The 57,426-nt window shown below is 71.3% G+C and carries 48 protein-coding genes and 1 pseudogene (2 of these 49 cut by a window edge); 25 read left to right on the forward strand and 24 right to left on the reverse strand.

Annotation, left to right across the window (positions count from 1 at the left end; genetic code table 11):
* From AB0I73_RS12545 to AB0I73_RS12555, 3 genes are all read left to right on the forward strand, one after another.
* Positions 1-756, forward strand: the final stretch of a protein-coding gene (locus tag AB0I73_RS12545) for a D-aminoacylase (protein ID WP_363036505.1). The gene continues 855 nt to the left of window position 1, outside the view; 756 of the gene's 1,611 nt are visible here — the last part of the coding sequence; its start codon lies beyond the left edge, outside the window; it ends in the stop codon at positions 754-756.
* 277 nt (positions 757-1,033) lie between these two features.
* A complete protein-coding gene (locus AB0I73_RS12550; protein ID WP_363036507.1) occupies positions 1,034-2,245 on the forward strand; it encodes a pyridoxal phosphate-dependent aminotransferase in 1,212 nt (403 codons plus the stop codon).
* 110 nt (positions 2,246-2,355) lie between these two features.
* Positions 2,356-2,778, forward strand: coding sequence for a hypothetical protein (locus AB0I73_RS12555; RefSeq protein WP_363036509.1), 423 nt, complete (start codon positions 2,356-2,358; stop codon positions 2,776-2,778).
* A gap of 157 nt (positions 2,779-2,935) precedes the next feature.
* On the opposite strand, the gene AB0I73_RS12560 is transcribed toward AB0I73_RS12555, so the two are convergent.
* Positions 2,936-4,612, reverse strand: a complete 1,677-nt coding sequence (locus AB0I73_RS12560) for an N-acetylmuramoyl-L-alanine amidase (RefSeq protein WP_363036511.1) — start codon at positions 4,610-4,612, stop codon at positions 2,936-2,938.
* 31 nt (positions 4,613-4,643) lie between these two features.
* On the reverse strand, positions 4,644-5,039 hold the full coding sequence (locus AB0I73_RS12565) for a hypothetical protein (protein WP_363036513.1): 396 nt from the start codon (positions 5,037-5,039) through the stop codon (positions 4,644-4,646).
* A gap of 436 nt (positions 5,040-5,475) precedes the next feature.
* On the opposite strand from AB0I73_RS12565, the gene AB0I73_RS12570 reads away from it, so the two are divergent.
* From AB0I73_RS12570 to AB0I73_RS12580, 3 genes are all read left to right on the forward strand, one after another.
* A complete protein-coding gene (locus tag AB0I73_RS12570; protein WP_363036515.1) occupies positions 5,476-6,519 on the forward strand; it encodes a DUF4190 domain-containing protein in 1,044 nt (347 codons plus the stop codon).
* Between the two features lie 222 nt (positions 6,520-6,741).
* Complete coding sequence (locus AB0I73_RS12575) at positions 6,742-7,134, forward strand: hypothetical protein (RefSeq protein ID WP_363036517.1); 393 nt, start codon at positions 6,742-6,744, stop codon at positions 7,132-7,134.
* A gap of 171 nt (positions 7,135-7,305) precedes the next feature.
* The gene (locus AB0I73_RS12580; RefSeq protein WP_363036519.1) at positions 7,306-8,034 is read left to right on the forward strand and encodes a hypothetical protein; all 729 of its coding nucleotides are present in this window, start codon (positions 7,306-7,308) and stop codon (positions 8,032-8,034) included.
* A gap of 12 nt (positions 8,035-8,046) precedes the next feature.
* Here AB0I73_RS12580 and AB0I73_RS12585 read toward each other — a convergent pair.
* Together AB0I73_RS12585 and AB0I73_RS12590 are read right to left on the reverse strand one after the other, a co-directional pair.
* Positions 8,047-8,397, reverse strand: a pseudogene (locus tag AB0I73_RS12585) (ATP-binding protein); the annotation flags it as partial.
* Positions 8,394-8,603, reverse strand: a complete 210-nt coding sequence (locus AB0I73_RS12590; protein WP_363036608.1) for a hypothetical protein — start codon at positions 8,601-8,603, stop codon at positions 8,394-8,396. The gene AB0I73_RS12590 and the pseudogene AB0I73_RS12585, both read right to left, overlap by 4 nt.
* 181 nt (positions 8,604-8,784) lie before the next feature.
* On the opposite strand from AB0I73_RS12590, the gene AB0I73_RS12595 reads away from it, so the two are divergent.
* Together AB0I73_RS12595 and AB0I73_RS12600 are read left to right on the forward strand one after the other, a co-directional pair.
* On the forward strand, positions 8,785-9,639 hold the full coding sequence (locus tag AB0I73_RS12595) for a helix-turn-helix transcriptional regulator (protein WP_363036521.1): 855 nt from the start codon (positions 8,785-8,787) through the stop codon (positions 9,637-9,639).
* Entirely contained in the window at positions 9,620-9,895 is a 276-nt protein-coding gene (locus AB0I73_RS12600) for a DUF397 domain-containing protein (protein WP_363036523.1), read from the forward strand. Before AB0I73_RS12595 ends, AB0I73_RS12600 begins: the two co-directional genes overlap by 20 nt.
* Positions 9,896-9,902: 7 nt before the next feature.
* Here AB0I73_RS12600 and AB0I73_RS12605 read toward each other — a convergent pair whose 3' ends face one another.
* The 3 genes from AB0I73_RS12605 to AB0I73_RS12615 all read right to left on the reverse strand — a co-directional run bounded on the left by AB0I73_RS12605 (position 9,903) and on the right by AB0I73_RS12615 (position 12,531).
* Positions 9,903-10,607, reverse strand: a complete 705-nt coding sequence (locus tag AB0I73_RS12605; RefSeq protein ID WP_363036525.1) for a hypothetical protein — start codon at positions 10,605-10,607, stop codon at positions 9,903-9,905.
* Positions 10,604-11,986 carry an SMI1/KNR4 family protein gene (locus AB0I73_RS12610; protein ID WP_363036527.1) on the reverse strand — a complete coding sequence of 461 codons (1,383 nt, stop codon included), beginning with the start codon at positions 11,984-11,986 and terminating at the stop codon, positions 10,604-10,606. The genes AB0I73_RS12605 and AB0I73_RS12610 overlap by 4 nt, the downstream gene beginning before the upstream one ends.
* A 62-nt stretch (positions 11,987-12,048) precedes the next feature.
* On the reverse strand, positions 12,049-12,531 hold the full coding sequence (locus AB0I73_RS12615) for a hypothetical protein (RefSeq protein ID WP_363036529.1): 483 nt from the start codon (positions 12,529-12,531) through the stop codon (positions 12,049-12,051).
* A gap of 371 nt (positions 12,532-12,902) precedes the next feature.
* On the opposite strand from AB0I73_RS12615, the gene AB0I73_RS12620 reads away from it, so the two are divergent.
* Both AB0I73_RS12620 and AB0I73_RS12625 read left to right on the forward strand, forming a co-directional pair.
* Positions 12,903-13,685 carry an NUDIX hydrolase gene (locus AB0I73_RS12620; RefSeq protein WP_363036531.1) on the forward strand — a complete coding sequence of 261 codons (783 nt, stop codon included), beginning with the start codon at positions 12,903-12,905 and terminating at the stop codon, positions 13,683-13,685.
* 390 nt (positions 13,686-14,075) lie between these two features.
* Positions 14,076-14,552, forward strand: a complete 477-nt coding sequence (locus AB0I73_RS12625; protein WP_363036532.1) for an SRPBCC family protein — start codon at positions 14,076-14,078, stop codon at positions 14,550-14,552.
* Between the two features lie 412 nt (positions 14,553-14,964).
* On the opposite strand, the gene AB0I73_RS12630 is transcribed toward AB0I73_RS12625, so the two are convergent.
* The gene (locus AB0I73_RS12630; RefSeq protein WP_363036534.1) at positions 14,965-16,785 is read right to left on the reverse strand and encodes a phosphoenolpyruvate carboxykinase (GTP); all 1,821 of its coding nucleotides are present in this window, start codon (positions 16,783-16,785) and stop codon (positions 14,965-14,967) included.
* A 415-nt stretch (positions 16,786-17,200) separates the two neighbouring features.
* On the opposite strand from AB0I73_RS12630, the gene AB0I73_RS12635 reads away from it, so the two are divergent.
* Together AB0I73_RS12635 and AB0I73_RS12640 are read left to right on the forward strand one after the other, a co-directional pair.
* Positions 17,201-17,914 (forward strand): hemolysin III family protein, encoded by a 714-nt coding sequence (locus AB0I73_RS12635; protein WP_363036536.1) that lies wholly within the window; start codon positions 17,201-17,203, stop codon positions 17,912-17,914.
* A 56-nt stretch (positions 17,915-17,970) separates the two neighbouring features.
* Complete coding sequence (locus tag AB0I73_RS12640; protein ID WP_363036538.1) at positions 17,971-18,702, forward strand: Mut7-C RNAse domain-containing protein; 732 nt, start codon at positions 17,971-17,973, stop codon at positions 18,700-18,702.
* Between the two features lie 51 nt (positions 18,703-18,753).
* Here the strand turns inward: AB0I73_RS12640 and AB0I73_RS12645 are convergent, their stop codons facing one another.
* The 5 genes from AB0I73_RS12645 to AB0I73_RS12665 form a co-directional block, all read right to left on the reverse strand.
* The gene (locus tag AB0I73_RS12645; protein WP_363036540.1) at positions 18,754-21,195 is read right to left on the reverse strand and encodes a galactose oxidase-like domain-containing protein; all 2,442 of its coding nucleotides are present in this window, start codon (positions 21,193-21,195) and stop codon (positions 18,754-18,756) included.
* The gene (locus tag AB0I73_RS12650; RefSeq protein WP_363036542.1) at positions 21,192-22,439 is read right to left on the reverse strand and encodes a glycosyltransferase; all 1,248 of its coding nucleotides are present in this window, start codon (positions 22,437-22,439) and stop codon (positions 21,192-21,194) included. The genes AB0I73_RS12645 and AB0I73_RS12650 overlap by 4 nt, the downstream gene beginning before the upstream one ends.
* Positions 22,436-24,145 carry a phospholipid carrier-dependent glycosyltransferase gene (locus AB0I73_RS12655; protein WP_363036544.1) on the reverse strand — a complete coding sequence of 570 codons (1,710 nt, stop codon included), beginning with the start codon at positions 24,143-24,145 and terminating at the stop codon, positions 22,436-22,438. Before AB0I73_RS12655 ends, AB0I73_RS12650 begins: the two co-directional genes overlap by 4 nt.
* On the reverse strand, positions 24,142-25,410 hold the full coding sequence (locus AB0I73_RS12660) for a glycosyltransferase (protein WP_363036546.1): 1,269 nt from the start codon (positions 25,408-25,410) through the stop codon (positions 24,142-24,144). The genes AB0I73_RS12655 and AB0I73_RS12660 overlap by 4 nt, the downstream gene beginning before the upstream one ends.
* Positions 25,411-25,685: 275 nt before the next feature.
* Positions 25,686-27,728 (reverse strand): thioredoxin domain-containing protein, encoded by a 2,043-nt coding sequence (locus AB0I73_RS12665; RefSeq protein WP_363036548.1) that lies wholly within the window; start codon positions 27,726-27,728, stop codon positions 25,686-25,688.
* 358 nt (positions 27,729-28,086) lie between these two features.
* Between AB0I73_RS12665 and AB0I73_RS12670 the strand changes: the two genes are divergently transcribed.
* Complete coding sequence (locus AB0I73_RS12670) at positions 28,087-31,293, forward strand: tetratricopeptide repeat protein (RefSeq protein WP_363036550.1); 3,207 nt, start codon at positions 28,087-28,089, stop codon at positions 31,291-31,293.
* A 60-nt stretch (positions 31,294-31,353) separates the two neighbouring features.
* Here the strand turns inward: AB0I73_RS12670 and AB0I73_RS12675 are convergent, their stop codons facing one another.
* Positions 31,354-31,641: a hypothetical protein gene (locus tag AB0I73_RS12675; protein WP_363036552.1), complete on the reverse strand. Its 288-nt coding sequence runs from the start codon at positions 31,639-31,641 to the stop codon at positions 31,354-31,356.
* Positions 31,634-32,515, reverse strand: a complete 882-nt coding sequence (gene mca, locus AB0I73_RS12680; protein WP_109376703.1) for a mycothiol conjugate amidase Mca — start codon at positions 32,513-32,515, stop codon at positions 31,634-31,636. The genes AB0I73_RS12675 and mca overlap by 8 nt, the downstream gene beginning before the upstream one ends.
* A 207-nt stretch (positions 32,516-32,722) precedes the next feature.
* Between mca and AB0I73_RS12685 the strand changes: the two genes are divergently transcribed.
* Together AB0I73_RS12685 and greA are read left to right on the forward strand one after the other, a co-directional pair.
* A complete protein-coding gene (locus tag AB0I73_RS12685) occupies positions 32,723-33,121 on the forward strand; it encodes a DUF4307 domain-containing protein (protein WP_109376702.1) in 399 nt (132 codons plus the stop codon).
* A 207-nt stretch (positions 33,122-33,328) separates the two neighbouring features.
* Positions 33,329-33,826 carry a transcription elongation factor GreA gene (greA, locus tag AB0I73_RS12690; RefSeq protein WP_363036555.1) on the forward strand — a complete coding sequence of 166 codons (498 nt, stop codon included), beginning with the start codon at positions 33,329-33,331 and terminating at the stop codon, positions 33,824-33,826.
* Between the two features lie 131 nt (positions 33,827-33,957).
* On the opposite strand, the gene ilvA is transcribed toward greA, so the two are convergent.
* Complete coding sequence (gene ilvA, locus AB0I73_RS12695) at positions 33,958-35,196, reverse strand: threonine ammonia-lyase (protein WP_363036557.1); 1,239 nt, start codon at positions 35,194-35,196, stop codon at positions 33,958-33,960.
* Positions 35,197-35,358: 162 nt separating this feature from the next.
* Between ilvA and AB0I73_RS12700 the strand changes: the two genes are divergently transcribed.
* From AB0I73_RS12700 to AB0I73_RS12710, 3 genes are all read left to right on the forward strand, one after another.
* Positions 35,359-35,868, forward strand: coding sequence for a MarR family transcriptional regulator (locus AB0I73_RS12700; RefSeq protein WP_363036610.1), 510 nt, complete (start codon positions 35,359-35,361; stop codon positions 35,866-35,868).
* 215 nt (positions 35,869-36,083) lie between these two features.
* Positions 36,084-36,590: a sigma factor-like helix-turn-helix DNA-binding protein gene (locus AB0I73_RS12705; RefSeq protein WP_363036559.1), complete on the forward strand. Its 507-nt coding sequence runs from the start codon at positions 36,084-36,086 to the stop codon at positions 36,588-36,590.
* A complete protein-coding gene (locus AB0I73_RS12710; protein ID WP_363036561.1) occupies positions 36,587-36,832 on the forward strand; it encodes a hypothetical protein in 246 nt (81 codons plus the stop codon). The genes AB0I73_RS12705 and AB0I73_RS12710 overlap by 4 nt, the downstream gene beginning before the upstream one ends.
* Positions 36,833-36,872: 40 nt before the next feature.
* On the opposite strand, the gene AB0I73_RS12715 is transcribed toward AB0I73_RS12710, so the two are convergent.
* On the reverse strand, positions 36,873-38,030 hold the full coding sequence (locus AB0I73_RS12715) for a cystathionine gamma-synthase (RefSeq protein ID WP_363036563.1): 1,158 nt from the start codon (positions 38,028-38,030) through the stop codon (positions 36,873-36,875).
* 125 nt (positions 38,031-38,155) lie between these two features.
* Between AB0I73_RS12715 and AB0I73_RS12720 the strand changes: the two genes are divergently transcribed.
* On the forward strand, positions 38,156-39,274 hold the full coding sequence (locus tag AB0I73_RS12720; protein WP_363036565.1) for a hypothetical protein: 1,119 nt from the start codon (positions 38,156-38,158) through the stop codon (positions 39,272-39,274).
* Between the two features lie 108 nt (positions 39,275-39,382).
* Here AB0I73_RS12720 and AB0I73_RS12725 read toward each other — a convergent pair whose 3' ends face one another.
* A complete protein-coding gene (locus AB0I73_RS12725) occupies positions 39,383-42,775 on the reverse strand; it encodes a S8 family serine peptidase (RefSeq protein ID WP_363036567.1) in 3,393 nt (1,130 codons plus the stop codon).
* 361 nt (positions 42,776-43,136) lie between these two features.
* Here AB0I73_RS12725 and AB0I73_RS12730 point away from each other — a divergent pair, with 361 nt between their 5' ends.
* From AB0I73_RS12730 to AB0I73_RS12750, 5 genes are all read left to right on the forward strand, one after another.
* A complete protein-coding gene (locus tag AB0I73_RS12730) occupies positions 43,137-43,655 on the forward strand; it encodes a hypothetical protein (RefSeq protein WP_363036569.1) in 519 nt (172 codons plus the stop codon).
* Complete coding sequence (locus AB0I73_RS12735; protein WP_363036571.1) at positions 43,625-45,049, forward strand: hypothetical protein; 1,425 nt, start codon at positions 43,625-43,627, stop codon at positions 45,047-45,049. The genes AB0I73_RS12730 and AB0I73_RS12735 overlap by 31 nt, the downstream gene beginning before the upstream one ends.
* Complete coding sequence (locus AB0I73_RS12740) at positions 45,046-46,500, forward strand: VWA domain-containing protein (RefSeq protein ID WP_363036573.1); 1,455 nt, start codon at positions 45,046-45,048, stop codon at positions 46,498-46,500. Before AB0I73_RS12735 ends, AB0I73_RS12740 begins: the two co-directional genes overlap by 4 nt.
* 99 nt (positions 46,501-46,599) lie before the next feature.
* Positions 46,600-47,721, forward strand: a complete 1,122-nt coding sequence (locus AB0I73_RS12745) for an AAA family ATPase (RefSeq protein WP_363036575.1) — start codon at positions 46,600-46,602, stop codon at positions 47,719-47,721.
* A complete protein-coding gene (locus tag AB0I73_RS12750; RefSeq protein ID WP_363036577.1) occupies positions 47,718-50,702 on the forward strand; it encodes a hypothetical protein in 2,985 nt (994 codons plus the stop codon). The genes AB0I73_RS12745 and AB0I73_RS12750 overlap by 4 nt, the downstream gene beginning before the upstream one ends.
* Before the next feature lie 85 nt (positions 50,703-50,787).
* Here AB0I73_RS12750 and AB0I73_RS12755 read toward each other — a convergent pair whose 3' ends face one another.
* From AB0I73_RS12755 to AB0I73_RS12770, 4 genes are all read right to left on the reverse strand, one after another.
* The gene (locus AB0I73_RS12755; RefSeq protein ID WP_363036579.1) at positions 50,788-51,471 is read right to left on the reverse strand and encodes an ABC transporter ATP-binding protein; all 684 of its coding nucleotides are present in this window, start codon (positions 51,469-51,471) and stop codon (positions 50,788-50,790) included.
* 76 nt (positions 51,472-51,547) lie between these two features.
* Positions 51,548-53,020, reverse strand: coding sequence for an ABC transporter permease (locus AB0I73_RS12760; RefSeq protein WP_363036581.1), 1,473 nt, complete (start codon positions 53,018-53,020; stop codon positions 51,548-51,550).
* 156 nt (positions 53,021-53,176) lie between these two features.
* On the reverse strand, positions 53,177-54,430 hold the full coding sequence (locus AB0I73_RS12765; RefSeq protein WP_363036583.1) for an Ig-like domain-containing protein: 1,254 nt from the start codon (positions 54,428-54,430) through the stop codon (positions 53,177-53,179).
* 375 nt (positions 54,431-54,805) lie between these two features.
* Positions 54,806-55,162, reverse strand: a complete 357-nt coding sequence (locus tag AB0I73_RS12770; RefSeq protein ID WP_363036585.1) for a hypothetical protein — start codon at positions 55,160-55,162, stop codon at positions 54,806-54,808.
* Positions 55,163-55,270: 108 nt separating this feature from the next.
* Between AB0I73_RS12770 and AB0I73_RS12775 the strand changes: the two genes are divergently transcribed.
* Positions 55,271-55,651, forward strand: coding sequence for an LPXTG cell wall anchor domain-containing protein (locus AB0I73_RS12775; RefSeq protein WP_363036587.1), 381 nt, complete (start codon positions 55,271-55,273; stop codon positions 55,649-55,651).
* Between the two features lie 48 nt (positions 55,652-55,699).
* Here the strand turns inward: AB0I73_RS12775 and hutH are convergent, their stop codons facing one another.
* Together hutH and AB0I73_RS12785 are read right to left on the reverse strand one after the other, a co-directional pair.
* A complete protein-coding gene (gene hutH / locus AB0I73_RS12780; protein ID WP_363036612.1) occupies positions 55,700-57,319 on the reverse strand; it encodes a histidine ammonia-lyase in 1,620 nt (539 codons plus the stop codon).
* 74 nt (positions 57,320-57,393) lie between these two features.
* On the reverse strand, positions 57,394-57,426 hold the end of the coding sequence (locus AB0I73_RS12785; RefSeq protein WP_363036589.1) for a GGDEF domain-containing protein. 1,113 nt of this gene lie beyond the right edge of the window; 33 of the gene's 1,146 nt are visible here — the last part of the coding sequence; its start codon lies off the right edge, out of view; the stop codon is at positions 57,394-57,396.

The following is a 57,426-nucleotide window of genomic DNA, read 5'->3' on the forward strand; positions in this document are numbered from 1 at the left end:
CTCGACACGTACCCGTACACGCCGGGCTGCACCACCCTCGTCGCGATGCTGCCGAGCTGGGCGAGCGAGGGCGGCCCGGAGGAGACGCTCAGGCGGCTCGCGGACGACGGGACGGCCGAGCGGATCCGGCACCACCTGGAGGTGACCGGCTCGGACGGCTGCCACGGGGTACCCATCGAGTGGGACACCATCGAGATCTCCGGGGTGGGCGACCCCGCGCTCGGCGAGTACGTGGGCCGCACGGTGCGGGAGTCGGCCGCGCTGCGCGGGGAGAGCCCGTGGGCCCTCGCGCGTGAGCTGCTGCTCAAGGACAGGCTGGCCCCGTCGATCCTGCAGCACGTCGGCCACGAGGAGAACGTGCGGGCGATCATGCGGCACCGGGTGCACACCGGCGGCTCGGACGGCATCCTCCAGGGCGCCAAGCCGCACCCGCGCGCGTACGGCACGTTCCCGCAGTATCTCGGGCGGTACGTGCGGGAGTTGGGCGTGCTGTCGCTGGAGGAGTGCGTCGCGCACCTGACGTCGCGGCCGGCCGCCCGGCTGCGGCTCGCGGACCGCGGACTGGTCCGCGAGGGGTACAAGGCCGACCTGGTGCTGTTCGACCCGCGGACGGTGGCCGCGGGCTCCACCTTCGAACAGCCCCGGACGCTCCCCGTGGGCATCCCGTACGTGCTCGTCGACGGACGGTTCGTGATGGAGGACGGGCGGCGCACCGACGTCCTGGCGGGGCGGGCTGTCCGCAGCTCTCCCCGCTGACCGCCCACGCCGGCCGCCGCCCGGGTCAGGCCCTCCCGGACCCGGGCGGCGGCCGGCGTGGAGGTGGAGAAGGCATTCGAGCGGTACACGTTCGGGGGAACCTCGAAGCCGCCGAGCGCCGCACCCCTCGGACTGCCCGAGAGGGCCCGGACGGGGCGCCGCACGGCGGAGAGGCGGGTGACCACGGGGCCCGCGCGGACACGACGACCCGAACCGTCGCGTCTCACGTGGCGGATGACACGACGCGCGGGGCATTACCGAGTCGTAAGCTCCCAGCATGCAGGTGATCCAGTCGACCAAGCTCGCCAACGTCTGTTACGAGATCCGGGGCCCGGTGCTCGAGGAGGCGATGCGGCTGGAAGCTGCCGGTCACCGCATCCTCAAGCTGAACACCGGCAACCCGGCCGCGTTCGGCTTCGAGTGCCCGCCCGAGATCCTCGAGGACGTCCTGCGCAACGTGTCGTCGGCGCACGGCTACGGCGACGCGAAGGGGCTGCTGGCCGCGCGCCGGGCGGTCGTCATGCACAACCAGACCCTCGGCATCGAGACCGACGTCGAGCACGTCTTCATCGGCAACGGCGTCTCCGAGCTGATCGTGATGGCGATGCAGGCGCTGCTGGACGACGGGGACGAGGTGCTCGTACCCGCGCCCGACTATCCCCTGTGGACGGCCGCCGTCTCGCTCTCCGGCGGCACGGCGGTGCACTACCGCTGCGACGAGCAGTCCGACTGGATGCCGGACCTCGCCGACATCGAACGCAAGGTCACCGACCGCACCAAGGCGATCGTGATCATCAACCCGAACAACCCGACCGGCGCGGTGTACGACGAGGCGATGGTCAAGGGCCTGACCGACATCGCCCGCCGCCACAACCTGCTGGTCTGCTCGGACGAGATCTACGACAAGATCCTCTACGACGGCGCCGTCCACACCCCCACCGCCTCCGTCGCCCCCGACCTGCTCACCCTCACCTTCAACGGAATGTCGAAGGCGTACCGGGTGGCCGGCTACCGGGTGGGCTGGATGTCGGTCTCCGGGCCCCGCGCGCACGCCGACTCCTACATAGAGGGTCTGACGATCCTGGCGAACATGCGCCTGTGCGCGAACATGCCGGGCCAGCACGGAGTGGTCGCCGCGCTCAGCGGACGCCAGACGATCAACGACCTGGTGCTGCCGGGCGGCCGGCTGCGCGAGCAGCGGGACGTGGCGTACGAACTGCTGACCCAGATCCCGGGCGTGACCTGTGTGAAGCCGAAGGGGGCGCTGTACCTCTTCCCGCGCCTCGACCCCGACGTCTTCAAGATCAGGGACGACCGGCAGATGGTCCTTGACCTGCTGCGCAGCGAGAAGATCATGGTCGTGCACGGCACCGGCTTCAACTGGACGGAACCCGATCACTTCCGGGTGGTGACCCTGCCGTCGGTCGACGACCTGCGGGACGCGGTGGGCCGGATCGCCCGTTTCCTGGACGGCTACGGCCAGCTCTGACGGGGTGCGCACTCACCCTCTGTGTCTAACCTGTCCGATCTTGTGAGCGGCTCAACTTTAGACGAAATCCAAGCTAGGATGGTTTCCTGTCAGCACCCAGGAGGCCATCCATGTACGAACCGATCCGCAGCAAGTCGGTCCACCGCACGATGGCCGGCACCTCCGACGACTTCCCCCGCCGCTCCCGCGAGGAAGAGCTGGACATCCAGCTCGCGGGTCATCTCGCCGCGCTGCTCGCCGTCACCGACGAACTGCGTGTCGCGGCGCCCTCGGCCGATCTGGACACCGCGGCCGAGCGGCTCGCCGAGCAGGTGACCCGCCTGCGGGGAGGACGCAAGCCGGCCCGCGCGTCGGCGACCACGAGGGGCCGCCAGGCGAACGTCACGGCCCTGCACCGACAGGCGCACGCCCGCGCGGGCCGCGCCCTGGTCGTCGCCGCGTCCCGCGCCGACACGGTGGCCGCGATTCTGGCCGCCGAACGGATGGACGCGCACACCGCGGCCCTCGGGCCGCGCGAACTCGCGTCCCGCTGAGCCCACCGGGCTCCCCCATACGGCCCCGGTCCGCGTGCACCCGCAGCGACGCGCGGACCGGGCGCCACGCACCGCGCACCGCCGACGGGGCACTCCGGGCAGCCCGCCCGAAGTGCCCCGTCGCCGTTTCACCGCGGGATCGGTTCGCGTACGCGGATCAGCCCGCGTACTCCGACGCGCCCGCCGTGCGGCGGATCTCCGGCAGCGCCGAGTAGAGCGCGACGCCCGGACAGAGTGTGGCGTAGCCGTCGCTGTGGCCGGAAATCGCGTTCAGCGTGACCTTGTCGCCGTTCTTCCAGCCCTTGGCGTCGGCCGCCGCGGTGAGGGTCACCTTCGCCTTCGGGTCGACGTCGTGCAGGCCGAGCTTCCAGGCGGAGATGTCGGCGATCGCCTTCTTGGCAGCAGCGGTCGGCGTGCCGCCGTTCTCGTAATCACCGAGCAGCGAGACACCGGCCGAGGAGCCGTTGAAGCCGTACGTGTGGGCGCCCCGGACGGGCTTGTCGGTGCCACCGGCACGACCCTCGAAGACCGTTCCGCACTTGTCGACGAAGAAGTTGTAGCCGATGTCGTTCCAGCCGTTGCTCTGCACGTGATACGTGAGGATCGCCCGGATGACGGCCGGCGACTCGGCGCACTCGTAGCTGTTCGTACCAGCCGTGTGGTGCACGAAGACCGCGTCGACCTTGTCCAGGTAGTCCGGCGGGTCGGCGACGAGCGACTCGTCCGCGCCCCAGTCGGCACGGCTGATGACCGCCGGTGCGGCGGGCGCGGCCGGCGTCGACTCGGCCGGGTCCGGCTGGGTGCTCGGCTCCGTCGTGGGCTCGGTGGTCGGGTCGGCGGTGGGCTCCTCCGTCGGCTCCTCGCTCGGGGCGGGGGCGCTCGGTTCGGCCGTCGGATCCTGTGTGGGGTCCTGTGTCGGGTCCTGCGTCGGCTCCTGCGTCGGCTCCTCGGAAGGCTCCGGCGCCGTCGGCTCCTCGCTCGGACTGCTGGGCTCGGCGGTCGGCTCCTCGCTCGGGGCGGGGACGCTCGGTTCGGCCGTCGGGTCCTGCGTCGGCTCCTCGGAGGGTTCCGGGGCACTGGAGGTGGCCGGCTGCTCGGTGACCGGGGGCTCGGTCGGCTCCGAGGACGGTCCGGTCGGCTGCTCGGGGGCGCTGCTCGGCTCGGTTTCCCCGCCGGACTGCGACGGGTCCGGGACGGTGGTCCCGGAGTCGCCGGGCTCAGCGGACGGCTTGCCGTTGCCCTTCCCCTTCCCGTTGCTGTTGCCGTTCTCCTGCCCCTTACCGGTCTTCCCCTTCCCCTTGCCCTTGCCGCCCTTCGTCTCGCCCGGGTCGATCATGTCCAGCCGCAGCGCGTCCGGCACGACTGTCTCCTTGCCGCCGGCCACGACACGGGCCTCGACGGCGTCCGACGGCCCCACCCACAGCGGCTCGGAAGCGCCCCGGACACCGCCGGCGTCACCCTCCTGCGTCTCGGGGGCCCGGATGTCGAAGTCGAGGTCGCGCCAGTCGGTCCACGCGCCGTCCTCCGCCCCGCGGGTGCGGATCTGCGCGGTGCCCTCGAACTCGTCGGCGCTGTCCTCCCAGGAGACACCGATGAGTGAGAACAACTGCGTTTCGGTGCGCGGCAGTTCGCGCTTCTTCGGGTCCTTGCCGGTCAACGCCAGCATATGGGCCTGCGCGGGACGCGCGGCCTCGTCGGCGCCGCCGCCCTCGGAACCTCCGCCGACGGCCACGGCCGTCACACCGGTGCCTGCCAGGACCACGGCCCCGGCCGCCAGCCAGATCGTGCGCTTCGACGTTCTCGTACGCCGTGCGCGGGTTCCTCCTGGACTCATGCCCACCCCTTGTGAACCTTGTACGTGAAGATCAGTTGTCGTTGGCGGGCGGCTCGCCGACACCGGTAGCGCGGCCGAACTCACCGACCGCAGTGGACCGTTGGACGCGCCCGCTGTGGATCGCGAGCGTGCAGGCCGCCCGGCCGCCCCGCTCGCCGAGGACGAGCGTCACGGTCGGCGCCTTGCCCGCGTCCCTTCCCGCACCGTTCTGCGCACCGGTGGTTTCGGCGCCGACCGCCGCCGCATCCGTCTTCACACCGCCCCCGGTTTCCGCGTGGTGCGACTCCTCGAACCTGCTCTCCAGCTCTTCGCTTTCCATGGATTCCACGGATTTCGCGGATTCCTTCGATGACGTGAACAGGGCCCGGCTTTCGGCGCGACGGATCAATGCGGCATGCAGCCGAAGTCGGACCGGGCGGTTATACACCACGCGGAGCGCGCCGCGCGACGGAGAGAGCAAAAGGGGCGAACCGGCCGCTTTTCGGTGGGGTAAATTCCCTGAATGTCCTTGGGCTTGACGACCCCTTGATCCGTTGGTCAATAATTCGCCCGCGCACCCGCGAGCCGGCCTTTCACCTTCTCGCGGACGGCGGAACACGGCTAACTTCCGGGCCTGACACGTCGACAGCAGGCCGTCTGCGAGGTCTGGTTATTGCACTTCCGGCTTGGTTCTGCCTCGGGTTCGTACACCTGCATCGGCGTCCGCTGATGCGCTGAGCGGGCTGCGGTAGGACTCATAGCAGTCCCGATCCGAGAAAGGCTGGAATCGGATGCCGATTTCCCCTCCGTCGAATTCTCACGAACCGCCCGGTCCGTGGTCCCGTCCCGAACCACAGTGGTATCCGGTACCCGCACCACCGGCGTTGAATTCTCTGGCGGTCACCTCTCTGGTGACGTCGTTGCTCTGCCTCGCGCCCCTGGGACTGGTCTTCGGCTGCGTCGCGCTGTGGCAGATCCCCAGACGGGGGCAGCGGGGCAAGGGCCTGGCGATCGCCGGTGTCTCCGTCTCCGGAGCGATTCTCCTGCTGGCCGCTGTCGTCCTCCCGGTCATCGACTTCAGGATCTGGACGCCACCTGTTCGCAGCGACAGCGGCGACGTCACAAAGCCTGGCTGGACCACGATCCAGTCGATCCGCGCCGGTGACTGCTTCACCCCGCGTGGCGGGCCGCCGGAGCCGGGGACGCCGCCGCTGGGCGGAAGTGTGGAACTGATCCCCTGCGACATGCCGCACCGTGCGGAGGCGTACGCCTCCTTCGCCCTCCCCGAGGGAGACTTCCCGGGGCTCGACGGCATCACGGCGACCGCACGGCCGCAGTGCGCGAGGCTCTTCATGGACTACGCGCTCGATTCGATGGCCTTCGGTCGGCTGCAGACCTACTACTTCCATCCCGACAAGCAGGGATGGGCGGCCGGGCGGCGCACCGTGGTGTGCTGGGTGGCCCGGCCGGGCGACGCCGAACTCGACGTCTCGGTGCGCGGGAACGCCTCCGATCTGAACGCCGCCCAACTGGAGTTCCTCGCGGCGGTGAAACCGCTGAACACCGCCGGCGCACTCCGCCCGGTGAAGAGCCCGCAGCAGGACCTCGCCAACGCCACCGCCTGGGCCGGACACATGGCCCGGGCGCAGGCCGAGACCATCCAGTTGCTCAAGGACGCCGACCTTCCGAACGCCGAAGCACCCACCGACCAACTCGTGTCGAAACTCGAAGCGGGACTGCCCTTCTGGCAGCAGGCAGCCAAAGCACCCGACGCCGGCGTCTTCCTCAGCCATCTGCGGTCCGTCGACCAGCACAACGGAGAACAGCACCTCCGCCGGATACGCGGTCTGCTGGGCCTCCCCCTGCCCACGTCCGAACCGACCCAGGCGCTCGAGCGCACCACCGCCTCCGCGCCCAGGCCGGAGTGACTGCACGAGCCTGGCATGGCCCTGACGACGCATGGCGAGTGGAAAGGTTGTACCGGTTCCTGCGGGATCTCATGTGGGATTCCGCACGTCCGTGACCCGTGATGCCTCCAAGGCCGAATCCGCTTGATCTGATGGGGGACGGGCGGGAGCTCTCCCCGAATCGAGTGGAGGGGGAGCGGTCCTGTGAGTGATGTGAGCGATCGACTGCCGTGTGCGGAGGACATGCGGGCATACGCAGGGGCCTTCGTCAGTCACGTCACCGCCCGCAAGCGGCTCCCGCTGGACTACTCCGTGGCCAGCCTCCGCCTCGTCGATTTCCTGGTCGACGGGCTGCGCAAGGACGGCGTGGAAGAGGAACGGGTGAGCAGTTCCCTGTTAGGGATCGGGGCGTACGTCGGTGAGGTGCTGGTCCGCCGTGCGGATGCGCAATGGGTCGACTTCGACGCCGACCAGCAGGCCTACTTCGGGCAGACGGTCGGCGTACGGATGCCGGACGGGCGGGTGTGGAACCCCCTCGGCAAGGTCCGCAACTGCTTCGCGGAGGGCAGCTCGCAGGAGTCGCTGCGCACCTTCTACCTGACCCTGCACGGACGAGGCCGGCGTGCCGCCGTCTGACGCCACCCGGTCACAGCCGGGATGTCAATGCCGCCCTCGGCCCTGACCTCGCAGTTCCCCCACCCGGCCGCCCCCGCTCGGGTGCGGGCAAGGAATTCCGTTTGACGTCCTCCCCGCCCTGAACGGACGCCACTGACATCAGCCGCCGGCGGTCGCGACATGATGTCGCCCGTGACGAACAGCAGGGACCTGATCCCCACCCGGATACCCGGCTACGACGGCGGCCCCCTCACCCACCACCCCGAACTCCTCGACGAGCGGCTGTTCTGGCTCGGGCATCTCGTCTCGTGCGCCGACGGCAGCGAGGAGGGAATGGAGTTGCTGCTCGGCGCCGACTACGACGCCGCCGACGACTTCCACCGCAGGCTGCACGAGCGCGCCGACTGGCCCGTCTTCACCGTCCCCCTCGTCGGTGGCCACCGACTCCACGTCGTCTACCGCACGCTCCAGGGCGAGTCGGGCACCGACTATCTGGTGCACCACCCCGACTGGGACAGGGCCGAACTGCTCGCCGTGGACGACGGCCACTTCATGGGACCCGCCCTGTCCTGGCCCGAGTTGCTCACCGCGGCGGACAACGGTCTGCCCGGCGGCTCCACCACCGACCCCGACGCGCGCCTGATGCTCCTGCTGCCGGCGCTGGGCGACGACGACGTGCCCGACGACCACGCCACCGGGCGACTGGCCTCGGCGCTACGGGCCCTCGTCGGCGTCGAGGACCCCGAAGCGCTCGCCGCCGCACTCATGGAGAACCAGGGAGCACCCGGGCCCGCCATCTGGTCCATGCGAGGGGACGGGGTCCGCATCAACGACGGCGGGTACTCCTACCGCAACCCCGGCAACCACTTCGCTCTGCCGCCCGCCCGGCTCGCCCGGGTGTCCGCCGCGCTCGCCCCCTGACGGCCGTGCCGCCAGCTCGCACCACACGGTTTTACTGCGGGGCCCCTGCGTCACGCCCCGCCGCAGCACCAGCGCGTCGAGCAGGGCGAGCCCCCGGCCGGACTCGTCGTCGGCGGTGACCGCCTCGCGCAGGACGGGCAGGGCACACGGGTCAGGGTCGGTGACCTCCAGCCGCGTCCGGCCGTCGTCACAGGACACCCGCACGGTGACGGGAAGTCCCTCGCCGAGGTGCCGGATCACGTTGGTGACGAGTTCGCTCGCGCAGAGCTGGACGTCGGTTCCGTAGTCGCGCAGGGCGCGCCGCACGCCGGACACGGCCGCCGGGGTGGCGAGCAGTTCCAGTGTCAAAGGTGGTCGCCTCATGCGTCCCCCTTGCGGAGGACGGCGGTCAGGGCGCGGGCGGTGAGGAGGTTGCAGTTGCCGAGCGCGATCAGCGGCCGGGTGGGGTAGCGGGCCGCGAAGGTCGGGATGTCGATGCCGAGGGACGGGAGCGTGATGCCGTGCGCGGCGAGCGCGGCCCGCAGCTCCTCGACGCAGGCGTCGGCCGAGGTGGGGTGGTGGTCGTGCATGGGGGAGTTCACACCTTCCAGTGCGCTGTGTGACGAACCGTTCACACTTTGCCGCCGGATTCCGTAGCGTGACAGGGGTTCGGGCTCCCGGCCCTGAACTGCACGTATGCCCGGCAGGAGTCGGCGCGGGCCGGGGAACGCCGAGCGGCCGGCGGTAACGGCACAGCAAGGACGGTGAACGATGGGGCAGCGCAAGGACATCGACGGCTCGACGGGCGTCCCGACCTTCTACGGCAGCGAGTTGCGGTGGAAGCGTGAGGAAGCAGGGCTGACGCTCCAGCAGCTGGTCGAGGGCAGCTTCTACGGCCCCAGCCACCTCAGCGAGATCGAACGGGGCACGCGCCGGATGCCGGCGGAACTCGCCGACCACGTCGACAAAGTGCTCGGCACGGACGGGTTCTTCCGCCGCCGCTGCGAGGACGTGCGGCGAGCGAAACGGCGGGGGCACGCGAGTTACTTCGAGCGAGTGCTGGATGCGGAGAAGCACGCGGAGACCATCGAGGAGTGGTGTCCGACCCTGATTCCGGGGTTGTTGCAGACGGAGGCGTACGCGCGGGCGGTGACCCGGTCCGCGCATCCATTGGCGCCGGACGAGGAGGTGGAGGAAAAGGTCTCCGCCCGGCTGGCGCGATCCCGCCTCTTCGAGGACAACCACAAGACCCCGGAGTACTGGGTGGTTCTGCCCGAGTCGCTGCTGCGTCAGCCGATCCTGCCGCCGGAACAGAATGCCGAACAGTGGGAGCGCATCGCGGAGCTGGCGCGGCGCCGTCGGATCGTTTCCCAGATCCTTCCGTGGAACTGCGGGCCGCACCCGCTCATGCTGGGTACGGCCATGGTCATGACCTTTCCTGATGCCCCACCCTTGATCTACACGGAGGCGCAGTACAGCGGAGACACCATCGACGATCCGGCCCTCGTGAAGCAGTACCGCAAGGCATACGATCGGCTCAGGGCCGCCGCACTGCCTCCCGAGGCGTCCCTCGCCCTGATTGACCAAGTGGCTGAGGATGACCGAAATGGCAAACCACGGAACTGACTTGAGCACGGCCGTCTGGCGCAAGAGCAGCTACAGCAACGGCAGCGGCGGCAACTGCGTAGAGGTAGCCGAGGCCTTCCCCGGCGCCGCCCGCTGGCGTAAGAGCACGTACAGCAACGGTGACGGCGGCAACTGCCTCGAAGTGTGCGACGCCCACACCGCCGTAGTCCCCGTCCGTGACTCCAAGGTCCCCCACGGCCCGGTCCTCACCATCACGGCCCCGGCCTGGACGTCGTTCGTCACGTCCCTCAAATAGTCCGGCGTCAGTTCTGGTTCACCGGAAAGACGGCCGCAGGATCGCATCGCACCGGGCAGGCCAGCAGATAGACCTCGTTGCCGAGGAACAGGAGATAGGCGTCGTCCCGGATGCTGTAGGGCTGTACCGGGGCCCCGGGACGGACGCCGAACTCCCAGCCCTCCGGTATCTGGCAGACGAACGCCAGCTCCACGCCGCACGCGCACCGGTAGTACTCGGGGTACTGCGCCCAGGACGCCGTACCCCCAACCTTGAAATGCGCTCCGAACGGCCCCGCCGGGGTGTCCACGAAGGGCCGCAGAGACAGGGGCAGGGCGCGCACGGCCGGTTCGGGCTCCGCTTCCGGCACCCCCGGGTCACGCTGCAGCAACACCCGCCAGAACGAGCCCGGGAACGGCGGCTGCGGAGCCTCCCAGAACCGGGGCACGAGGCGGCCGTCGGCCGTCACCGGGTCGGACGCGTCGTGGTGGTGGGCGCAGTGGAAGACCGACAGGTGTTCTCCGCCGAAGAACTCGACGTCGCCCGGTAGATCCAGTTGGAAGAACAGCGCCATCCGGTCGCCGCAGAAGCAGCGCGGCCACTCCTGGTCGTCGTCGAGGTAGGGCCACCCGCCCACCGAGTTCCGGGCCGGACGTTCCAGCGGCTCGGTACCGATCTCGACCTTGTACTCGGGCGGCGCCGCCCACTCCTCCTCCAGTCCGTCCTCGCTCACCGGTCGGTGTCCGGGTGGGCTTCCAGGACAGTTCGGCTGATGAGGGGGCGGTCCCACAGGGCGAGGAGTTCGTTGGCGAGGTCCAGGATCGGCAGCGGGTGCTGTCCGCCCCGCACCTCGATGGCTGCGGCCGACAGGCTCCGGGGGACGGCACCCGCGTCGAGCAGCACGCGCCACTCCTCGGGGCCGAGGCTCAGGTACTCCAGAGCGGTCAGCCCGGCGATCTCCAGGGGGTCGGCCAGCGTCCCCGGGTGGACGGTGAGGGTCCGCAGACGGGGGAGCCCGACGACCGGGGCGAGGCTGAGTGGCTCGCCCTCCCACACGCCGATGCCGAGCACCTCCAGCTCGGGATGGGCGGCGGCCTCCACACTGCCCAGACCGCGGACGTTCACCCGGGCCACCACCGGCGGGCTGTCCGCGTCACGGTCCTGGTGCCAGCCGCTGGGGCGTTTGATCACCATGTCGGTGAGGGAGTCGGCGCGCAGCCCGGCGCCGATGGTCTGCTCGTGGTCGATCACGATGACCTGCCCGGTGTGTCCGCCCGGGCCCGGCGTCAGGTCGAGGGCCAGCCGGTCGCCGCCGCCGTTGTCGCCGAAGGCGATCCAGCCGGGCGAGCCGACGAGGCCCTGCACGGCGGCGTCCGGCGCGGTGACGACGGCGTCGTCGGCAGCGAACTGCCAGGGGCAGGGGCGGGACTGCGCGTCCGCGATGTAGAGCCGGTCCAGGGGGAAGAGCTCACAACCGACCGCTTTGCTGACGCGTTCCTGCGCCGCGTAGTCGCCGCTCCAGTCCTGCCACCGGGCCCGGGTGACGCGGTAGAGCGCCTTGAGCTCGTCGGGCAGCGCGACACCGAGACGCGTCTCCGCTTCGGCGATCTCGGCCTCGGTGGCACCGATGGCATCGGGCAGCCGCTCGCGGAGGGTCCGCTCAAGCAGCGCCGGGTCCGCCGACGGCGCCGGCACCGCTCCCGGGACCGCCTCGGGCAGGCGCCGCCAGGGCTCGGGGACGGCGCCCTCGACCAGGAGCAGGGCTCCCACGAAGGGGCTGACGACGCCGTGCTCCACGGCAGGGCCCGAGTCGACGACGTGAAGCAGCGTCTTCCCGTCCGGCGCCGTCTCGACCATGTACGAAACGCTGTTCGCGCCGTCGGCCCTGAGGGCGTCCTGTACCCGTTCCACGGCGGTGAACTGGTCCTGCATGTCAGCCACCTGGAGGGCTCGCCCCGGCTCCGGGCGCGGCTGTGGCGCGGGCAGGGTCCAACTGCCGAGAGTGATCTGCCCCGTGAAGCAACCACCCGGCGCGGCGAGCTGCTCCGCGTTGGATTCCCGCACCAGCCGCAGCAGCGGCTCCCAGGTCGCGAAGTCATGTATCGAGGACAAGGTGTTCTCCATTCGGTCGGTTGTTGAGGACGGGGGAAGCGACGGGGGCGCCGCGGGGCGGCTCAGTCGCCCGAGTATCCGAAGATGCCCACGTGGGTAGGCTCGGCCTGGTCACCGTCGTGGAGGAGGACGTACACGCCCGTCCACCGCATACGGCACTCGTCCAGCAGCGTCTCCTCCGGATCGGGCGGGAGCCTGTCGGCCGTGCGGGCGTGGTCGAGGAGTTCCGAGAACCGAACCGGTGTCGGCCGGCCGGTGCCGAAGTGGTGCAGGACGCGTTCGTGCGTCAGAGGACGCAGTGTCCCGTAGTCCTCGACGTTGTGCGGCGTCGGCGCTGCGGTCGAGTGGACGACACGCTGGATGTCGAGGATGGAGTGCGTTCCCTCCTCGCCCATGAACTCCTCGTCGGCCCAGAGATCGTCCGGACATCCGTACGTGTCGTCGTCGCCGTACAACTCCTCGAAAACCTGCCGGTGCAGAGCCTCCAGCGACTTCTCGACACTGCCTTCGTACGCGGTGACGTACTCCCACCCACTGGCGCCCACAGCCGCCCCTTTCGGTCATGATTCCGGCGCGATCCTAGGGACGGCCACTGACAGTGGGCGGCGCAGCTGTTGGACGGGGCTGTGATCGGCTGTCAGCCTTTCTCCCGGCATGCTGCCGTGACAGCTGCACGTGATGCTTCGGGGTCGAGCTCGATCGTGAAGAGCGCACCCCCGCCACAACGGGATATGTCGTCAACGGCATGAGCAAGGCGGGATGCAGGACTCGCCTTCCGGGAGGCCGATGAGTTCCTCTGCGGCATTCAAGACGGCTCGCGCCCGGCGGTCGCCCTTCCACGCGATCGTCGGCGGGGCCCCGCGTACCGGCGCGAGCTTGTCGACGACGTACCGGAGGGACCCGATACGGTCCCGGCATGGACCTCTTCGCCGCTGATCGGTTACGACTGGTCGAAGCCCTGCCACCTCAGCTGTCGCCGGAGGACCGTCGCGCCATGGACGACGCCTGGGACGCGGCGGTCCGGGCCAACCCGACCCTGTTCGACGGGCCTGTGGCTGGGTGTACGGACCTGGAACACGACGCACGTGACGGCCTCGTCCTGACCTGGGTCCGGGCGACCTACCGCTTCTACGTCCTGCGCAAGCTGCCCGGCGCGACCGTACGGCTGCCTTCCCTGTTCGTGTCGGTCGCGCAGCCGGCGGACGACGGGCGACTGCTGGTGGGCCGGATGGCGTCCTGGACGACCTCACCCGGCCGCTGGCAACTCCCGGGCGGCTCGGTCGAGCCCCCGCCGGACGGCGCATCCCTCGACCTGGCCGCCCTACGCCACCACGCGGCCCGGGAGCTGGCCGAGGAGACCGGTGTCGACACCCCTGCCGACGACCTCACCCCCTGGCAGGTCACCCGGGGCGCGAACGGCAGTGTCGGCGTCCTGTTCCAGGCCCCGCCCCGTCCGTCGGCATGGCTGCACGAGCGCTTCGCCGCCCTCACCTCCGCCGAACACGCCCTCGGCCGCGTCCCGGAACTGGACCGCCTCGCCCTCGTCCGCTCCCACGCCGACCTGACCGGCCTCGGCGGCCCACAGGTGTCCTACCTGGAGCCGATCCTCCGCCGCCACGGTCGGTTCCGGCTCACCGGTCGGGCGGGCGGGCCCGCCACAGGTCGCGGAGCACCGCGATCTCGGCCATGTGGTGGATGAACTCGAGGTCGGCCCCACCAGCACGGCGATGAAGGGGGCGGCTTCTGCCGTGGCAGGCGAAGTGAACTTCAGTGGTCACGTCTCCCCGGGCTCAGCCAAGAGTGGAGTCGATCCGCACCAGCCGTCTGACGGTCACTGCCGTCACCCGGTCGGACGAGCGCACCACTCGGTACCGGCCGGAGGGGCAGCGCCGGTCAGGGCTGTGATCGGCGCTGGTGAACCGGTCGTGCTCTATGTCGTGCGGGTGCCGGACCTGACCACTGTCGCGGGTGCTGGAGGTGTGCGGCGCGGTTAGCGTCGAGGAGCACGCTGAGCAGCCGAGGAGGCGTTCCACGCCTGGCAGCATGCTCGCGGGCGCCGGTCCCGACGGACAGAAGGAGCGTGGTCGGTGTGGCCCGGAACCGCCGGTTGATCCTGAGCTCGCCGTCCAGGGTCTGGGGCCTGCTGGCCGAGGGCCGGCGCTACGGGGAATGGGTCTCGGGAACGCAGCAGGTCACCGCCGCGGACCCGCACTGGCCGGAAGTGGGCGCCCGCCTGCAGGTCCGGGTCGGCCTCGGCCCTCTGGTCCTCGACGACACCTGTGTCGTACGCGTCTGCGAGCCACAACGCCGTCTGGAGCTGGAAGCGAAGGCAGATCCCTTCGGGGCGGCCCGCATCGCCATGAACCTGATCCCCTGGGGCGAGAGCACTCTTTTCCTTCTCGAATGGCATCCTCTGCGGGGCCCCGGCACCCGGATGCACGGGCTCCCCGTGGACTACCTCGTCTCGATCCGCAACGGCATGATGCTGACGAAGCTGGCCCGGATCGCGGTGCGCGAGCGTCGCGACAGCGTCGACGGCGCTCTGCAGAGCACCCGGAGCGGATGAGGAGCTCTACCGCAGGGTGACCCGGGTCGGTTCGTCTTGTTGTTAGAGGTGCACTTCTAAGAGGTATGCCTCTAAAAGAGGTACGCCTCCAGGACCAGGGAGGAGCCCGATGGCCCGGCCTCCAGCACGCAGCCTGCCGAGACCGCCGGACATGTTCGACCGGGCGTGGGAGTGGACTTGGAGCGGCTGTACCGGGGGTCGTAGCCGGTGGGCGGGGTGGCCGTCCGGGTGGTGACATGGCGAAGGCCTGTCGTCGCCCTGGTCCGCCGGGGCGGGCGGGAGGGTGACGACAGGCCCAGGGCCCCGCACGCCGTTGTGCGGAGCCTCGCCTGTCCGTCCCGCGGCCGGTCGTGACGATCGCTGGTCAGGGCATCCCATCCCAACCGGCCGCGGAGTCTGTGTGCCGGGCGGTTCAGCCCAGGCGCTGCACCAGGGCGCGGTACTGGTCCCACAGCTCGGTGGGCGTGTGGTCGCCGAAGGTGTTGAAGTGCTCGGGAACGAGCGCGGCCTCCTCGCGCCACACCTCCTTGTCGACGCTGAGCAGGAAGTCCAGGTCGGCGTCGGCCAGTTCGAGGCCGTCCGTGTCGAGGGCCGCCTTGGTCGGCAGGACGCCGATCGGGGTCTCGACGCCGTCCGCCTTGCCGTCCAGGCGCTCCACGATCCACTTCAGGACGCGGCTGTTCTCGCCGAAACCGGGCCAGACGAACTTGCCCTCGTCGTTCTTGCGGAACCAGTTGACGTAGTAGATCTTCGGCAGCTTGGACTGGTCCTTGTCCTTGGCGACGTCGACCCAGTGGCCCATGTAGTCGCCCATGTTGTAGCCGCAGAACGGCAGCATGGCGAACGGGTCGCGGCGCAGCTCGCCGACCTTGCCCTCGGCGGCGGCGGTCTTCTCGGAGGCCACGTTGGCACCGAGGAAGACACCGTGGTTCCAGTCGAAGGACTCCGTGACCAGCGGTACGGCGGTGGCGCGGCGCCCGCCGAAGAGGATCGCGGAGATCGGCACGCCCTTGGGGTCCTCCCACTCGGGCGCGATGATCGGGCACTGCGCGGCGGGCGTGGTGAAGCGGGCGTTGGGGTGGGCGGCGGGCGTGCCGGACTCGGGGGTCCAGTCGTTGCCCTTCCAGTCGGTGAGGTGGGCCGGGGTCTCCTCGGTCATGCCCTCCCACCACACGTCGCCGTCGTCGGTGAGGGCGACGTTGGTGAAGACGGAGTTGCCCCACAGGGTCTTCATCGCGTTGGCGTTGGTGTGCTCGCCGGTGCCGGGCGCGACGCCGAAGAAGCCGGCCTCGGGGTTGATGGCGTAGAGGCGGCCGTCCTCGCCGAACCGCATCCAGGCGATGTCGTCGCCGATCGTCTCGACGGTCCAGCCGGAGATCGTGGGCTCCAGCATGGCGAGGTTGGTCTTGCCGCAGGCGCTCGGGAAGGCGGCGGCCACGTACTTCGACTCACCCTGCGGCGGGGTCAGCTTGAGGATCAGCATGTGCTCGGCGAGCCAGCCCTCGTCGCGGGCCATGACGGAGGCGATGCGCAGGGCGTAGCACTTCTTGCCGAGCAGGGCGTTGCCGCCGTAGCCGGAGCCGTAGGACCAGATCTCCCGGTCCTCGGGGAAGTGCGAGATGTACTTGGTCTGGTTGCAGGGCCAGGGGACGTCCTCCTGACCGGGCTCCAGGGGGGCGCCGACCGAGTGCACGGCCTTGACGAAGAAGCCGTCGTCGCCGAGTTCGTCCAGGACGGGCTGCCCCATGCGGGTCATGGTGCGCATGGAGACGGCGACGTACGCGGAGTCGGTGATCTCGACGCCGATCGCGGACAGCGGCGAGCCGAGGGGGCCCATGCAGAAGGGCACGACGTACATCGTGCGGCCCTTCATGGAGCCGCGGAAGACGCCCTCCTCACCGGTGAAGATCTCCCGCATCTCGCCGGGGGCCTTCCAGTGGTTGGTGGGGCCGGCGTCCTCCTCCTTCTCGGAGCAGATGAAGGTGCGGTCCTCGACGCGGGCGACGTCGCTGGGGTCGGAGGCGGCGTAGTAGGAGTTGGGGCGCTTGATCGGGTCGAGCTTGCGGAACGTGCCCTTGGCGACGAGCTCCTCGCTCAGCCGCTCGTACTCAGCCTCGGAACCGTCGCACCAGACCACACGGTCCGGCTGGGTCAGCTCTGCGATCTCGTTGACCCAGGAAATCAGTCCCTGGTGGTGGGTGGGGACGGTGGGAGCCGCGATGTCGCGCGCCACGATTGCTCCTAAGTGAGGGTTTTTGGTTGAGAGGCCCCGTGGGGGCTGCGGCCCGGATGCTTCACGGTGGATGTTCGGCGCTCATCCGGTGCCGACCGCACTCATTTGATCCTCTGATGAGAGTGCCCATCTGTCCAGAGGGATGCACAGGTGAGCAGAGTGATGCTGGCCACGGTCTCCGGGGAGCCCCGCACGCACGCCGGGTGGCTTGACGCGCACGTTGCGTGCGCATGACGTGCGGCAGGCCGCCCCTTTGCGGGCTCTTTGCACGGGTGATCACTCCGGTGCGCACCTCTCACCCGAGCCGGAAAACCGGCTGCGCGGCCGCGCGTGCGGCGTGAGAAGATGGCCACTACGTCACGGCCAAACAGGCGCACCGCTCCGCAACTTACGGTTCCGTAGGTACGATGCGACCATGACAGCGTTCGCCCCCGACGCACCCGCGGACCCGCCGGCCGAAGGCCGCGGTCCGGTAGAGCTCTCCCTCCCGCACCCGGTCAAACCCAAGCTGCGCGGCTGGCTGCACCTGGGCATGTTCCCCGCCGCCCTGATCGCCGGGCTGGTGCTCGTCGCCCTCGCCGACTCGACCCGAGGCCGCATCGCCTGCGCGGTCTTCGCGCTGACGGCCTGCCTGCTGTTCGGCGTGAGCGCGCTGTACCACCGCGGCGACTGGAGCCCCCGCATGGACGGGGTGCTGCGCCGCCTCGACCACGCCAACATCTTCCTCATCATCGCCGGCACCTACACCCCGCTCACCCTGCTGCTCCTGCCGGAGGCGAAGGGCCGGTGGCTGCTGTGGGGCATCTGGGCGGCCGCCCTCGCCGGGATCGCCTTCCGGGTGTTCTGGGTGGGCGCCCCGCGCTGGCTCTACACCCCCTGCTACATCGCGATGGGCTGGGTCGCCGTCTTCTACCTCCCCGACTTCATGCGCACCGGCGGCATCGCCGTCCTGGTCCTGGTGATCGTGGGCGGGGTGCTCTACAGCGCGGGCGGAGTGGTCTACGGCATCAAGAAGCCCAACCCGTCACCGCGCTGGTTCGGCTTCCACGAGGTCTTCCACTCCTTCACCCTGGCCGCCTTCGTCGCCCACTACGTGGGGATCTCCCTGGTGGCCTACCAGCACGGATGAGCCCGGGGCGCCCGAAAAACCGGGGCCGCGGACCGCGCGCATGACATCCTGAACGGGTGAACGGTCCCGAGATCCACGTCGAGTTCGCCCCCGAACTGCTCGTCTTCGTCCCCCGGGCACGGTCCACCGGCGCCACGCGGGCCCCCATCGACGGCGTCTCCACCCTCGGTCACGTCGTCGAGTCGCTCGGCGTCCCGCTGACCGAGGTCGGCGCGCTGCTCGTGGACGGCCGCGAGGTGCCCGTCTCGCACCCCCCGGCCGCCGGCGAGTCGGTGACCGTCCGCCCCGTCGCACTCCCCCAACGGGTACCCGGTGCCCCGCTGCGCTTCCTGCTCGACGTGCACCTCGGCACGCTGGCCCGCCGACTGCGGCTGCTGGGCGTGGACACGGCGTACGAGTCGACGGACATCGGCGACCCGGCACTGGCCGCCCGCTCGGCGGCCGAACAGCGGGTGATGCTCAGCCGCGACCGCGGCCTGCTGCGCCGCCGGGAACTGTGGGCCGGCGCGTTCGTCTACAGCACCGGGCCCGAGGAGCAACTCCCCTACGTACTGGACCGCTTCCAGCCCGAACTGCGCCCCTGGACCCGCTGCACCGCCTGCAACGGCCTGCTGGGCCCCGCCACCAAGGACGAGGTCGCCGACCAGCTGAAGAGCGGCACGCACCGCTCGTACGACGTGTTCGCGCGGTGCGCCGACTGCGGCCGCGCCTACTGGCGGGGCGCCCACCACGACCAGTTGGAGGCGATAGTGGAACGCGCGCTGAGCCGGGTCGCCCAGGAGCGTTGAACGCCCCTCGGCGACCCGGCTCTTCCACCGGTCGGGCCGGGCGACCCGTGTTCAGCCGCGCCGGACGTCGCCCTTGCCGCAGGCCACGCCGTCGCGGTTCTCGTCCAGCCGCAGCGGGTCGTCCTTGCCGTTGACCTCGAGCCTGCCGTAGTCGTTCTGCTCCAACCAGGCGCAGCGGGCGGCGGTCGTCGCCTCGACCTCGGCCGGGAAGGCGGTCGGTACGCAGACGTTGGCCGAGCCGTAGTGCCGGTCGCAGCCCGAGACGGTCGGCGGGACCGGCTCCGAGTCGCGCTTTCTCCCGGGCCCGGTGACCTCGCCCTCCGGGGCTCCGGCGAAGTCGTGCACATGGGCGCCGGCGTCCTTGGCGGTCAGCGCCGCCGGGCCCTGGAGATGGACCCACTCGGCGACCGAGGGCACGCCATTGGCGTCCACCGCGAACAGCATGTACCAGCCGGGCGGCGCCAGGTCGGGATTGCTCGTCACGTTCAGGTCGACGGTGGTCCCGTCGTCCCCGCCGACGGACAGGGGCAGGTCCACGAACCGCTGGTTCGGGTCGGAGGAGTGGGTGACGGCCGCCGGGCGGATCAGCTCGGCCTTGGCGACGGGCCGGTCGACGGTGATCCGCTGGGTGTCGCCGTAGGTCCACTCGCTGTCGATCAGCGAGGTGATCACCGGCCGCTCGCCCTTGAACAGGTAGGGCGGGCTGTAGACCGACACGTTGTGGTTCCAGTTGCCGTTGCCCGGGTCGTCGCCCGTGGTCATGACCCGGCCGTCGGGCAGCAGGAACGCCGAGGAGTGGTAGCCGCGCGCCTGGGGGTCGACGGCCACCGGGTCGAAGGTCTCCGACGCCGGGTCGAAGATCGACGTCTCGAAGACCGGGTCGGCCCGGTTGTGCAGCGCGCCGCCGGTCTCCAGCACCTTGCCGTCGGGCAGCAGGACCGCGGAGACGTACATCTTGCCCTGGTCACCGGTCTGCGGCACCGGACCGTCACCGTGGTCGACCGTGCCCTGCGGGATCGGCGGCCCGGCGACGTAGGAGGGGTTCGCCTCCTTGAGGTCGATGATGTCGGTCAGCCGGTTCGCCTCCGGGTTGGAGTCGATGTTGCCGCCGCCCAGGGTGAGCACCTTCTGGTCCTGCGCCGGGGGCAGCAGCACACTCGCCGACTGGTCCCGTTCGTCCTTGTTCTGCAGGCCCGGGACCTCGGTGATCGTGTTGGCGTCGTAGTCGTAGATCGCGGAGCCGGTGCCCGGGATGTTGTTGCCGAAGACATGGCTGCCCGAGTAGAACAGGCGCCCGTCCTGCATCAGGATCATCGACGGGTACAGGCCCCAGTACGACCAGGTCTGGTTGACCCGGTTCGTCGGCAGCCACCGCTGCTCGGCGTCGGACCAGCGCTCGGCGGTGACCGAACCGGTGGAGTCCTCGCGCAGGCCGCCGAAGCTGACCACGTCACCGTTGCCGAGGATCGTCGCCGACGGGTACCAGTGGCCGTCGTTCATGTCGTTGGTCCTGGTGTAGGTCTCGGTCTCCGGGTCGAAGACGTACGAGTCCTTGTAGCCCTGGTAGCCGATCGCGCCGTCGGCGGACGGGTAGCCCTTGTTGCCGCTCATCACCAGCACCCGGCCGTCCTGGAGCTGCACGTGTCCGGCACAGAACATGTCGTCCGGCGTGGGGATGACCTCGTACGTGCCGTCCTCGGGATCGTAGACGGCGCTGGTGAAGGTGCCGGCCTCGAACAGCTCCTCGCTGTTGCCGGAGCCCGCGATCAGCAGCACCTTGCCGTTGTGCAGCACCACGGAGTGCATCGAACGGACCGGGTTCTGCGTGGGCAGCACCTCCCACGTGCCGTCGGCGCACTCCCGGGCCGTGCCGGTGCAGCCCGGTTCCGGGACCGGGTCGGCGACCTGCTCCATCGTGTAGTCGTCGGTGGTGGCCGCGCCGGTGCCGTAGACGGAGACGCCCCAGGAGATGCGGTCGGTGCCGTCCGGGACCTGCGGGGTGCGCACGGTGGCCTCGGTCCAGACGGACGGCTGCATGTCCAGCGTCTTCAGGTCCGTCCAGTACTGCCAGCCGGCCGTCTCGTCGTGCCGGAACAGGGTGAGGGACGCGTCCGGGGTCGTCGTCTTGTACCAGAGGCCCAGGTCGTACTGCTTGCCCGGCGTCACGACCGGCGCGCACTCGGCGGACTCGGTGATCAGCGCCTTGCGGTCGCCCTCGGTGCGGCGGGTCAGCTCGACCTTCATCGCCCTGTCGCCGGAGTGGGCGTCGGAGGTGGTGGTGAAGGAGAAGTCGTTGTCGCCCCAGCCGGACTTCTCCCAGCAGTGCGGCATGTCGTCCGCGCCGGCGGTCTCGAACCCGGGGTTCGTGATCAGGTTGGCGGCCGAGGCGGGCTGCGGGGCGGTGAGGAGAAGACCGGTGGTCAGGGCGCCGACGGCCAGCAGGGCGGTACGGCGTCCGGATCGCGCAGGTGTTCTCGTACGGTGCGTTCTCATACGGTGCTCCTTGCGGTGCGGCTCTCGTCGGTGCGGCTCTCTTCCTGATGGCGCCTTGTGGTGCGGCTCTTCGCGGTGCGTCTCTTCCGGGGCAGGTACACCAGCGCCTCGGTGGCGGCGAAGCGCAGGACGAAGGTGGTGACGAGGGCCAGCGCGGTGGCCGGCAGTACGGCCATCCCGAACAGGCCGACCAGGAGTGCGATCAGCGGCAGCCGCAGCAGCAGATCGGCGTTGGCCAGCAGCGCGAACCGCGCCGTGCGGTCGGCCCAGTGGCGGTGCCGCCGCCGCTCGCGGAACAGCAGTGTCTCGATCAGCAGGAAGTTCCAGGCCACGCCGAACTGGTTGGCGACGATCTCGGCCGGCAGATAGTGCAGGCCCGCCCCGGTCAGCGCCCACAGCGCCAGCAGGTTGGGCACGAAGCCGGTCAGCCCGATCAGCCCGAAGGCGATCATGCGGGCCGACGAGGACTCCATGCGCAGCCCGACGAGGTGCCGCAGGAAGCGCAGCCCTTCCCTGGCGGTCGACTTGGACGTGCCGGCGAACCGGTCCTGGAAGACGAACGGCACCTCGCCGACCGTGCGGGGACGGCTGCGGACGGCCAGTTCGAGGAGGATCTTGTAGCCGAGGGGCTTGAGGACGTCGGCCGTGACGGCGCTGCGGCGGACGGCGAAGAAGCCGCTCATCGGGTCGCTGATGCCGCGCAGCCGCCGCGGGAACAGGGACTTGGTCAGCCAGGTCGCCCCGCGCGAGACCGCCACCCGGTGGCTTCCGGCCAGCCCGGCTCGGCTGCCTCCCGCGATGTACCGGGAGGCGACGACCAGTTGGGCCTGCTCCCGCTCCCCCGTCGCCACCAGCTCCGGCACCAGGGAGGGCGGGTGCTGGCAGTCGCCGTCCATGACGACGACCCAGTCCGAGGAGGCCGCCCGGATGCCCTCCACCACGGCGCCGCCGAGGCCGCCCACCGCCTCCTCCCGGTGCAGCACGGTCACCGGGAAGGAGCAGTCGCGGGCCGCCTCGCGGACGACGTCAGGGGTGTCGTCGGTGGAGTCGTCCACGAAGAGGACCTCGCAGGGCAGCCGGGCCGGCACCGACTCGGTGATCAACCGCAGCAACTGCCGTACGTTCGCCGACTCGTTGAACGTCGGCACGACGATCGTGACCGCGCCGGGCTCCGGCACGCCCGCAGCGGCCGGGGCGACGGCGGGGGCCTCGAGCTCGCCGGGGACCGTGGAATCGTGGCTCATCGGGTTCCTCCGGTGGTGTCGACCTGGCGGATCTCGATGCGGTCCGCGCCCGTGCCGAACACGGCGACCGGCTCCGAGTGCTCGATGGCCGCCTTGACGTTGGGCAGGTCCACCGCGTCGCGCCGTACGGTCGGCGAGGCGACCACGTAGTCGACGTCCCGCCAACCACGTGGCATCGTCTTCGTCACGGCCGGGTCCAGGTCGGCCTTGTAGAACCAGATGGCGCCGAGCCCCGGCCGATAACCGGCGTGCACCAGGTCCAGCCACATCGCGTCGTCCACCAGCACCCGGGTGCCGCCCGGGTCGGCCACCTCGGTGGTCATCCAGTGCGACGCGGCCTCATAGGGAGCGTTGGCGTCGGCGGTGACGGCGGTGCGGGCACCGTCGTACCACCGGGGCACGACGTGGGCGCAGGCGGCGAGGGCGAGGGCGACGGCAAGCGCGTACCGGGCGTACCCGACGGACCGGCGCTCGGTGTCGGACCGCCACCGGCGCAGCACGGCGTGGGCGACGCTCGCGGTGCCGCCGGCGAGGACGAGCGCGAGGAACGGCAGCGCCTGGATCACGTACATGGCGGGCAGGTAGCCGCTCGGGCGCAGGGCGAGCACGGCGAGGATCGCCACGGCGAGCGCAGGTCCGGCGAGCGCGCGAGCGGTGACCGACCAGCGCCAGGTGGCGAGCAGCAGCAGTGCGCCGGCCAGGCCGCCCAGCGGCAGCACCCGGTCGTAGTACAGCCAGGACTGCAGGACGTCCCACGAGCCGGAGCCCTGGTCGAGGATGAACCCCGAACCGGGTCTGGTCAGCTGGTACTGGACGCCCTCCCACAGGGAGACGTGCCCGCCGCCCGGCAACAGCTCGCCCTTGAGCAGGGCGAACAGCGGATACGAGAACCCGATCAGCGCGCAGGCCGTGACGGCGCCGGTCAGCGCGAACTTGCGGGTGTCCCGGTGGCTGTGCCGCCACGCGGTGACGAACAGGGCGGGCAGGACGACGAGCATCGTCTCCTTGGTGAGCACCGCCGTGGCGGCGGCGATCCCGGCACCGAAGTGGTGCCAGAGGTGACGGCTCGGGGAAGCGGCGAGGGTGAACGCGAGCAGCGTCCACATCACCGCGAGGTTGTCGAGGAAGATCTCGCGCTGGAGCACCACCGACAGCGGGGACAGCCCGAACAGGACCATGCCGAGGCCGGCCGCCCAGCGAGGCAGTGCGAATCGCCGCCCGAGGACGTAGACGAGGACTGCGCTGACACCGCTGACCAGCAGCATCACGGCACGCATGGTGCCGACGGTCATCGACTCGGGGCTGATCATCGCGGGGATCCAGGTCAGCACGGCGAGCTGGATCCAGCCGAGGGGCGGGTGGTCGTACCAGTAGGTGTAGTGGGCGAGGCCCCTGCCCTCCTGGACGGCCCAGGCCTGGGCGAGATAGGTGCCCTCGTCGTCGCTGAGGGTCGGGTAGGAGCCGATGTTCCAGCACTGGACGACGAGGATCGCCACCAGGAGGACACCGCACAGGAGGAGGTCGGAGCGGGAGGAGCGCAGTCGGCTCAGCGGTCCCGTCCGCCGGCGGGTGCGGGTGGGTCCGGCCCCGGGATCAGGGCCGCGCCGGGCGGGGCCCTTCGGGGGCGTCCCGGTGGTCTCGGTGGTCCGGCTTCGGGCAGCGGCCATCGCTTCCGCGGCGTTCGCCGCGGGGAGGGTGGAGGTCACGCGGGAACGTCCTCTCGGGTCACGCCGTCCGTGGCGAGGTGCGCGCCGACATGCGTGGTCAACTCCCAGTCGTTGCGACCACGTTGCTCACGCCAGACGGCACGGATCGCGGCGCCGGCGAGGAGCACCTGGTAGAAGGGGCCGCCGGCGACGAGCTTGAGGTAGTGCACGGAGCGGACCCGGAGCCCGTACTGCTTGCCGAAGTCGTGCAGCCCGACCACCTCGAACACGAAGGTGACCAGGGCGGTGACGGCCGGCAGGAAGGTGACGAAGGCGATGCCGACGGGCACGTCGAGGAACAGCGCGATCGCCACGTTCAGTGGGATGATCACTCCGGTGAACGCCTGCAGGAACGGCGTCACCAGGGTGTAGCGGGCCAGCAGCCGCTGCCCGAACGTGGGCAGTTGCTTCCAGTCCTTCTTCCGGTACACCTGGAGGAAGCCCTGGTTCCAGCGGGTGCGCTGTTTCAGCAGCGACATCAGTGAGCCGGGGGTCTCCTCCCGGGTCACCATGTCGGAGTCGTACGCGACGACGACCCGCTTGCCCACACTGGAGAGCCGGACGCCGAGGTCGCAGTCCTCGGCGAGGCAGTCGGGGTCCCAGCCGTCCGCCGCCCGCAGCACGTCGGTGCGGACGAAGACGGTGTTGCCACCCAGCGGAATGAAACCTTTCTGCGCGTGCAGATGGAGCCGCGAGCGGAACCAGAAGAAGTACTCGAGGCAGTTGCGCAGGCTGTACCAGCTGGAGTGGAAGTTGATCAGCTGCACCCCGCCCTGGACGACGTCCGCGCCCGTGGAGCGGAAGGCGTGGTCGACATGGGCGAGCAGCTCCGGGTGGACCTGGTCCTCGGCGTCGAACACCCCGACGACATCGCCGCGGCAGTGCGGCAGCGCCGTGTTCATGGCCTTCGGCTTGTTCTTCTTCTCGTGCGTGTCGACGACGACCCGGACGCGTGGGTCGCGGTCGGCCGCCGCCTCGGCGACCGCGGCGGTCTCCGGGTCGTCGTGGCCGACGATCACGATGATCTCGAAGTCGGTGTGACTCGATTCCAGCAGCCGCTGGATGGTGTGGTCGAGCACCGCCTGCTCGTGCCGGGCGGGTAACAGCAGCGAGAAGGAACGGTGCTCTCCCCCGTCCGGACTGCTGAACCGGGTGGAGGCCAGCACTTCCGGCGTGCGCCAGGCATGCATCTGCCACCACAGGGTGAACGCGGCCATCCAGAACAAGGCCAGCGAAACGACAGAGATGAACACAGACGTGAGCAAGAAGATCCCCCCAGATCCCGTATCCCCCGGCGCGTGACGGCGCGCATCGCTGACATGGCGCACCTCTGTCACGTCACCGTGCAGACATTAGGGGGGAGTTGTGAAATCCGGGAGGTGTTCGGATAAAGAAGATGTTGCGCGTCGTCGCTTCAGGCAACCGGTTGCGTCCTGATCAGGCCATCCTGTGGCCGGTTTCCCCGTCAACCGGGCAACTCGGGTGCCGGTGAGCCTGGTGGGGACCGATCGCTCTCGCCGCCGCTGTCCGTCTCGCCACCTCAGCCGCCCAGGGCCGTGCTCAGCCGGTCGGGGTCGGTGGTCGGCGCGTCGCAGGTGAAGTTGCGGCAGACGTACGCGGCCGGTTCCCCGCCCACCAGGGGGCGGTCGGCCAGCAGCGGGAACTCGTCGCTCTCCGGCGCGCCGACGGCGACCACCGCACCCGGGGCGACACCCAGCAGTGCCCTGCGGTGCAGGGCCGCCGTGGCCGGATCGTCGAGCGCCGGACCGACCACCGCGACCTCCCGCGGCCCGTCCAGCGCCGCCTCGGCGACCGCGAGACCCCAGCCGACGAACCGCGGCACCCGCGGCCCGAGCGTCTTCACCATGCCCAACGCCCGCTCCGCAGCGGTGCGGTGCGGCTCGGAGCCGGTCTGCGCCGCATACCCCAGCAGCGCCCCGGCGGCGGCCGTCCAGCCGGACGGCACGGCGTTGTCGGTCGGGTCCTGCGGGCGCCGGATGAGCCGCTCGGCGTCGGACGCCGTGTCGTACAGGGCGCCCGTCTCCGGGTCGGTGAAGCGGACCAGCACATGGTCGAGGAGCAGACCGGCGAACTCCAGCCACACCCCCTCCCCGGTCACCGAGGCCAGCGCGAGGAAGCCCTCGGCGACATCGGCGTAGTCCTCCAGGACGCCCGCGTTGGCACCGACCCGGCCGTCCCTGCTGGTGCGGGCGATCCGGGCGTGGTCGTCGAGGTGCACCCGGACCAGCAGGTCGGCGGCGGCGACCGCGGCCTCGGTCAGGTCCGGCCGGTCGAAGTAGGCGCCGGTCTCGGCGAGCGCGGCGATCGCCAGCCCGTTCCAGGCGGCGACGACCTTGTCGTCCCGGCCGGGGGCCGGGCGGGCGCCTCGCGCCGCGAGCAGCCGCTCCTTGACCCCGCCGGCCCCGCCGATCCGGTCGGCGTCGAACACCTCTTCCTGCTGCGGCAGTTGCAGCACCGAGGCACCCTCCTCGAAGGTGCCCTCCTCGGTCACCCCGAAGTACCGCGCGGCGAGTTCGGCGTCCTGCGCGCCGAGCACCTCGCGCAACTGCTCCGGCGTCCAGACGTAGTAGGCGCCCTCGACGTGCCGACCACTGCCGTCGTCGCTGTCCGCGTCCAGCGCGGAGGCGAACCCGCCCTCGGGCGTGCCCAGTTCGCGGACCATGAAGTCGGCGGTCTCCAGCGCGACCCGGCGCGCGAGCTCGGAGCCGGTGGACCGCCACAGATGGGCGTAGACCCGGCAGAGCAGGGCGTTGTCGTAGAGCATCTTCTCGAAGTGCGGCACCGTCCAGTCCCGGTCCACGGAGTACCGGGCGAAACCGCCGCCGAGCTGGTCGTAGATGCCGCCGCGGGCCATGCGCTCGGCGGTGTCCCGCGCCATCTGCAGGGCGCCCTCGGAGCCGGTGCGGGCGTGGTGCCTGAGCAGGAACTCGAGCACCATGGACGGCGGGAACTTCGGCGCCCCGCCGAACCCGCCGCGCTGCGCGTCGTACTCCCGCGTGAGCCCGAGCAGCGCCTGCGCCTGCTGCTCCTCGCCCGGGAGCCGTGCGTCGCCGTAGGAGATCTCCCGCCCGGCCAGGTCCCGCACGATCTTCCCGGCGACCTCGGTGACCTCGTCCCGGCGCTCCTCCCACGCCTGGTGCACGCCCTGGAGCAGCTGCCGGAAGGACGGCATGCCGTGCCGGGGCTCGGGCGGGAAGTAGGTGCCGAAGTAGAACGGCTCGGCGCCGGGGGTGAGGAACACGGTCATCGGCCAGCCGCCCTGCCCGGTCGCCGCCTGTACCGCCTCCATGTAGACGGCGTCCACGTCGGGGCGCTCCTCGCGGTCCACCTTGACGCTCACGAAGTGCTCGTTCAGGTAGTCGGCGGTGGCCCGGTCCTCGAAGGACTCGTGCGCCATGACGTGGCACCAGTGGCAGCTCGCGTAGCCGACGCTCAGCAGGACGGGCACGTTCCGCTCGCGCGCCCGTGCGAAGGCTTCGTCCGACCAGGGCCACCAGTCGACGGGGTTCTCGGCGTGCTGAAGGAGGTACGGGGACGTCTCGTGGGCCAGTCGGTTCGCCATGTGCTCCATCCTGCCCCAGTACCCCCGTGGAGGGGTGTCACCGGCCTCCGGCGGGGCCCGGCGGCCGGGGGACCGTCCGCCGATCGGGGCACGCCGGTACACCGGTGCGCCGGCCCGTCCGCCCGCGGCCGGGGAGCGGCCCCCGGCGGCGGCCCGGACGGCTCCCGGGAGCATTCGGCTCCTCTCCCCGCATCGCCGCGCTCCCGGGTTCCTTCCTGCCTCCCCCTCCCCAAGAAGCTTCGTGCGCAGGACACTTGGCCGACGCATAACCGGCAGGGGTCTCGGGGATGGGTCGGAAGGGACCCGAGGACTCCCGGGCACACCGGGGGCGACCGAGGCCGCCGGAGGGGGACGTGACATGCGGGACGGTCATCGTGCGGACGCGGAGCGGCTGCTGGCACGGGCTGTGGAGGAAGAGGTACGCCGGTCGGGCGGGCGTGCCGACGGAAAAGTGCTGCTGTCCCGGGCGCGCGGGGCGCTGGACGCGATCGCGCGGACGGCGGCCGAGGAGTACGAGGCGTACACCCGCGCGCTGGACGAGGCGGCGGCCGGGCAGCTCACCTTCCGCCAGCGGTACGCCCGTGAGGGCGCCGGGACGCCGCTGCTCGTGGCCGGGGTGGCCGGGCTCGCGGCCGTGGCCGCCGACCTCGCCCTCGGTACGGGGACCGGGACGGCGCTGGGCGCGGGCGCGGCCGTCGGGGTGATCGGCGCGGCGGCGACCGTGGTGAAGGTGGTGGGCGCGCATGTGCCCGCCGCGCACCACCGGGCCGGCGCGGCGAGTCAGCCGGGCGGGCCGGAGCAGTTGCGGCTGCAGTGGCTGACGGCGCTGGAGGTGCGGGGCATCCGGCCGTTCCTGGACCAGCAGCGGATACTCACCGCGTCCACGGGCCCCCCGCAGACGGGGCCTCGGCTGCGCGGCGCGGACAAGAGCGCGGCGGCCCGCGGGCGGAGCGTGCTGGAGCAGTCGTTCGGGCAACTCCCGGAGCCGGTGGGGCCGTTCGCCGGGCGGCGGCAGGAGATGGCGCGGATCCGGCAGTGGGTGCGGGCGGCGCGCGCGAGCACGGAGACACAGCCGACGGTGGTGGTGCTGCACGGGGAGCCCGGCAGCGGCCGGACCACCCTCGCGGTACGCGCGACACACGACCTGAAGGACTACTTCCGCGGCGCCTGCGTGGTCGATCTGCGCGCCGACAGTCCCGGTGAGCCGCCGCTGTCCACCCGGGACGCGCTGCTGCACCTGCTGAACCGGCTGGGTGCGCCCCGCGAGCAGCTGCTGTTCCGTGAGCGGTCCTCCCCCGGCCAGCAGGTGAGACGGCTGAGCGAGCTGTACCACCAGCATGTGACGGGCATGCCGGTGACGGTCGTCCTCGACGACGCGGCGGATCCGCAGCAGGTCCGCACGCTGCTGCCGGAGCGTTCCGACAGCCTGGTCCTGGTGACCTCCCGCGCGCCGCTCGGCCTGCCCGACGACCTGCCGGCCCGGGTGCACCAGCTGCCGGTGCGCGCCCTGGACGCGGCGGGCGCCGAGGAGCTGCTGGCCGCCGTCGCGCAGGACTCGTCGGGGTCCGGCAGCGAGGCCGCCGACTCCGCCGACCGGGTCCGGGAACTGTGCGGCGGGCTGCCGCTGGCGCTGCGGATCGCCGGTTCCTCCCTGGGCCCGCGCTCCCCGCGCGCGCTCGCCACCGACCTGGGCGCCTACGGCCCGGTGAGCCCGGTCGAGCGCGCCCTGTGGCTGCGCTACACCGACCAGCCGGAGACGTTGCGGCGGCTGCTGCGCCGGCTGGCGCTGGCCGGCCGGGTGTCGCTGGGCGCCGCGGCGGCGGCCGCGTTGCTGGCCACCGACGAGGCCGAGGGGGCCCGGCACCTCCAGGCGCTGTCCCGGGCCGGTCTGATCACCCCGGTGCGGCCCGGCCGGTACCGGCTGCACGACCTCGTGCGCGCCTTCGCGCTGGCCCGCCTCCTGGACGAGGAGGACCCGGCCGAGCGGACGGCGGCGCAGGAACGGCTGATCGTGAACTACTCCGAGCTCGCCGACTCGGTGCTGCGGCTGGTCGACGGCAACATGTCGACCCGCTCGGACCGCTTCGGCCCGTACGGCTTCACCTCGCTGGACGAGGCGCTGCGCTGGCTGGACGACGAGTCGAGCTTCATCACGGCGGCGCTGCGGCACTCGGAGGGCGTGAACCAGGCGGCGGTGCTCAATCTCCTCGGCGCGCTGTGCGACTACTGCCTGCTGCGCGGAGACCTGTACCGCCTCGGTGAGATCAACGAGCTGGCGCAGGCCGTGGACGAGGGGCTGCTGATGCGTTCGGTGCAGTGGCGCACGGGTATCGCGGCACGCCAGCTGGGTGAGCTGGACAAGGCGCGGACGACGCTGTCCTCGGTGGTCGACCTGTACCGGGAGGCCCATCACGACGCGGGGGCCGCGCGGGCGCTGACCTCCCTCGGCATCACGCTGCACCACCAGGGCAATCTGACGGAGGCGTCGGCGAGGCTGCGGGAGGCGATGGACCTGCAGTCCGCGCCCCAGCTGGCCACCGACCGGGCGTGGACGATGCACGCGCTGGGCGCGGTGGAACGCGACCGCTCCCGGCTGTCCGAGGCGCTGGACCTGCTCACCGAGTCGCTGGTGCTGCACCGCGCGGGCGAGTCCGTGCACGGTCAGGCCTGGGCGCACTTCCAGCTCGGACAGCTGAGGCTGCGCACGGGTGACGTGCCGCGCGCCGAGTCCGAGCTGCGCGAGGCGCTGGAGCTGTACGGCCGTACCCGGGACGCCCGGGGCGAGGCGTGGGCGCTGACCCAGCTGGCCCGGGCCCGGCTGATCGGCGGGGACGCCGCGCCGGCGGTGGAGGAGCTGCGGCGGGCCGCCGCCCGGCACCGGGACAACGAGGACGCGCGCGGAGAGGCGTGGACGCTGTACTACCTGGGCCAGGCGCTGGAGGAGACCGGGGACCTGGACCGGGCGGTGCGCGAGCTGGAGCGGTCCCGCACCATGTTCTCCCGGATGCGGGACGTCTACGGGCTGGCCTGCGCCCGGCACCATTCGGCCCGGGTGACCCGTGACCAGCGGGCCGCGCAGACCGGTTCGCTGCGCAACTCGGGCTTCGCCCGCCAGCTGCTGGTCGACGCCCGCGCGGACTTCCAGCGGATCGGTGTGGCCCACGGCGAGGCGTGGACGTGCCTGGAGCTGGCGGTCGTCGACGCGGGCAATGCCCGTACCCAGCAGGCGCTGGCCCTGTGCGACGAGGCGGCGGCGCTGTTCACGTCCTACGGGGACCGACGCGGCGAGGACTGGGCCCGGTTCCTGCGCTGCACGCTCCTGCCGTACGCGGCCCCGGGCGGTGCCGAGGTCGGTACGGCGGTGGCCCAGGAGGACCTGGCGCAGCTGGCCCGGACCGCGCACGCCGCCCGCGACGAGAAGCTGGGCGACTACGTGGACGCCTACCAGCTCCTGCTGGAGCGCGGGGTGAGTCTGGAGGCGGGCTGGCAGGCCTGGCGCCTCGGCATGGTCCCCAGCCGCCACGCCCGTGAGGTGATGGGGGTGGCCATGGGGCCGACCACGTAGGGGTACGGGTCCGGCGGGGTGCCGCCGCGTAGCCCTCCGGGGGCCGGAAGGCTACGTGGCTCAACCCTGCTTCTTCTTCTCCGCCCCGTCGGACGGCGCACCCGCGGCCGCGCCGGACGACGCCGTCTTCGCGGCGTTCTCGGATCCGGTCCGGCGGTCCGCGGACTCGTCGAAGTCGACCCGGTTCATGTGGCGGGTCATCGACTTCATCAGGCCCCAGACCGCCAGGGCCATCACCGCGAAGACGATGAAGCCGAGGACACCGGGGGTGACCTTGTCCTTGTCGACTTCGGCGAGGGTGACCAGGTGGCTCATTGCCAGGCTTGCGCTAGCGCTCATGTCAGGCATTGTCCCGGATGCCCGCGAAGAGGTCGTCCTCGGGGAGGGATGTGTCGACGAGCGACTTCGCGAGCTCGTACTCCTCGGTGGGCCAGACCTCCTTCTGGATCTCCATCGGCACCCGGAACCAGCCGCCGTCGGGGTCGATCTGGGTGGCGTGCGCGATCAGGGCCTTGTCACGGGTCTCGAAGAAGTCCCCGCACGGGACGTGCGTGGTGAGCGTGCGCTCCTTGCGCTCGAACTCCGCCCAGCGCTTGAGCCAGTCCCCGTACGGCGACTCCAGGCCGCGGTCCAGCAGCGCCCGGTGCAGCGCCTCGGTGCGGGGGCGGTTGAAGCCCTGGTTGTAGTAGACCTTCAGCGGCTGGTGGGCCGGGCCGAACTCGCTCTCCGGGTACTTCTCGGTGTCCGTCGCGCCTTCGAAGGCCACCATCGTGATCTTGTGGGTCATGATGTGGTCGGGGTGCGGGTAGCCGCCGTTCTCGTCGTAGGTGGTGATCACCTGGGGACGGAACGCGCGGATCTTCCGCACCAGCTCGCCGGCCGCCTTGTCGACGTCCTCCAGGGCGAAGCAGCCCTCGGGCAGCGGGGGCAGCGGGTCGCCCTCGGGCAGGCCGGAGTCGACGAAGCCGAGCCACTCCTGCTTCACGCCGAGGATCTCCCGGGCCTCGTCCATCTCCTTCCTGCGCACCTCGTGGATGTTCTCCTCGATGTACGGGTCGCCCTGCAGCTTGGGGTTGAGGATGGAGCCGCGCTCCCCGCCCGTGCAGGTCACGACCAGCACGTCCACCCCCTCGGACACGTACTTCGCCATGGTGGCCGCGCCCTTGCTCGACTCGTCGTCGGGGTGGGCGTGCACGGCCATCAGTCGCAGCTGGTCAGTCAAGACTCATTCCTCAGTCGGTAGGCGCCCGGGGTGCCCGGTGCGGTCCCACCGGCTGTCGTCCCCGTGGGACGTCGCGGTGGGGTGGCGGTCGGGCGACGGGCGGAAGACTTCTATAGTGACCGAAGCCGGGGACGAATAATTCCGGAGCCCGGTACCGGGCCCCGCCCGGAGCAGGCGTCCCCCCTTTTTTCAGCCGAGGAGACGATCATGAGTACGGCGAGCACGCGACCGCCCGAGGGCCGGTACGGCCGCACCTCGGACGAACGTGCCGACCGCACCCTCAAGATCGTCGGCGCGGTCCTGGCCGCGGTGATGGTGGCCCTGATCGGCTGGTTCGGCTACCACTACGTCGCGGGCAGCAGGATCAGCGGCGAGATGATCGGTTTCGACACCGCGAAGGACACCGTGCGGGTGCGCCTGGAGGTCCACAAGGACGCGGGCGTGGACGGCTACTGCACGGTGCGGTCCCAGGCCGTGGACGGCGCCGAGGTGGGCCGCGCCGACTTCCGCTTCGACGGGGACGGCACGCGCTTCGACGAGGTCGTCACGCTCCGCACGACCTCCCCGGGCGCGACGGCCGAGCTGCTCGGCTGCCACGCCGACTGACTCCGGCCGGCTCCGGACGGCTCCCCGCTGCCGGGGACCGGTGTCACGAGCGACACAGTGCTGCTGACCTGCGAAAAAACAGCCCCGATGGCATATGTCCTCCCCCTTTGGCCGCTGAATTGTTAGGCTCGTGGTTTCGCCCATCCGTGGAGGAACATCCTTCAGGGAGGGCGTTGCTTTGTATTCCAGCACCTACGAGGAGCACCAGTGACCCAGACCAGCGAGAACGCCACCTGGCTGACGCAGGAGGCGTACAACAAGCTCAAGGACGAGCTTGCATACCTTACTGGTCCCGCGCGTACGGAGATCTCCGCCAAGATCGCCGCCGCGCGCGAGGAGGGCGACCTGCGGGAGAACGGCGGGTACCACGCGGCCAAGGAGGAGCAGGGCAAGCAGGAGCTCCGCGTGCGGCAGCTCACCCAGCTCCTCGAAAGCGCCAAGGTAGGTGAGGCGCCGGCGGCCGACGGTTCGGTGGCGCCGGGCATGGTCGTGACGATCGCCTTCGACGGCGACGAGGACGACACGCTGACCTTCCTCCTCGCCTCGCGCGAGTACGCGAGTGCGGACATCGAGACGTACTCCCCGCAGTCCCCGCTGGGTACCGGGGTGTCCGGCCACAGGGTCGGCGAGACCGTGGAGTACGAGCTGCCGAACGGCAAGACGGCCTCCGTGAAGATCCTGAAGGCCGAGCCGTACAAGGGCTGACCCCCAGTCCACGGCTCAGGACCGTGAGGGTGCCCCCGGCGCCGTGCCCGTCGCGGGACGCGTGAGCGTCCCCACCGCGGTGCCGGGGGCTTCGTCATGCCGTCGCCGAGCCGCACGGGCCGGGCGCCGGGTCAGTCCATGCCGCGCAGGACCGTGTGACCCGCGTCCCGCAGGGCCTGTTCGACCTCGGCGCAGTGCTCCGGGCCCTTCGTCTCCAGGTGTACTTCGACCTCCACCTCCGTGAGCCCGAGCCGCGGATCGGTCCGTACATGGCTCACGTCGAGGACGTTGGCGTCCACCACCGACAACGCCCCGAGAAGCGACGCGAGAGCGCCCGGCCGGTCCGTCAGCCGCAGCCGGACGGCCAGGTAGCGGCCCTGTGCCGCCATGCCGTGCCGCAGCACCCGCTCCATCAGCACCGGGTCGACGTTGCCACCGGACAGCACGGCGACGACCGGGCCCGCGAACGCGTCGGGGCGGCTCAGCAGCGCCGCGACCGGGCTCGCCCCGGCCGGCTCGACGACCAGTTTGGCCCGCTCCAGGCACAGCAGCAGGGCGGCGGACAGCTCGCCCTCGGTGACCGTGCGGACCTCGTCCACCAGGTGCTCGACGATCCCGAACGGCACGTCGCCGGGCCGCCCCACCTTGATGCCGTCGGCCATCGTCGCCGGGTGGCGCACCGACACCGGGTACCCGGCCGCCAGTGAGGGCGGGTACGCCGCCGCGCCCGCCGCCTGCACCCCGATGATCCGTACGTCCGGCCGCAGCGCCTTCACCGCGACGGCGATCCCGGCGATCAGTCCGCCGCCGCCCATGCCGACGACGATCGTGCGCACCTCGGGGCACTGCTCCAGGATCTCCAGGCCCACGGTGCCCTGGCCCGCGATGACGTCGGGGTGGTCGAAGGGGTGGATCAGCACGGCACCCGTCTCGTCCGCGTACTCCTCGGCGGCGGCCAGCGCCTCGTCGACCACCTGGCCGTGCAGGCGCACCTCGGCGCCGTATTCCCGGGTGGCGCTGATCTTCGGCAGCGGGGCGCCCTTCGGCATGAACACCGTCGACCGCACCCCGAGCAGCGAGGACGCGAGCGCGACGCCCTGTGCGTGGTTGCCGGCGCTCGCCGCGACCACACCGGCGGCGCGCTGCTCGGGCAGCAGCCCGGCGATCCGGACGTACGCGCCCCGCAGTTTGAAGGACCCCGTCCGCTGGAGGTTCTCGCACTTGAGGTGCACCGGTGTGCCCACCGTCCGGGACAGGTGCCTGCTGCTCTCCATCGCGGTCACCCTGGCCACACCCGAGAGCGTCTTCCGGGCGCCGCGCACGTCGTCGGGTGTGACGGTGCGCAGGGAGTCAGCCGTGCCGTAGCTCATGACTCCAGCATCGCAGTTCCCCGCCGTCGGCGATCGCGGTGGCCGATCCGCGGATACGGCTTTGCGCAGCGCCGGTACGACGGGGGCCCCGGCCGCGTACTCTGTCCCCCAATGAGCAGCCCTCCACGAAGTGAGCCTCCGGCCATGCCCACTACACCTGACATGTCGATGGACACGACGACCGTCGGTGACACCGGTCTTCTCGACACGCTGCAGCACGAGGTGGCGCTGTTCGCCCGGCGCGCCGAACAGACCCGGCTGGGCGGCGTCGGCCAGGTACGCAACTCCATGGACCGCGCCGCCTATCTCCTGCTCAACCGTCTCGACAAGGAAGGCCCGATGGGTGTCAAGGCGCTCGCCGCCGGCATGGGCATCGACTCGTCGACCGTCACCCGGCAGGTGGCCCCGCTGGTGGACACCGGACTGGTGAAGCGCACCTCGCATCCCGAGGACGGCCGGGCGGTCGTGCTCCAGCTTTCTCCGCGCGGGCAGGCGCGTCTGGAGGAAGTGCGCTCCTCACGGCGCCAGTTGATGGCCGACCTGACCCATGACTGGGAGCCGGGGGAGCGCGAGGTGTTCTGCGCGCTCCTCACGCGCTTCAACGGCGCGCTCTCCGCGCGGATGTCGGTTCCGGGGGGGCCGGGGCCGGAGGACGGCCGGTCGGATTCCTGATCCGACCGGCCCGGTCGTTCCGGTTGTTCCGGCCCGAACCGGCCTGGTCCGTACGAGAGGACCTGGGTGCCGGGCAGTCTGCGCGCCGAGCCGTGCGCGGCTCTTGACCGCGGGGCCGACCCTGCCCTGAGATGAGACCGGGTCCCGTCGCACGCGCCCGCCGAAGGCCGTTCGCGGCCGGGACCGGCTCGGGCAGGGTTGTGCGGGAGGCGCGGTTGCTACCAGGACATGCGTCCCGGGACGTCCGCCGGGCCCGCGAGTTCGAGGCGTTCGTCGCGGGTGCGGCCGGGCGGCTGCTGCATGCCGCCACCCTGCTCACCGCGGAGGCGCGGGACGACAACCCCCGCGCGCGGCGCCTGCTGACCCTGGCTCTGGCCCACACGTACGCGTGCTGGGACCGGCTGCGCGGTGACGATCCCTACGACCGGACCCGCCAGTACCTGGCCACCCGCTTCGCCCGTACCGCCTGGCACGAGCGCGGCGGCCTGCTCCGCTCCCGTCCGCAGCCCGCGGGCCCGCTGGCCGGGCTCGGCCCGCAGGAGCGTCTGATCCTGGTGCTGCGGCTCTACGAGGATGTCGCCGAGGAGCAGACGGCGGCCCTGCTCGGCCTGTCCACGGACCGGGTCCGCGCGATCTGCAACCGCGCGACGACCGCGGTACTGGACCAGCGGCGGCGTGCGCCGACTCCGGCGGTGCGGGGCGTCAGGGCGGTGTCGTCATGAGCTGGGGCCGTGCGGCGGCCGTACGGCGGCTGCTGGAGCAGGCACCGCCACCGGTGCCGCCCGACCTGCACGCACAGGCCGTGCGCCGCGGTGCCCGCATGCTGCGGCGCAGGGCGCTCGCCCGCCGCCTGGGGTGGCTGGTGCTGCTCGCGGCGAGCCTGGCCCTCGTGATCTGGGCGCTGACCACGCACCCGTGGGTGGAGCCGCCGTCGGAGACGACTCCACCCCTGACGGGCTGGTGAACCGGCCGGGTGCGCACCGCGCCGGAGCCCCCGCGCGGCCTTACCGGCCGAGGGCCTGCTGGAGGTCTTCGAGCAGGTCGTCGATGTTCTCGATGCCCACAGAGAGGCGCACCAGGTCGCCGGGGACCTCGAGCGCGGAGCCGACCACGGACGCGTGCGTCATGCGCCCGGGGTGTTCGATCAGCGACTCGACGCCGCCCAGGGACTCGCCCAGCGTGAACACCTCGGCCCGGTCGCAGACCTCGACGGCCGCCTCCTCGCCGCCCTCCACACGGAAGGAGACCATGCCGCCGAAGGAGCGCATCTGCTTGGCGGCGACCTCGTGGCCGGGGTGCTCCGGCAGCCCCGGGTAGAGGACGCTCGTCACGCGCGCGTGCCGGCTGAGCATGTCGGCGACCTTGGTGGCGTTCTCGCTGTGCCGGTCCATGCGCACCGAGAGCGTCTTGGTGCCGCGCAGCACCAGCCAGGAGTCGAACGGCCCGGCGACCGCGCCCATCGCGTTCTGGTGGTAGGCCAGCTCCTCGCCGAGCTCCGCGTCGCCGGTGATCAGGGCGCCGCCGACGACGTCCGAGTGGCCGCCCATGTACTTGGTCAGGGAGTGCACGACGACGTCCGCGCCGAGCGCGATCGGCTGCTGGAGGTAGGGCGTGGCGAAGGTGTTGTCGACGACGAGGCGGGCGCCGGCGTCCCGGGCGACCTGGGCGACGGCGGCGATGTCGGTGATGCCGAGCAGCGGGTTGGAGGGGGTCTCCACCCACACGACCCTGGTCTTCGGGGTGATGGCGGCCCGGACGGCGGCCGGGTCGCTGGTGTCGGCCACCGACCACTCCACCCCCCAGCGGGCGACGACCTTGGCGAACAACCGGAACGTGCCGCCGTAGGCGTCGTTCGGGATCACCACGTGGTCGCCGGGGCTGAGCAGCGTACGCAGCAGGCAGTCCTCGGCCGCCAGCCCGGACGCGAACGCGAGGCCGCGGCGGCCGCCCTCCAGGGCGGCGAGGTTCTCCTCCAGCGCGGTCCTGGTCGGGTTGGCGCTGCGACTGTACTCGTAGCCGCCGCGCAGGCCGCCGACGCCGTCCTGCTTGTAGGTGGACACCTGGTAGATCGGCGGGACCACCGCGCCGGTCAGGGGGTCCGCGGTGTTGCCCGCGTGGATCGCGAGCGTCTCGAAGTGTTGACTGATGTGCCTGTCGCTCATGGGCCCCGAGGGTAGTCCGCACGCGGTGGACGACGCGTCAGGGAGTTCCCCACGCGCCCGGGAGTTTTCCACGGATCAGGCGGCAGGTTGGCCAATCTTCGGCGCGATCTGGTTCGCTGGTGAGTATGGAAATTCTCTTGGTCCTGCTCGGGCTGGTCATGATCGGCTTCGTGCTGGTGCCGTTCCTCAGGCGCACGCGCGGCGGGATCGCGCAGGTGTCGCCCGGCCATCCGGACGCGGCGGACCCTGCGGCCTACGGCTTCGTCCTCGAGGAGGAGCTGGACATCCGCATGCCCGGCCCCGACCAGGACCTTCTGGACGTCCTGGACCTGGTCCAGCGCACCCAGGACTATCGCGGGGCGCAGCAGCTGCTGGCCGGTACGGCCGCGACGAGCGAGCTGCGCTGGCAGCGCGTGCAGGCCTTCGCGGGCGCCGCCTCGCTGGAACTCGCCGCGCGGCCCGGCGGGGCCGGTGAGTCGCCGGGCGGGCAGTGGCTGCGGGCGTGGCGCGCCGAAGCGCCCAAGGACGCGGGCGGCGCGGCGGTGCACGCGGAGTTCCTGGTGCAGCAGGCGTGGCGTACGGCGACTCGGGGGACGGACGAGTTCCGGATCATCATGGAGGAGGCGAAGGCGGCGTGCGGTCAGGCGGCGCTGCTGGCTCCCGGCGATCCGGTCCCGTACATCGTGGAGCTCTCGGTGGCCCGTGGACTGGCCTACGAGCAGAAGGACTTCGAGCAGGTCTGGCTGAGGATCCTGGACCGCGCCCCGGCCCACATGGGGGCGCACCTGGCCGCGCTGCACTACTGGTGCGAGAAGTGGCACGGCTCGCGGGAGCTGGCGAACTCGTTCGCGGAGGCCGCGGCGGCACGCGCACCGCAGGGTTCGCTGCTGGCCGCGATGCCGCTGTTCGCCGTGTTCGAGCATCTGCCGGAGGTGAACCTGGTCAGCGGTTTCTACCAGAGCCAGGTGGTGACCAGGGCGGTCCACGGCGCGCTGCACGCGGTGCACTCGGCCCGCCCCGACGACCCGATGTCGGCGCACGTCCGGCACCTTCTGGTGTTCTTCCTGGTCCGGGGTGAGCGCTGGGCGGAGGCCATGAACCAGCTGGTACACATCGACGGCCACGTCGGCGCGCTGCCCTGGACCCTGTCCCCCGATCCCGCCGCGGAGTTCGCGGTCTACCGGGCCCTGGCGGTCGCGGGCTACGAGGCCAACGGCGGCAGCCCGGCCACGCTGCCGCACTGAGGCCGCGGGTCCGCCGCCGCCCGTGGCGTCCCGCATGCGGAGGGCCCGCCGGAAGCCGTGCTTCCGGCGGGCCCCCGCCCGGTGCTCAGCAGGGAGCCGGCGGGCGGCTCACTTGCCGTGGTAGGCGTTGTGGATCGAGATCGTCGACTGGTTGCCCTTCTTGTCGGTGATCTTGGCGCGGAAGGAGATCGCCTTCCCCTTGGCGGGGTTCTTGACGGTGATCTTGCCCTTCTTGACGTCGGTCTTCTTCCAGGTCTTCCCGGAGTCGTAGGAGACGTACACCGCGAGCGACTTGAGGTTCTTGCCCTTGGCGGCGCCCTCGACGGTGACCGGGAAGGTGACCTTCTTGCCCGCGGCGACCTTGCTGTCCAGTCCGGTGACCGCCTGGAAGCGGGCCGTGGAGGCGGGCAGTTGCTTCAGGCCGGAGGTCTTCTTGGAACGGAAGGTCCAGCTCGCGTCGATGCGGGTGGAGGCGGCGGCGACCTTGGCGCTGCGCTTGACCGAGGTCGTCAGCTTGTAGGCGGCGTCGCCGGAGGGAACCGCGAACTCCTCCTCCCCGAACAGCGGGTCGCCGTGGGAGCCGACCTTGGTGCCGTTGCGGTAGAGGCTGGTGGTGACCGAGGTGAACAGGGAGGAGCCGGGGTTACCCTTGCCGTCGGCGAACAGCGGGAGGAACCCGTAGATGCTGTTGCCGTCCCGGAAGAGGCCGAACTGCGAGGTGACACGCGGCCCGAAGACGGCCGTGTGCACGGTCCGGGAGTACTTCTTGCCGGCCTTGAGGGCCAGTGAGTCGCCGACGGTGTAACCGGCCTCGGTGATCGGCCAGCCGTCCGCGTCGACACCGCCCTGCTGCTCGAAGTCGAGGTCCCACTTCACCCCGCCCTTGGTGGACAGGTACAGGGTGCGGGTACCGGGCAGGGTCTGCGGGATGCCGATCGAGGAGGCGGAGTAGCTTCCCGGCAGCCAGCCGAAGGCGCCGACCGCGCCCTTCTTGCCGCTCGCCGCCGCGCCCAGGCCGACCTTCACCGTGGCCAGTTCGGACGCCTTGTAGGTGCGGGTGAAGCCGGTGGCGAGCTTCTTGACCTTGCCGCCGGTGACGGTGCTGTACTGCGTCTTGCTTCCCTTGCTCCAGTGGGCGTCCCACTGCTGGGTCAGCGAGCCGTCGGTGATCTGCGGGCCGAGGTGGGCGGAGCGGAAGTTGGCGTACGAGTCCAGCCACCAGCCGAAGCCGAAGACGGAATTCTTCGTCTCCACGATGTAGTCGGCCGAGGCGAACTCCGGCTTGGCCGCCTTGTCCGGCACGGTGATCTTCACCGGCTTGGCCTTGCGGGCGTCCACCGTGACGGTGGTGTTCTTGGTGACGCTCAGCTTGGGCTGGGCGATCCAGTCGGCGCCCTTCCACTTCTCCGGGTCGGTACCGACCAGGACGGAGGAGTCCAGGATGTAATCACCCTTGGGCAGACGGGCGGTGACGGTGCCGTCGGCGTCGTAGGGCCACTGGATCTTGTCGGCGCCCAGGCCGGAGACGCCGAGGAGGGCGGCGAAGTAGTTGCCGGTCGCCTTGCCGTCACGGCCGAGGAACTTCAGCTTCACGTCGTACGACTCGGCCTCCCGCTGCACCGCCGCGGCCGTGCGGACGGTCTGGCCGCCGCCCGTGGCGACCACGTACGCCGAGTAGGCGCCGTCGACCGTGCCGCCGAGCCGGGTGTCGACGGTGAAGTCGACGGAGGCCCTGCCGCCCGCGGGGACCGTCACCGTGGTGGCGCCCAGGGTGAAGAAGCCGGCCGGGGCGGCCTTGCCCTTGGGGTTGGTGGCGGTGGACGTCAGCTTCAGGGTGACGTCCTCGGTGCCGAGGTTGCGGTAGGTCAGCTGCTTGGTGACCGGCTTGTCGTCGGTGTGCGGCCACTGCTGGACGCCGAAGCTCACCGAGGCCGGGTCGGCGATCACCGTCTGCTGGACGGCCTTGTCGACCTGGATCCGCCCGGAGCCCTGCTCGAACGCCGTGTACGCGCCGCCCTTCGTGGAACCGGTGAGCGCGCCCTTCAGCTCCGTGTAGGTCCAGTCGGGGTGCTGCTGCTTCAGGAGCGCGGCCGCGCCCGCGACATGGGGGGTCGCCATCGACGTGCCCGAGATGGACATGTAGCCGGCCGGCTTCTCGCCGACCTCCTGGGCGATGAGGTTGCCCTTGGCCGAGGCGGCCGTGATGTCGACGCCGGGCGCGGTGACGTCCGGCTTGACGGCGCCGTCACCGACGCGGGGGCCGGTGGAGGAGAAGTCGGCGAGCTTGTCCTTGTCGTCCACGGCGCCGACCGTGAGGGCGGCGTCGGCGCTGCCGGGCGAACCGATCGACTCCGGGCCCTCGTTGCCCGCCGCGATGGCGAACAGGATGCCCTTCTCGGCGGAGAGCTTGTTGACCGCCGCTTCCATCGGGTCGATCTCGGCGGTGTCTCCGCCGCCCAGGCTCATGTTGACGACGTCGGCGCCCTGCGCGGCCGCCCACTCCATGCCGGCGAGGATGCCGGAGTCGTCACCGAAGCCGAAGTCGTCGAGGACCTTGCCGTTGAGGACCTTGGCACCGGGGGCGACGCCCTTGTACTTGCCTCCGCTCTTCGCGCCGGTACCGGCCGCGATCGCCGCGACGTGGGTGCCGTGGCCGACCTTGTCGCCCGTGCTCGACGAGCTGGTGAAGTTCTTGGACGCGGTCACCTGGCCCTTCAGGTCCGGGTGGGTCGCGTCGACACCGGTGTCCAGGACGGCGATCTTCACGCCCTTGCCGTCGTAGCCGGCGGCCCACGCCTTGGGGGTGCCGATCTGCGCGACGGACTTGTCCAGGGCGGCCTTGCGGACGCCGTCGAGCCAGACGTGGGCGATGCCGGACGCGGTCCGGTCGCCGTCGGTGACCGCCTTCCACAGGTCGGGCGTTTCCTCGTGCGGGGTCTGCACCGCGTCCGCGTTCAGGGCGGTGAGGGTCCGGCGGAGGGTGCCGGCGTCGCGGACGTCGGCCTTCGCGGCGGCGGCCCGGCCCTGGTACCCCACGATGACCTTCAGGCCCCGCTGCTGGGAGCGTCGGGTGGAGTCCTTGCCGAGTTCGGTGATGTCGAAGAGCCGCCGGTCGAGCTTGCCGCTCGCGACCAGCCGGGCGGCGTCCGCCGGCAGCACGTGGGTGTGGCCGCCCGACCTGTGGATCTGGACGGGTATGTGCTCCCTCCCCTTGGCCCGCTCCAGGCCGACCACGCGGCCCTTGGCGTCCACGGCGACCCGGTCACCGGTGATGAGGGTGATGCGGTGCTTGGCCTTCGGCGAGGACGAGGCCTTCGCCTGCGCCGCGTTCGTGTGCGCCGGTCCGGACGCCCCGGCGGCCGTACCGGACGCGGTGCCCGCCGCCGTCCGTTCCCCGTTCGCCGACGCCGGGCCGGTCATGCCCGCCACGAGCGCCACGGCGGCCGCCGTGGCGACCGTGGCCGCGCCCGTCGCGCGCGCTCTCTTGAGTTGTCTGCGCAAGGTTCCCCCTAGCTGAGTTGCCGGGCGAATTCCCCTTCACCCGGCCGGGGGTGGTCTCGTACGCGTGTGCGCACCCCCCGGGTCACGCAGTATGCCGAGTGGTGATGAAACGCCTCAAGGGGCCCAGGAGAAGAACACCGAGTCGACGGGTATCTGTGACACCACTGCCGGAACTCCGTTACCTGATCGACGGGTTGAGGAAGCCCGGACGTCCGCGCGGGCCGGGTGCCGAGCGGCGGTCACGTCCCGGTCGTCCCCCGGTCACGCCCCGGCCGCACTCCCTCCGGCCGCGTTGTCAGTGGCCGGGGATAGCTTCCATCGTGTTGGCGTCGAAGTGGCGCGGACGTCCCCTTTCGCATGCATGGGAGATGGTGCGTTGTCCGTCTGGGAGAGGTCGAGCACGGCACGGGTGGTGCCGCCCGCGAGGCCGCGGAAGCTGTCCAAGGTGCCGTTCGTCGAGCTGGCGGACGGGCGGCTGCAGGGAGTGGTGTCCAGCGGGTCGGACATCGGGCGCGTGTACGTGTCGTCCGTCGTCGCCGGGACCTACGCGTTCGCGTGCAGCACCAACAACAACCGTCCCTGCGGCGGCGCGCGGGGGTGGTTCTGCAACCACATCCGGGCCCTGGTCGACGAGGCCGTGGTGCAGTACGGCGCCGAGCGCGTGGCCCGGTACCTGAAGGCCGAGGTGGCGGACGGCGAGCTCGACGCGGACGCCCTCACCACCGCCATGACGCGGACACGGCCCGCGCAGGGTGACACCTCGGCCGCGGCGCCCGTGTTCAGCCGGTTCCTGCGGCACCTGGCATACCTCGAGCTCGCCCCGAGCACCGCGCCGCTGCCCGAGATGCAGTGGTTCCCGACGACGAGGGCGGCGGCCTGATGCGCACCGATCTGCTGTTCGACGGCGTCGACGGTCTCGACGAGGCCCTCGCGGCCGTGGACGCCTTCGACGCGGCGCTCGTCGCCGGCCTGCTCCGACCTCAACCCGAACAGGCCTCCGAAGTAATGGAGTTGGCCGACGCCGTGGCCGGGACCCCGCTCGCCGCGCGGGTCGGCGAGGCGGCCGACAGGACGGCGGCCGGGGCCGCGGGCGAGGACCACTTCGTCGCACTGGCCGCCGCCCGCTGCGCGCTGCTCGGCTCCGTGCACGACGCGCTGACCGCTCGCGTGACGGAGGCCGTCGGCCGTCCCCTCGCCGAGGAGGCCCCGGTGGCCGGGACCGACGGCGCGGACCACGCGACGAACCTGCTCGCCGCCGCCCGTAGTTGGCTGTGCGACCTCGCACGGGCCGGCTGGCAGGGCATCGACCACGAGCTGGTCGCCGGTGCCGCACCCGTCGTCTCCGCGATGCTGCCCGACCCGGCGCTGCGCCGACAGGCCACGTTGCTGGACGGATTCGCCGCCGAACTCGCCGCGTCCTGCCCGGGGGCCACCCTGGAGCGGATACCGGTGCGCCGGTGGGCGGACCTGTGGTCACGGGCCCTGCTGCTGACCGTGCCCCGAGCGACCGGCACCTCCGCGAGGGGTACGGCCACCGGCCGCCTGCTGCCGCTCGGGGTCGACGTGCAGGAGCACGCGACCGCCGTACAGGCCCAGGTCCACGCGGTGTTCGAGCCCGCCGACGGCTCCGTGCCCCGGCTGGTGCGGGCCGCCGCGTCCGCCCCGAAGCCCGACACCGTCGTCGGGGCGGGTCTGTGGCAACTGCTGCGCCCGCACCTGTCCCTGCTGACCGCCGTGAGCGAGGGCCGCGCGATGGACCTCGACGCCATGCCCGTCACCGCCGAGGGCGACCTGCTCTGGGACGACGCGCACGCCCGCATGGGCGAACCGGCCGACGCCTTCACCACCGCGCGCGTGGCCCTGCCCACGGCCGCCGCGGCGGCGACCGCGCCGCTGGACCGCCACCCGGCCCGGATCGCCGTTCCCGTCCTGCTGGAGGGATACGAGGCACACATGGACGACGACGGGACGGCGTTCGAGATCGCCGGGCACCGCCTGGCCGTCGACACCGACCGGACACCCGCCGCCGGACCGCTCACCGCGGAGGCCGTCGCCGCGTCCGTCGCGTGCATGGCGCTGCTCCGCTGGGACGCCGGGGAGTTCCACGTCCAGCCGCTGGCCGTGGAGAGGACCGTGCGGAAGAAGACCGTCGCCGTCCACGCCGGCGCGTGGGCCGGGGGCACCACCGACAAGGCCGGTGTCCGCGCGGAGAAGGCCGCCACCGGCGCCGTCGACGCGCTCCGCGAACGAGCCGGAAGGCTGCTGCGGAAATGACCGACCCCACCACCGCACCGGCCGTCGGCCCCGCCACCGCTCCGGCCGCCGTGCCCGACCCGCACGACAACCGGCGCCAGGTGCTGTACTGGCGGCTGCTGGCCCGGCTGTTCGACCCGGAGGAGCAGGCCTCTCTGGAGTCGGCGAGCCTGGCCGTGGTCGAGGACATCGGACTGCCGCCCGCACTGCTCGACCCGGGCGCCTCCGTCGACTCCGTGGTGCAGCGGCACCCGGAGCTGGCCGCCGAGTTCGACGGGCTGATGGCCCCCGAGCCGGAGGACGACGACGCCCGCGACCGGGCCGCCGAGGTGCGGCGCGCGGCCCTCGTCTCCAAGGTCCTGCTGAACGTCTTCTCCACCGGCTCCGGCGCCGTCACCGCCGAGCAGCTGGCCCGCTGGCAGTCCGACGCGGGCTGGCTGGAGCGGGCGCTCGGCTGCCGGCCCGGTGAGCTGCGGGGCGGACGCGGCGGCGCGAGCGGCGGCGTCGGTGCGGACGGCCAGGGCGTCAGCCCGGCCGGTGGCGGCGGTGGCGGGCGCACACCCGACCTCAGCCGGCTGATCCCCGCCATCGGCCCGGAACTCGGCTCCCTCGAGGCCGGTCTGGTCAAGCGGATGCGGCTGCGCGAGGTGCTGGCCGACCCGCAGCTGGCCGCGCGGCTGACGCCCAGCATGTCCCTGATCGAGCAGCTGCTGCGGGACAAGGACAACCTCTCCGGTGTGGCCCTGGCGAACGCCAAGTCGCTGATCCGCCGTTACGTCGACGAGGTCTCCCAGGTCCTGCGCACCCAGGTGGAGAAGGCCACGGTCGGTGAGATCGACCGGTCCGTCCCGCCCAAGCGGGTCTTCCGCAACCTCGACATCGACCGCACCATCTGGAAGAACCTCACCAACTGGAGCCCGGAGGAGGAGCGGCTCTACGTCGACCGCCTCTACTACCGGCACACCGGCCGCAAGACGACACCGCAGCGGCTGATCGTCGTCGTGGACCAGTCGGGCTCCATGGTCGACTCGATGGTCAACTGCACCATCCTGGCCTCCATATTCGCCGGGCTGCCGAAGGTGGACGTCCACCTGATCGCCTACGACACCCAGGCACTGGACCTCACGCCCTGGGCGCACGACCCGTTCGAGACCCTGCTGCGCACCCGGCTCGGCGGCGGCACCGACGGCACCGTCGCCATGGCGCTCGCCCAGCCGAAGATCGCCGAGCCGCGCGACACCGTCGTGGTGTGGATCTCCGACTTCTACGAATGGCGCACCGACGAGCTGTTCGAGAGCATGGCCGCCATCCACCGCTCGGGGGCGAAGTTCATCCCGGTCGGTTCGGTGACCAGCGCCGGGCGCGGCAGCGTCAACCCGTGGTTCCGGGAGCGTTTCAAGGACCTCGGCACGCCGGTGATCTCCGGCCACATCAAGAAGCTCGTGCACGAACTCAAGACGTTCCTCACCTGATTCCCCTGACTCCTCGGGTCCTTCTGACCCCTCTCCTCCTGATCCCCCCTGTTCCCCGGGATCTCTTTCTCGAGCACCGAACGGAAAGGCCCTCACCCGATGTCCGACCTGCTGCGCGCGCCCGCCGAGATCAAGTACGCCGAGGAACTGGACTGGCTGGAGTCGATCGACGACGGCGCCAAGCCGTTCTCCTGGCGGCTGTCCCCGAAGATGGTCCGGCTGTTCATCCTCGGCTCCGAGCGCTCCGACGGCCTGGACCGGGAGGTCTCCCAGAAGTGGTTCGGCGACCGGAGCTTCGTCGAGCGTTCCATCGTCACCCTCGCCTCCGACCGCGGTCTGCTCCTGATCGGCGACCCCGGCACCGGCAAGAGCTGGCTGGCCGAGCTGCTGTCCGCGGCGATCAGCCGCAACTCCACCCTCGTGGTGCAGGGCACGGCCGGCACCACCGAGGACCACATCAAGTACTCCTGGAACGTGTCCATGGTCATCGCCAAGGGCCAGTCCAGGGAGTCGATGATCCCGTCGCCGATCATGACCGCGATGGAGACGGGTTCGATCGGCCGCTTCGAGGAACTGACCCGCTCCACCAGTGACGTCCAGGACGCGCTGATCTCCATACTCTCCGAGAAGTACATCTCGGTGCCCGAGCTGGAGAGCGGCGGCAGCGACAACATCGTCTTCGCCAAGCCGGGCTTCTCGATCATCGCCACCGCCAACAGCCGCGACCGCGGGGTCAACGACCTCTCCTCCGCGCTGAAGCGCCGCTTCAACTTCGTGCGCATCCCGGTCGTGACGAACAAGAAGAGCGAGGCGGAGATCGTCCGCTTCCGCACCGAGGAGCTGCTGCGCCGCCACTCGATCGAACTGGAGGTGCCGCCCACCCTGCTCGACGTGCTGCTGCAGAGCTTCGCCGACCTGCGCGCCTCCGCCGCCGCGGCCGGGAGCGACGACGAGAAGCTGGAGTCCGCGCTGTCGACGGCCGAGCAGATCGGCGTGCTGGAGGACGCCGTGCTGCACAGCAACTTCTTCGGTGAGCGCGCGCTGACCGCCCGTACCCTCGCCTCCTCCCTCGTCGGTTCTCTCGCCCGTCGGGAGCCGGAGGACCTGGCCATCCTCAACAAGTACCTGCACGGTGTGGTCGAGCCGCGCAGCAAGGAGCAGGGCGGCTCCTGGCCCGAGTTCCTGGAGGGCGGCCGGGACGCGATCGCCACGCTGTCATGAGTGCCACCCCCAAGAACCCCGTGAGTCCCGAGAGTCCCGAGAACCCCGCGAACCCGGTCGCCGCGCGGGAGAGCACCTTCGCCGCGCTGCGCGACCAACTCCACCAGGCCGCCGCCACGTTCGCCGGCGGGCCCGACGCCCTGGAGGACATCCTCCTGGGCATGGTCGACGACGTGGACCGCGCGGTGCGCGAGCCGCTGGAGATCTTCCCCGTCTGCCACCACTCGCCCGCCTCCGCCCTCGCGATGGCCCGCCGCCTGCGCGAGAAGCAGCCCAAGGTGGTGTACCTGGAGCTGTGCGAGGACATGGCGCCGCTCCTCACCGAGCTGCGCAACTGTCGGCTCCCGGTGGCCGTCCAGGCGTTCGCGAGCGAGGTGGAGGGCTTCCCGCCCGAGTGGGCGCCGCTGTCGGTGGTCGCGCCGATCACCGAGGCGTCCGCCGAGTACCAGGCGATCGCGTACGCGCTGGACACGCCGGGCGTCGAACTGGTCCTCGTCGACCGGTCCTCCGACCACGTCTTCCAGTGGGACAGCCGGGGGGAGCGCGCCCCGGAGCCTGCCGAGGACGGCACGGACGGCGCAGGCGGTGCGGGCGACGGGACCGCGCTGCACGGCGAGGCCGTCGGTGTGGAGATCGGTGACCTGCGGCCGCGCTTCGCCGAGCTGGAGGAGCACCTGCTGCGGCACGGCAAGGTGCGGCACTGGTCGGAGTGGTGGCACCAGTACGTCGAGCTTCCGCTCGGCGGCGGCGACCACCAGACCTACCGCCAGGTCATGCTCCTCATCGGCAGTCTGTTCCGGCGGCTCGCCCCCGGTGACGCGTCACGGGTGCGGGTGGACGAGGACCGCGAGCGGTACATGTGGACCCGGATGCGCGAGCACCTGGCCGCGACCGGCACCGACCCCGAGGACTGCCTGTACGTCTGCGGCGCGTTCCACGCGGCCAGCAGGGTCGAGGAGTTCGGGGTGCACGGCACCGGCACGTTCGAGATCTCGCCGCGCTCGGCCACGACCTGGCAGTACGGGCTGATCCCGTCCAGTCACGCGGCGATCGAGGCGCAGTTCGGTCTCGCCGCCGGCTCGGTGTCCATCGCGGCGACCGAATGGGCGAAGAGCCTCAGGCGCACCCGGGTCCGGCCGTACCGGCTGGAGGGACAGGCCGGGACGAAGAAGTCCCGGGCGAAGCAGACCGCCGTACCGGCCGTGTCGGCTCTGTCGGCTGTGCCCGCCGCCACGGACAAGCTGTCCGGCTTCCTGCGCCGGCCGCCCGTCCTCGACGCCCTGGACGAGGCCGAACTGCTCGGCTGGTCGGTGGACATCGTGCGCGCGGCCCGGCGCAACGGCTACCTGGCCTCCACCGCCGACGCCATCGCCGTCTTCGAGACGTCGATCCTGCTCGCCGGGATGCGGGACCGGGCCAAGCCCACGCCGTACGACTTCCAGGACGCGGCGGTCACCTGCATCGAGAAGGACGCGGTGCCCGGGCGCCGGGACGTGCGGCGGCTCGTCGAGATCATGATGGGCGGCGACCGGATCGGCCAAGTCGGCTACGACTCGCTGCCGCCGCTGGCGCGCGACGTGCACGACCGGCTGGAGCCGCTGGGGCTGAAGCTCCAGCAGCGGGGCGTGCGGCGGGCCCTGCTGGACATGGCCTCCCGGCCTGAGCTGCGGGCCTGCTCCGACGTGCTGTGGATGCTGCGCCGGCTGCTGCCGCAGGGCGCGGCCCGGACCGTCATGGGCGAGCGCGGGCTCGGCGAGCGGTCGATCCAGGAGTCCTGGGACCTGGCGCTCGGCACCCATCAGCGGGCCCTGATCGAGCTGGGCTACGAGGGCGTCAGCATCGAGCAGGTCCTGGAGCAGCGGCTGCGCCGCGCCGCGTACGCGCCGCAGGCGACGGCGGCGACGGTCCTCGAAGCCGTCGAGGACGCGACGCTGTACCTGGGCGGCCGGCGCCTGGCCGACGAGCTGGGGACGCGCGCGCTGGAGGTACTGGCCTCCGAGCGCAGTGTCGACGGCGCGCCGGAGGTGCTGCGCCGGGTGCGCCGACTGCTCGGGTACTACCGGACCAGCGAGCCGGTGCTGCCGCCGTGGATCGAGTCCTTCGTCAAGGCCGGTTACGCGCACTACTGCACGCTGCTGCCGACGGCGTTCACGGACGAGGACGCGACGGCGGGTCAGGTCGCGGCGATGCTGGGCTTCCTGTTCAGCATGGAGAGCCTGGCGCTGTCGCTGGGCTGCGACAGGGCGCAACTGGAGCTGGCGGTCGCCCAGTCCCACCCCGAGGACCCGTCGAAGACGGCTCTGCTGTGGGCGGCGCAGGTGCAGCTCGGCATCCTGTCCCGTGAGCAGTTGCGGGCGCGGTGCGACGAGCTGCTGGCCAACCCGCTGGTGGTGCCCGCGTATCCGCGCTACCTCAGCGGCTTCGTGCACGCGCTGGAGCCGGTACCGGGCCTGGCGGACGTGGTCGTGGAGGCGGTGTCGAACGCGTTCGGCAGACTGCCCGACGCGGTGCTGCTGCCGTGGCTGCCGACGCTGATCAGCACGCTGCGGTCGGGTGCGGCGGACCTCGCGCCGCTGCTGATCCGCGAGGCCGGGCGGATCTTCCCGGCCCGGCTGGCGGCGCTGGACGCGTGGGTGCCGCCGTGGCGGGCCCCGGCTCCGGCTCCCGTCCACCGCGCGGGGCGGGCGGGGGAGGAGATACGGCGTGGCGCCGTGCTGCCGCCCGCGTACCCGGCGGCGTTCGACGCGGTCGCGGAGCTGCTGGGCTGCGAGGACGCCTGGGCACCGGCCGCCGTCCCGGCCGCCCCGGCGGGCGTGGCGCTGCTGCCCGCGTACCCGGCGACCTGCGACGCGGTCGCCGAGCTGCTGGGCTGCGAGGACGCCTGGGCACCGGCCGGGCCGCCCCCGGCGGGCGGTGCCGCCCTCCTGTCCCGCCACCCGGAGGCGGCGACGGCCCTGGAGTCACTCCTCGCGAACGGCTGACGGGGCACCCGGAAAGCGACGCGCTCCCGGCCACCGGATCCGTTCCGGCCGGGGGCGCGTCGCCGTACGCCGTCCGCGTGCCCGGTCAGACGGCCGGGTTCTCCTTCACCGTGATGCGGCCCTTGCGGATGGTCGCCACGCGCGGTGCCCGTTTCGCCAGGGACGAGTCGTGGGTGACCATGACGAAGGTGAGCCCCAGCTCCTTCCACATGCGGATCAGTACGTCCATGATCTCGTCGCGCATCGACTCGTCGAGGTTTCCGGTGGGTTCGTCGGCGAGCAGCACCTTCGGCTCCTTCACCAGCGCCCGCGCGATGGCCACCCGCTGCTGCTGGCCGCCGGACATCTCGGCGGGCAGGTGCCCGAGCCGTTCGCCGAGTCCGACCGACGCCAGCGCCTCGGCGGCCTTCTCCCGCCGCTCCCCGGCCCTCACCCCGAGCGGTACGAGGGCGGTCTCGACGTTCTCCTGCGCGGTGAGGGTCGGGATCAGGTTGAAGGACTGGAAGACGAAGCCGATGTTCTCGCTGCGCACCCGGGTGAGCCGGGCCTCGGGCAGCGTGGCGAGGTCGGTGCCGTCGAGGACGACCTCGCCGGAGCTGGGCCGGTCGAGGCCGCCGAGCATCTGCAGCAGCGTGGACTTGCCGCCACCGGTGGGTCCCTGGATGACGAGCCGGTCGCCGTCGGGGATCGTCAGATCGACGCCGTCGAGGGCGTGCACGGTTTCCCTGCCGCGGGTGTGGTGCCGGGTGACGCCTCTGAGTTCGTACATGGGTGTGGGTCAACTCCTGGAGTGATTAAGAGCGTGAGGGCCCCGGGCCTGCCCCCGGGCCTGCGCCGGGCGGGCGCTATGCGACGCGGCGCAGCGCGTCCGCGGGCCGGAGGCGGGAGGCGCGCCAGCCGCCGAAGGCCCCGGCGACGAGACCGCCGGCCACGGCGAGGCCGACCGCGAGGGCGATGGTGGTGAGGCCGACCGGTGCGGTGAGGGCGACGTCGAGTGTCTTGGCGGCCGCCTGCCGTACGGGACCGGCCGTGCCACCGCCGCCGGGACCACCACCGGGGCCGCCCGCACCGCCCCCTCCGGCGCCGAGCCGGGCCTGGAGGGTGGGGCTCATCGCGGTGACCGCGTACGCGCCCGCCAGTCCCAGCGCGATGCCGAGGGCACCGCCGACCAGGCCGTGCACGACGGCCTCACCGACCACCTGTCGGGTCACCCGGCCCGACGTCCAGCCCAGCGCCTTCAGCGTGCCGAACTCCCGCACCCGGCGGGAGACCGCCGAGGAGGTGAGCAGCCCGGCGACGAGGAACGCGGTCGCCAGTACCGCGATCGACAGCCACTTGCCGACGCCGGTGGCGAGGGAGGAGGCGGTGGACAGTGAGCCGGAGACGGTGTCCGCGAGGTCGGCGGAGGTGGTGACCGTGGTTCCCGCGACGTTCTTCTGGATGCCCGACTTGACGGCGTCGAGCTGCTGGGAGTCGGTCGCCCTGACGTAGATCGTGGTGACCTCGTCCTTGGCATCGGCGAGCTTCTGAGCCTGTTTCAGCGGAATGTAGAGGTTGGCGGCGGCGTCCCCGCTGTCGGCGGTGACGACACCGATGATCTTGTACTTGGTGCCCTTGACCGTGATCGTGTCACCGGTCTCGAGCTTCTTCTCCTTGGCGTGGGCGGAGTCGACGACGGCCACCTTCGCGTCGGTCTCGCTCGCCTCGAAGGTACGGCCGCTGGTGATCCGGGAGGAGGTCAGCGGGCCGAGTTCCGGCTCGGTGACGTCGGTGCCGTAGACGGAGTAGCTGTTGACGTCGAAGTCGGCGCCGCCGCCCTGCACGCGCCCCTCGGGGGCCGGCTGGACCCCGCCCGGGCCTCCGTCCCGACCGCCCTGGCCGTCCTGTCCGCCGTCCTGCTGGAACCGGCCGCGGGTGAACTCGCCGCTGACCTTGACGACCTGGAGACTCAGACCGCCCACCGCGTCGGCGACACCGCTCTGTTCGCCGACCGTGTCCACGGTGGAGCTCGCCAGGGTCTGGAAGCCCTGCACCATGACGTGGTCGGTGCTCTGCTCCTCGCCGGAACCGTCCTCCTGGGCGTCGAAGCGGAATCGCGGCCGTTCCTGGGCCGTCGATGCCTCGGCGGCCTTGGTCACCGTCATGTCCGTGCCCAGCCCGTACAGCGACTGCAGGACCTTCTCCTGCGCCTTGCCCATGCCCGAGGACACGGAGTCGACCACGATGACCAGCGCGATGCCGAGTGCGAGACCGGAGGCGACGACGAGGGCCGCCTTTCTGCGGCGGCGCAGTTCGCGCCTCAGGTAGGTGAAGAACATGAGGGCAAACTAGGGACGGTCCCTGATGAAGTGTTGAGTCCGCGCTGAGAGCCGGATGAGAAGACTCCATGAGAACGACGACGTCGCCGCCCGCCCCTTCGAGGGGGCGGGCGGCGACGTCGTCCAGGTGGAATGTGCTGCGGCGAGCGGCCGGTGTCAGACCGCCGAACCCGCCTTCCACTGGGCCCAGTCCATGTTCCAGCCGTTGAGGCCGTTGTCCGGGGCGATGGTCTTGTCGCCGGTGTTCTTCACGACGACCACGTCGCCGACGATGGAGTTGTCGTAGAACCAGGCGCCCGGCGTGTTCGGGTCGTCGGCGCCCTGGGTGTCGGCCAGACCGATGCAGCCGTGGCTGGTGTTGGCGTTGCCGAAGATGGACTTGGCGCCCCAGTAGTTGCCGTGGAGGAAGGTGCCGGAGTTGCTCAGGCGCATGGCGTGCGGCACGTCCTTGATGTCGTACTCGCCCTTGCCGTCGTCGTCGGTGAAGCCGACGGTCGCGCCGTCCATCCGGGTCTCCTTGAACTTCTCGGAAATAACCATCTGGCCCTCCCACGTCTTGTTCTCGGGGGACCCGGCGGAGATCGGGATCGTCCGGACGGTCTTGCCGTCCTGCATGACCTTCATCTGCTTGGTCTCGGCGTCGACGACCGAGACCTGGTTGCGGCCGATCTTGAAGTTGACCGTCTTCTGCTGGACGCCGTAGACACCCTCGGCACCCTCGACGCCGTCGAGCGCCAGCTTCAGGGTGACGGTGGAGTTCTCCTGCCAGTAGTCCTCGGGACGGCAGTCCATCCGGTTGGCGTTGAACCAGTGACAGGCGACCTCCTGACCACTGGTGCTGGAGACGGTGATGCCCTTCTGGACCTCGGCCTTGTTGGTGATCGCCTTGTCGAAGTTGATCGACACCGGCATGCCGACGCCCACGGTCGAGCCGTCGTCCGGGGTGAAGGTGCCGATGAAGCTGTTGTCCGGGGCGACCGTGGTGAACGACGCGTTCTCGTGGGCGGCGCGGCCCTCGGAGTCCTTCGCGCTGACCGACAGCTTGTAGGTGGTGGCGCGCTCCAGCTGGCTGCTGGGCTTCCAGCTCTTCTTGTCGGCAGATATCTCACCCTCGACGACGGTGCCGTCGGTGGCCGTCATCTCCACCTCGGTGAGGGTGCCCTTGGTCACGGCCACCGCGGCGGAGTTGTTGATGGAGGCGTTGTTCGAGCCGTCCTTCGGCGTGATCTTGATCTGGGCCTCGGAGGTCTTCTTGGCCGCCGCCTCGTCGACCTGGGCCTGCGACGCGCCCTTGCCGTCACCCCCACCGGAGGCGGTGTCGTCGCCGCCGGAGCATGCCGAGAGCACCATCACTCCACCGAGCAGAGCGGACGCAGCCATCAGACCCCTGCGCCGCTTACCGTCCGTCATCACACGCTTCTCCATCATCGCCGCTTCCCCGAACCCCGCGGTCCCCCGCGCCCGAAGCTGAGAGTCCCCGTCAATCGTTTCAACGCTAAGACCGCTGGGTCCCGTTCCCCATGGGCCACGAATGTGGGGCTCACCACGTCCCTCGCGGCCGGGCGGGGTTCCGGCCCGTGCGCCACCTGAGACGCCGTGGCCCCGGGCCGCGGTTGCCGCCCGAGGTCACGATTTCCCCGTGCCGCCCCATCCAGTCACGTCGACCCGGCGCGACTCACCTTTTCGGGTGCCCCCTTCAGCCAACTCCCCCTATTTTCCCACTTCATCACTATCACGCATTTCACACTAATTGCCCATCTTGTCCTGTTTTCCCGTATTGCCCTGTTAGCCTCCTTCGTCACTCTTGTCTGACATGTCGTCAAGCTCGTAGCCGTCACCCTCGTCGAGGTCCCACTCCGGCGAGTCCGGGTCGTAGTCGATCTGCTCGCTGCTCCACGAGGCCTGCTGGAGTTCCACCCCCGGTACGTCGCCGACCAGATTGAAGGGGTCGACGAGATACGCGAGGGCCTCGGCCGCGTCCTCGTGCACCGTGTTCCGGGCGGGCAGCCGTTCGGCGTCCGTCATGTCGCCGTCGTCCGCGATCCTCGCCAGCGCGGCGCTGGTCACCGCGTCCTCGTCGTCGACCTGGAGGACGAGGTCGACGCGAAGTCTCACAAACCGTGACGTCTCTGGAGTGCTCATGCCCGGAGCGTACGGCTCCGGAGCCCGTGACTTTCCTGTGACCCGCGAATTTCACTAACATCGCTCCACACGGCCAATTAGCCAGCGCCACAAGGGGATCGATATTCCGTGTCATCCGCTCTCCGTCCGTTGCTGACCGCCACCGCCGCGGGCACCCTGCTGTGCGCCCTGTGGTTCGTCCCGTCCGCCAACGCGACATCGGACATCCCGGTGGGAGGGACGCCCTCGGCAAGCCCGTCTCCGCAGGTCACGGAGCAGGCGAGGGTCGTGTCCAGCACCTCGTCCATATCGTCGGCGTCGTCAGCGCCACCAGCACGGTCCGCGTCGTCAGAGGGTGTCGACGCCGCCGGCGGGCAGGTCAGACTCGCCGACACCGGCAGCTTCAACAGCACGCCGTACGTCCTCGGCGGCACCGCCTTCCTCACCCTCGGCGCGGGCTTCGTCGTCTACTCGGTGCGCCGGGAGCGCCTGGACTTCCAACTCCCGTGACCACCCATTGAGGTGAGCCCGCCTCCGACGCCCCGCCCCGCGTGAACGTCACCGCAGCGGACCGGTGACCTCTTCCACCGCCGCCAGCAGCCGGCCGTCGCGCACGAACGCCTCCGCCGCGGCGAGGTCGGGCGCGAGATGACGGTCCGGGCCGGGGCCGCCCACGCCCGCCCTCCGCGCGGCCTCGATGACGGCCCGGGTCGCGGGCGCCGGGCTCAGCCCCTCGCGCAGCTCGACGGCGCGCGCGGCGGCGTACAGCTCCACGGCGATGACCCGGGTGAGGTTGTCGACGGACGTCCGCAGCTTGCGCGCGGCCGACCAGCCCATGGAGACGTGGTCCTCCTGCATCGCGGAGGACGGGATCGAGTCCGCCGACGCCGGCACGGCGAGCCGCTTCAGCTCGCTCACCAGCGCGGCCTGCGTGTACTGAGCGATCATCAAGCCCGAGTCGACACCGGCGTCGTCGGCGAGGAACGGCGGCAGTCCGTGGCTGCGGTTCTTGTCCAGCAGCCGGTCGGTGCGGCGCTCGGCGATGGAGCCGAGGTCGGCGACGGCGATGGCGAGGAAGTCCAGCACGTACGCCACCGGGGCGCCGTGGAAGTTGCCGTTGGACTCGACGCGCCCTCCCCCGGAGCCGAACGCCCCCGAGCCGGTGTCCGCGGGCAGCACCACCGGATTGTCGACGGCGGAGGCGAGTTCGCGCTCGGCGACCAGCCGGGCGTGGGCGATGGTGTCCCGTCCGGCGCCCGCGACCTGCGGGGCGCAGCGCACGGAGTAGGCGTCCTGGACCCGCGGGGCGTCGTCCTGGTGATGTCCCGTCATCCCCGAACCGGCGAGGACGGCCAGCATGTTGGCGGCGCTGGCGGCCTGGCCCGGGTGCGGGCGAAGGGCGTGCAGTTCGGGGGCGAGCACCTTGTCGGTGCCGAGCAGCGCCTCCAGGCTCAGGGCGGCCGTGACGTCGGCGGACCGGTACAGGACGTCGAGGTCGGCGAGGGCCATGACGAGCATGCCGAGCATGCCGTCGGTGCCGTTGAGGAGGGCGAGCCCTTCCTTCTCGCGCAGTTCGACGGGCCGGATCCCGTGCGCGGCGAGCAGTTCGCCGGCGGGGCGCAGGGTCCCGTCGGGCCCCTCGGCCTCCCCCTCGCCCATCAGCGCGAGGGCGCAGTGGGACAGCGGGGCCAGGTCGCCGGAGCAGCCGAGGGAGCCGTACTCGTGCACGACCGGGGTGATCCCGGCGTTCAGCACGTCGGCCATGGTCTGCGCGACCTCGGGGCGTACGCCGGTGTGCCCGGAGCAGAGGGTCTTCAGCCGCAGGAACATCAGGGCGCGTACGACGTCCCGCTCGACGCGGGGGCCCATGCCGGCGGCGTGGGAGCGGACGATGTTGCGCTGCAGCAGGCCGCGCAGCTCCGGGCCGATGTGCCGGGTCGCCAGGGCACCGAAGCCGGTGCTCACCCCGTACACGGGGTCCGGCTCGGCGGCCAGGGCGTCCACGATCTCGCGGGACGCGGCGAGGGCGGCCAGCGCCTCGCCGGAGAGCTCGACGCGGGCACCGCCGCGCGCCACGGCGAGCACGTCGGACGCGGTCACTCCGGACGCCCGCCCGTCTCCCAGCACCACCTTTTCAAGACCGCGCCGCGCGCCTTCCCCGTTCACCACAGTGTGCATATTCATATTCAGGAGAGTACGCAGTGAATTCGATGATGTCATCACTGGAACTCGCGTTCACCCCTTACCTGTTCTCAGGGCGAGTGCCGACCCCGGAAACGGCGTCG

This window comes from Streptomyces sp. NPDC050388 (assembly GCF_040655635.1).
Lineage (GTDB): Bacteria > Actinomycetota > Actinomycetes > Streptomycetales > Streptomycetaceae > Streptomyces.

Coding starts and splice junctions, on each gene's coding strand:
- AB0I73_RS12750 (WP_363036577.1), top strand. CDS start 47,718: ATGAGTGCCACCCCCAAGAACCCCGTGAGTCCCGAGAGTCCCGAGAAC.
- AB0I73_RS12645 (WP_363036540.1), bottom strand. CDS start 21,195: ATGAGAACGCACCGTACGAGAACACCTGCGCGATCCGGACGCCGTACC.
- AB0I73_RS12700 (WP_363036610.1), top strand. CDS start 35,359: ATGTCGATGGACACGACGACCGTCGGTGACACCGGTCTTCTCGACACG.
- AB0I73_RS12710 (WP_363036561.1), top strand. CDS start 36,587: ATGAGCTGGGGCCGTGCGGCGGCCGTACGGCGGCTGCTGGAGCAGGCA.
- AB0I73_RS12770 (WP_363036585.1), bottom strand. CDS start 55,162: ATGAGCACTCCAGAGACGTCACGGTTTGTGAGACTTCGCGTCGACCTC.
- AB0I73_RS12730 (WP_363036569.1), top strand. CDS start 43,137: ATGGGAGATGGTGCGTTGTCCGTCTGGGAGAGGTCGAGCACGGCACGG.
- AB0I73_RS12670 (WP_363036550.1), top strand. CDS start 28,087: ATGCGGGACGGTCATCGTGCGGACGCGGAGCGGCTGCTGGCACGGGCT.
- AB0I73_RS12650 (WP_363036542.1), bottom strand. CDS start 22,439: ATGAGCCACGATTCCACGGTCCCCGGCGAGCTCGAGGCCCCCGCCGTC.
- AB0I73_RS12575 (WP_363036517.1), top strand. CDS start 6,742: ATGCGGGCATACGCAGGGGCCTTCGTCAGTCACGTCACCGCCCGCAAG.
- AB0I73_RS12600 (WP_363036523.1), top strand. CDS start 9,620: ATGGCAAACCACGGAACTGACTTGAGCACGGCCGTCTGGCGCAAGAGC.
- AB0I73_RS12765 (WP_363036583.1), bottom strand. CDS start 54,430: ATGACGGACGGTAAGCGGCGCAGGGGTCTGATGGCTGCGTCCGCTCTG.
- AB0I73_RS12555 (WP_363036509.1), top strand. CDS start 2,356: ATGTACGAACCGATCCGCAGCAAGTCGGTCCACCGCACGATGGCCGGC.
- AB0I73_RS12595 (WP_363036521.1), top strand. CDS start 8,785: ATGGGGCAGCGCAAGGACATCGACGGCTCGACGGGCGTCCCGACCTTC.
- AB0I73_RS12720 (WP_363036565.1), top strand. CDS start 38,156: ATGGAAATTCTCTTGGTCCTGCTCGGGCTGGTCATGATCGGCTTCGTG.
- AB0I73_RS12550 (WP_363036507.1), top strand. CDS start 1,034: ATGCAGGTGATCCAGTCGACCAAGCTCGCCAACGTCTGTTACGAGATC.
- AB0I73_RS12740 (WP_363036573.1), top strand. CDS start 45,046: ATGACCGACCCCACCACCGCACCGGCCGTCGGCCCCGCCACCGCTCCG.
- AB0I73_RS12635 (WP_363036536.1), top strand. CDS start 17,201: ATGACAGCGTTCGCCCCCGACGCACCCGCGGACCCGCCGGCCGAAGGC.
- AB0I73_RS12745 (WP_363036575.1), top strand. CDS start 46,600: ATGTCCGACCTGCTGCGCGCGCCCGCCGAGATCAAGTACGCCGAGGAA.
- AB0I73_RS12665 (WP_363036548.1), bottom strand. CDS start 27,728: ATGGCGAACCGACTGGCCCACGAGACGTCCCCGTACCTCCTTCAGCAC.
- ilvA (WP_363036557.1), bottom strand. CDS start 35,196: ATGAGCTACGGCACGGCTGACTCCCTGCGCACCGTCACACCCGACGAC.
- AB0I73_RS12760 (WP_363036581.1), bottom strand. CDS start 53,020: ATGTTCTTCACCTACCTGAGGCGCGAACTGCGCCGCCGCAGAAAGGCG.
- AB0I73_RS12560 (WP_363036511.1), bottom strand. CDS start 4,612: ATGAGTCCAGGAGGAACCCGCGCACGGCGTACGAGAACGTCGAAGCGC.
- AB0I73_RS12590 (WP_363036608.1), bottom strand. CDS start 8,603: ATGCACGACCACCACCCCACCTCGGCCGACGCCTGCGTCGAGGAGCTG.
- AB0I73_RS12685 (WP_109376702.1), top strand. CDS start 32,723: ATGAGTACGGCGAGCACGCGACCGCCCGAGGGCCGGTACGGCCGCACC.
- AB0I73_RS12715 (WP_363036563.1), bottom strand. CDS start 38,030: ATGAGCGACAGGCACATCAGTCAACACTTCGAGACGCTCGCGATCCAC.
- AB0I73_RS12620 (WP_363036531.1), top strand. CDS start 12,903: ATGGACCTCTTCGCCGCTGATCGGTTACGACTGGTCGAAGCCCTGCCA.
- AB0I73_RS12675 (WP_363036552.1), bottom strand. CDS start 31,641: ATGCCTGACATGAGCGCTAGCGCAAGCCTGGCAATGAGCCACCTGGTC.
- AB0I73_RS12755 (WP_363036579.1), bottom strand. CDS start 51,471: ATGTACGAACTCAGAGGCGTCACCCGGCACCACACCCGCGGCAGGGAA.
- hutH (WP_363036612.1), bottom strand. CDS start 57,319: ATGCACACTGTGGTGAACGGGGAAGGCGCGCGGCGCGGTCTTGAAAAG.